Below are 56,793 nucleotides of genomic sequence, written 5' to 3' on the forward strand. Positions count from 1 at the left end.
TTCGCCTCCTTTGTCCCTTCTGCCCATTACCAGGGGTATGCCAGTCCCCTGGTTCTATGTAAAAAAGAAAGGAGGTCAAGGAGCCGGTCCCCAGCAGCCCCTTGGTAATAGGCAGAAAAGTATTTTTTATATTAAGTTTTGGATTGCTAACCCAAACATAGACAAACTAACTCATCCTGCGAGTGGTATGCCTGCGCCGCTTCGCCAGCTGGTTTTTGTGCCGTGCGATAGGCGGCTCCTCCTCTTTAGGGGGCTTGGTATATTGAACATGGTAAGCTATGAGCCCGTATCCGGCCCCATCATACCAGTGGTCAATGCTTGTCTCGGCAACCTTCTCAGAGTCTTTTTCATCCTCAATCTGCATCGGCAGGTATTCTACAAGAAACTTACAGGTATCGAATATCTGGACCTTGGCGGTCATCTTCTTGGTAACCTCATCATAATAAGGCTTCAGGTATTCGTGCCAAACAGCCTTCCTGAATTTCCGGTCAGTTATTGGCCGGATAAACCCGAACACTCCACCATCCTGGTAATAGTCAATCAGGGTTTTCCCTGACTCATCCCGGACGTGAGTTTGCCAGGCATCGTGACCGGCTACAGTGAAATCAATCTTTTCAGGTACCCATATCTCCTGACCAATATCATCAATATCAAGGCGTTTGGACAGGTCAACAACCTTCCGGGCCTGATCCGAATAAATAACCTTGGGGGCATTGTAATCCCTGGTGTATTCCCTGTAGATATAGACAATACCATCCTCACTAACAGCAAACCAGTACCACGCAAACGGGTCAGCATATCCATTATCCAGGCTGCGCCAACGCCGCCAGTGTGCCGGTATCGGAAACGGCTTGCATACATGGATATCATGGGAGAACTCTTCAAAGGCCATGCCTTCATAGATGTCCCAGTCACCAAATAAATAAGCCTTCCTTTTGTCTTTAGGAAGGTTCTCTAACCTCTTGACATAGTTGGGGTCATTCTTCATCAATACTTCGTTGTCATAAACCTTAGCAGGAATAAAAGCTATCCTGTTTTTGGTTACTGGGTCCCGGGCAAGGTCTTTACCGTAGTTTGTGGCTGAGATATATCTTTTCTTTACCCACATATGCCCGATATTGCCAGGGTTACATGTTCCCCGGAACCGGGCCGGGAAACCTTTGGGGCTCCGCAGACACGAGAGAAGTATCTGAATTGATTCTTCCTCATGCTTGGTTAGCTCATCAACACCAACCCAGTCCATGGACCGGCCATCATACCGGGCCGCATCTGATTTGTTTCGGATAAACCGGAATTTTATCTTAGTACCATTGTAAACAGTAACAACGTGCTTGCCTTCGTTGTATGAGTAAAGTTCTTTAGGAACCTTCTCTTTCCACTCTTTAATGATGTTGGCTTCCAGATCATCGTATGTCTCCCGGAACAGGTACATTTCTGCCCCAGGATATTCAAGAGCATATGCCAGGGCCTCCATGACCAGACCGCAGCTCTTACCGCCGCCTTTTGCCCCGCCATACACCGCCTCTTCTGCCGGGCAAGAATGGAATACTTCCTGTCTCTTATTGGCTTTATAAGGGACCGATACCCTAACTTCACTTTGTGGAAGGGCCATTACTTCTCACCTTCATGTGATTCAGTTTCATGGAGAGTAGTTTCGTTGACTTCTACTTTGTCCTTATCTTCCCAGAGCTCATCTTTTGAGGGTCTCGGTATACCAAACTCAACTATGATCCGGCCATTTATATCAATCTCTGACTTTTCAATAAACATTCCAAGATGTTTGGCCAGAGCATCAAGAGCCTTTTCCTTGCTGCCCAGCTTAAATCTAAACGTCCCATCCCTGCTGATACTTACCTCATTGATAATACTGCCGTCAACCTGGTCACTAGGTTTAACCTCTACTACGTTTTTATATCCATATATTGGGTTGCCATCATCATCTTGATCAAGTAGTGTTTTGACCGTCTTAAACTCCAGGAAGTCTTTGATGTCAGCAAAGGCAATTTTGGAATACTCTGCCAGGACTCTGTCCACGGTCACGGCATTGCGCTGGCGTAGTTCCTCTAATCCAGCGTCAATAGCGGCCTTTATTTCAGGTTTTTTAAGGTTTTCTTCGCCGATAGACCCAGCCGTCCTTTTCGAATACCCGGCGCGTATGGCAGCCTGAGTCGCATTGTGGTCAATCAAATATTCATCGACAAATCGCTGCTGCTTGGTGTTCAGTTTTTTTAGCTTCTCCTGCTCCTGTTTAATTTGCTCTGCCACACTAACCACCTGCCAATACTACTGTCTGTTTGCTCATAAATACTTGACATACACATGTGTATGTGTATAATTAGAATTGAAATACTCATAAATAAAAAGCAGCAAGAACAAAAAATAAGATAAAGGAGGATAAACAAATGTTCTATGTTTATACGGACGGGCCGGACGGTACCCACCTTTTAGCCCGCAGGAAAACCTTAGAAAATGCTCAAAAATTCATGCACAAATGGGCCGGAGAACACAGTACTAAACTCAATGAAAAAGAAGTTATATCAATGCACGGACAACGGGTTTACATTAACACCTACACTAAAAAACAAATGGAATTACTTGACCGCAGGGAATGGGATGAAACCTTAACGGAAGAAAAGTTTCAAAAACTGTGGAACCATCTTAAAAAATAATGCCTATATGCTCATAAATAATGAGCAATAAGACCAAAAAAAAGGGAGGTAATACCATGTATCGAATCCCCGTGTACCGCGTCCAGTTAGTACGCGAAAAGAGTCAACCGGCAGAATCTAAACACATTAATAGCCCGTTTGACGCCTTCAAAGTTTTAGGAGCCATGCTTGAAAATGAGGACCGTGAAAACTTTGTAGTAATGATGGTTGATACCAAACACAAAATAATTGGCATTAACACTGTATCGGTCGGTACGCTCAACAGTAGCCCGGTTCATCCCCGCGAAGTTTTTAAGCCCGCCATGCTTGCCAACGCCGCAGCCGTCATACTGGGTCACAATCATCCAAGTGGAGAGGTTAAGGCCAGCCCGGAAGATATTGAAGTTACCCGCCGTCTGGAAGATGCCGGGGCTATTTTAGGAATTGAAGTTCTTGACCATGTAATTGTCGGCCATGGTACATATTACAGCTTAAAGGAAGCGGGGTGTTTTTAAGATGAATCAAAACAGGTTTTTAAATCTTTTACGCAGCGGAGAAGATATCGACTGCGACCTCATTATCGGGGGATGCGACATGCCAGCGTCCTTTGTCTGGGATGAGGATTGTAAAATCACTGATTACGGTATTGAAAAGTACAAGGCTATCATGGAAGCCGAATACACCCGACTGCAAAACGGAAATATAGAAATCCACTGTGACGATGAAAACCTTGGCGAACACTTTTGTATGGCAGCAGCCGGATATATTGGTACAACCGAATACGAAAAAATTTTTGGTACAGACGAATAACTACGGGGCTAAGGGCTAGGCCGAGAATCCCGGCAGGGGGAGTTGCAGCTCCCCTCCAGTTTAACCCAAATATAGGAAGGAGGTATCTTATGACCACATACTGGGAATGCGAAAACTGCTTACAGCTTAACCAAGAAGAAGTGCCGGACGGCACCATGTTTGTCGATGACCATGAAGCCACCTGTATCCACTGCAGTACAGCTCAAATCACCGGCGGGGTACTTGATGTACCTATGCCGGAATAAAAGGGAGGATGATTATTAATAATGATTAAACATACTTGGTCAGAATTTTACGGCGGACCAATTAATTTAATTATGGTAGACAATGTTAAACAAATACCGGATGGCGCCCGGTATAAATACACGGAAGAAGATACAGATATATCTATATATGTATACCATGAAGAACACGAAGAATTTTTTTACGGAGTTAAGCTGTAAAACATTTGCCGGTGACAGGCATTACCTGTAATACTCCATCACCGGCACAACACAAAGTATATATGATAAGGGGAGGTTACTGACATATTAATAAAAGGAGTTGATACACTATGCCGCGAAAAGATATCTGGCAGACTGCCGCTGACGCAGCACTCATTGTCAGAGCTAAACAGCTTTGCGGTCCGTTCTCAGATTCGGAGATCTACCGCAGGGGTCTGGAAATACTAGTCAAAGCAGAGGAAAAGAAACAAAAAAAGAAGCCGCTCGGTTGAGCGGTTTTCTTTGTGTTTTATTGTTAGGCGTTTTAGGGCGTACGCTACGCGTCCAGTATAGCATAAAAAAATATCAAAAGTCAATAGGTTAAGCTGTTTCTGGCACCCTGCCAGTTATTGACGTAATTGGGCTAACAGGCTTTTTTTATGCAAATTTTTACCGGCCCCTTTTTAATCCCATTCCCAAGGCTTTTTCTTCTTGGCCGGCTTTTTTCGTTTCCTCCCGGACTTGCTGCTGCCCTTGCCCTTTCCCCGACCACCGCCCCCAGCCTGCGGTTCCGACACCCAAGGCCGCCTACCTAGCACCATGGTAACCGCTTTTTGCTCCCTGGCACGAAGAATCTTTTCATTCGGGGCCCACCGGCCACACCCGTTCGGACAGATATAATACAGTACATTATCAATATGTTTCTTTGCGAGGGGTTCATTACATTCAAGGCAACGCCTGGTTTTATCTTCTATTTTGACCCGGCCCCCGGGGACCGTTTTGGGCTTATTTCCTTCGGCCAACAGTTACCCCTCCCCCTTATTTAACCTTTATAATCTTGCCATGAAACCGTTTTAAATATTGCTTTGTGGTTGACCCATCTGGCGAACCTGCGCTGATAAGGATCACGCTTATTGTACGGCATCACAAACGGGTCAACCTTCAGGCTTCGTAATAATTCAACCCGGTACAAATCTTCTTCCGGTGTACTGTCAAAACCGATCAACACATAAAACATGAGTTTTCGGTGAGACACACCGTTTTGGACCAGGACCTTTATTCCCCTTCTAACAGCCTGCTCTGTTTTAATGTTATCAAAGGCGAAATGTAATTGTTTTGCCAACCTTACCATGGATAACAACCGCGCCATATCAGATGTAATCAACCGTATATCCAATCCCTGGCTAAAATTAACCCTAATCTTTTCGTTAATCAATTGTTTGCAAACCAGTTCGAAGTGATCCGGCAGACAGGTAAGATTATTATCCAACAGCATTAACTCTGTACCCCCCCCATGCCATATATTGTAAATATCCGCTACGGCCCGGGGCTTACCTTCTTTGTGGGGTACAACACAAAATTTACAGTTTCGGATACAACCTCGCGAAGCAAAACCAATCGTATAGTCACACGGGAAAATTTCGTTGTCAGGCTGAATCGTTTCTATTTTTGGAGGCAGTTTTATGTCCAGGGAATAGCCTGTCCCGCCCTTAATGACTGGTAAATTTGGTTCATAGGGGAAGTATTGATAGTCAGGAGTAAAGTCAAACACCTTGCAGGCGAAAATAACATCGGGCTTATCATAAAGAGGGTCATATTCCTTAACACTGTCTCCATTAGCCTTGTGGAAGGCGGCTATCTTTTTCAGGGTAAGCGGTGGAATATTTTTACTATCAACATTCACCAGACCCACCTTCATCTACTTATACCACCCTCTCTAATAAATAATATCTACCGGTTTTTCCATCATGCGCCGGTACGCGCTGTTCTTTTTTGATTCCCTGAGCTCGTTCTGCTCGAAGTGCAGCAGGTAATATTTTTCAAAACCATCCTGAACATCTACCATCTTTTTGCCACAATTACAAGAACCGGACATTGTTCTAAGCGATATGGAAAAGTTTTTCAGGCCGCAAAAGGGGCACGTTACTTGCATATTTACACCGGAGATTTCAATTGCATGGACCTGGTTAAGTTTCCTAAATAAACCAAGTAAATCAGCCATAGCAGTTAAATAGTGGTTGGTGTCCGGTTTTTTAGCTTTTGCTATTTTCGTCGGTTTTGCTTTTGTCACTTTCATCAGGAATCAATTCCTCCATCTTCATCCCCGAATAATATTCTCTGTACAGGTGAAACCAGTCCTCGATGTCCATAACAACAACCCATCTGCAGTTGTTTCGCCTGTGTGCCACTATCGGTAAAACTCCTTCACCGGCATCCCTTTTTGCCTGGTCCAGGGCATCATACAGAGAAAACTTCTCAACCCGCTTCACTTCTATGTGTAACCCAGGAAGACCAACAACATCCTCACCATCAATGCCGTTATATTGCTGCCCCCTTCTGGCAGAGGGGAAACCATTATCCCTGCAAACCCTGGCAAATTCACGTTCCCCTTTTTTGCCTTTTTCTTTGCTCATCCTACCACTCACAGCCTCACCCCTTTTCTTGGTAGCGCCCTTTCCAACGGACACACCGGTTCGTTGGATCCACAATACCCGATATCCAGCATTGAGCAGGGTTTAATACTGAACCTGCAGTGTAGTATTTTTGTAACTGTTACCGGCCCGTTTCGGTTTCCGCTGCCGGTGCCGGATGTAAAATTATTCCGTTTCTTTTTGGGTTTCGGATTTGCCCATCTCATCATTAGATTCCTCCGATTCTAATTCATCTGCCATCTGCCCCTGAATCCTGGCGCAGATTTTACAAACCCTCTTCCCACGGAACACAATAATGTCCTCAGTCTTACTGCAGAAAACGCAAGCCGGTTCATATTTCCTGAGAATAATCTTCTCACCATCAACAAAGAATTCCAGTGAATCCTTTTCATCAATTTCCAGTGTTCGTCTTAACTCAATCGGGATAACAACCCGGCCCAGTTCGTCAACTTTTCTTACGACACCAGTAGCTTTCATTTGTTTATACCTCCCCATTATCTTTTGTGTTATTTACTACCAACTTAAATGGATTTGATTTCTTATAAGGAAACTGCAGCACATCAGCAGTCTGGCCCAGCTCCTTTTTATTTGTCATTTCATCTATCGTCTTGAACAGCCACTTAGAATGATCTTCAAAAAGGAACCCTATAACATCTACCAGGTTATTAAAATCTCCACCGTCAAGCGTTTCCCGGGCTACATTAGGCTCTTCCTGCAGCCACATCAAAAATGTTTCCGGGTCAATCAGTATCCTTGTTTTCGGTGTCTCCATAATTACCTACCCCCGTATATATAGACCTTAACCGTTTTCACGCCCCACTTTTTAGCCAGCCCCCTCTCCGGGGGAAACCATACATCTATCCTGTTTCCCTTGATTAGCCTGCCGGTGTCCAGGGCAATTGCTGGGCCGTAACCCTCAACGTACAGCCTAGTGCCCAACGGAATAACTTCCGGGTCCACAGCCACCGTGCCAGGGCAAACCTTTGTACCTGAAGCCGTCAAGTTTTTGGTCAAATTATAGGCCGTTGCCTTCATTGTCAGCACTTTTGCTGGCTGCCCTCTTGATGCGGGTTCTTTTCGTGTTTTTTGCGGCATTATCAGCCTTGGCTTTTGCTGTCCGATGCCATTTCTGTTAAGGCTAATAACAGGCCCATTATCGCGCTGAAGCCTATCATAGCGCACATACAAATCAACAGATTGATCAAGAACATATCCAAACCACACCCCCAACAATATACAGGCCAAGACCTGCAGAATTAGTTTTTTCATGGTATCACCTTCCCTTTGTCCAGGCATCCCGCAGTGAGGTCTGCTCTGCAAATACCCCTCGAGGCAGCTCACCTTCCACTCTGCCCATAGCAGATACCTGAAGGAGTTTAATCAGTTGTTCCCGGATAGGGTCCAGCCAACGGGTTTTGGTATCCTGCCACTCTTCCGGTGTGTTTTCGCCTGGCAGCAGTTTAAGTCCACCGGTCTTATTTTGTGCCAACCCTGCCCCGCTGCACCTGATCCCGTGGAGAGTGCTAAACACGTTAGGAGTTTCCGGGAACAATTGCTTACTATTTATGAGCATGTTTTCCCAAAAAAGATGATCATTTTTTAAATCGCTGCGGGGGTCTATTGTGTTTTTTTCTTCTGTAACATTAGATGTTACAGAATTTTCGCCTGTTTTTATGCCTGCTTTTTTCTTTTCTAATAACCGTGAATACCTGTCAGACATAGGTTTTCACCCCCTTTCATATACCCCCTGCATAATTATTAATAATCTCTATCGTGTAACATGTGTCTGTTACACATGTTACGCAGTGTTTTCAAGGTGTTTAACCGGTGTATTTTTATCCATGTTACAAATGTTACACAAATGTTACACCCTGTTGATATGATTTGCCTTTTACATATAACTGAGTTTTGTATACCCAGCCAGGGTATCTGTAACATTTGTAACAGTTTTTTGGGGGGTATATATTTATTTTTTATAATCATGCAAAGTGGACAAGTTTATTTTTGTTTTGGACATGCCCTATAAGTTACCAAGAAATTTTTGCCCTTTAAAATATGTTACAAATGTTACACCCCCTGCGAACCCCTTGTTTTATGCGGTTTCCGGCTGTAACATCCTTGTAACAAACTTGTAACATTTGTAACATTCCCATGTTACAAATCTATCTGTTTGCCTTGAAAAACGCTTTTGCGAATCCCGGCGGGGTAATCGCTCTTATCTCGGCCCGTGTTAATTTTAAGTGCTTGTATTCCGGTGGACATATCGGGGATACCATTCTTCTACCGTTTCTACTGCCTCTTGGATATCGCACTGATAGGTTTTCGGGTTTTTCTTTAATTATCGGTTTTGGAGGATTAAAATATCCCCATAAATCCGTAGGCTTAATTCCTTCATCTCCGAATTGCCATTGCTCAAAAGTAAAAGCAGGTTTCCCTAAAAACTGTCTCAGTAATCCAACAGGGTTTTCCATGGCCCAAAACTTTAACTTACTGTGATTATAGAATCTACAGTGCCATATAATTTTAAGGCAAGCCTCCACCAATTTCATTGCGCTTTTTAAATCCCTTGGCTTATTTCCTTTGGCTAAGGAAAATTCTGTACAAGGTGGAGCGGCTAAGATTCCATAAACATCATCATACAACACACAAAGTGTGTCTCGATAGTGCACGTCCTGCCGTATGAATTTCATGCCATAGGCATCGAATTCAACTTCAGTAACATCCCATTCCGGCAGCGTAACCACCCTCACATCATACCCTGCTTCCGCATATGGCCGGCTCCAACTGCCCGTACCGCCACACAGATCTAAAACAATTTTCTTTTCAATCTTGTTCACCCCCTACACATCCATCGTTGGCGGGTATTTTGCCCGGACCTTCTCTGCCAGCTCCTGAATTGTCTCCGTAGCACTATTTATATCCACACCTATAACCCGACACGGCCCCTGCCCCATCCTGATGGTTTTGGCCACCGGCAAATAATACTGCTCGTCCTTCAGGTACTGTATGATAGAAGTGTAGTCAAAAGGTTCCCTGCCGGTCTTTCTTCGGTAATGGATAGTCCATGCTTCATATAGTCCCTTCAACCAGATATACAGCTTGTCCCCTGACACCTTGATAAAGTTTTCGCCGAACTGCCCTTCTACAAACATGTAATGGACATCATCCCAAAATTGGTTTAACATGTGCTCCTGCTCACCGGTCTGCCTAATTTCCTGGCAGGAAATCTCAACCCATTCGATAAACGTATCATCTTCAAACACTGCTGCCTCGAACGCCCCCGCACATATGGCCCAGTTTTCTGCGGTTCTGTCGGACACATCAAGGGCTGTAAGAAACTTTTTAATTCCAGATATTCTATCAAGGACGGTGGGGAGTAGTCTCTCGTAATTGGTGATAAGGTATCTAACAAAACCGCTGAATTTACGGCAATGTCTATTGATCCATTCAAATTGATTGTCAGCGTCAATACTCTTACGTTTGTTTGTGCTAATTTGGAGAGGAACAAGCCGTGTAAACAATCCATTGTCGCGCGGTAACTCTTCGCCTGAAATAGCAATTGTAGAATTGACAGTAAAACCTCGTGTTTGAAATGCTGTTGCTGTACCTTTTCCAGACAGCTGCCGGTTATATGCACTACGAAAGAACCCATCTTTTTGCGTAACCTTCGTTTCATTGCGGTACTCATCAAACCAAACACCGAGACTGCTGTAATATGATAATACCCGCGCGATATAGTTCGCCGTGGTCGTGTCGCCAATGGTAATGCCCTCCGTTTCGGTCCCGAAAAACGCCTGAATCCAGCGCATAAACGTAGACTTGCCTGATTCCCGTTTACCGTGAGGGAACAATATCGGGTATAGCTTGTACCGGGCAAAGACATCCTTTGAGAATATAGTACCCACTACCCACCCGATAGCCATATATGCCTCATACCCGCCAATCGTGTCATATAGCTTCCTGGCTATGTCCTTGATGTTAACCTCACCTTCGTAAAGGCTTGGTATAGCATCCTCCACCGGCTCACCCCTGGGGCCAATCTGAAGGCTCTGGGGCTTATATCCTTTGCCGTTCAGCCAGATAATACCGTCATTGTCCGGGTACTTCACTTCACCGTCTTTAATGGCCATGTTTCCGAACAGCCAAAGCCCGTTATCTAAATACCCAATTTTCTCTGGCATATAGATAATTTCGCCTGTGTCCCTCATAAACTCATACTCCCATATTAAAATCAAATCTTCCGCCCGGCCCTTGAACAGGTAGTTACCTTTGCCCAGGCAGAACTTTTTAAACGAATCTAACCCTGCCATGTCCCCAGGATCCATAGTAAGTGTTTCTGACCGTTCACTGTGCTTATTCACAAACTCAACGTTTCTGATAACTCCGGAAGGAGTGTGAAAGCTGGAACGGATATTGATGACAAAGTTGGAGATAATCTGCTCATATTGCTCCCCGCCGTTCCGTGTCTGCCTGGTTACGACATACTGATTAAACTCCCGCTTAATGGGCAGCGTACCGGCGAAAAAACGCTCCTTTTTTCTTTTAATAATCCGCAGGGCTTCATCGGGCAACTGCCCCAGGTAATCCTCCGGAGGCACGGCTGCATTAATAACTGCTAATATTTCATCCCTGGTATGTCCCTGGGCCATGGCCATATCAAAATCAATCTTACCATCAACCCGCCATTCGTCCAGCAGCGTCCCCACCTGTGATATGATTCCTGCGTTATTCAGATTATATGCCGTGATATAGGCCCAGAATTGAGTATCGTACCTCTTGTCTGCCCGGGGTTTATAGTTTGAATGGGCCGGATTATCCTTGACTTCGTTGTCAAAGATAACCGTGGCTTCTTCCACTCCCAGCCTGCGTAAAACTTGCACCATGCGATCAAAATGCTTCCGGCCAAACGATGATATCCCCGGTTCGGCCAGGGCGGGTATGCCCCACTGTTGAAGGGCACCGGCCTTGAACTCACCCTCCGTAAGAACAATATGCTTTGGGTCTTTGCCGTGAAGAAGGTACGGGCAATACAGATGTGCCGGGAAGTTCTCGAATCCTATTTTGTGTGGCCGGATGTGGTAGATAATATTTTTCTCGCTTATGTATGGGATCAGCGGGATATCTTGAAGTAATTGCTCTTCAATAATAACTGAATTATTAACCTCTTTGAGTATTCCAGAGCTAACCAAGTCTGTCTTGGAAAAATCCTTCCGCAGCTTTTCAACAATAGCTGTGACATGCTCCCCACCAGACCTATAACGGAGCAGGTTTATGGTTTCGTCCGTAAAACCCCGTTTGACTTTAAACTCTTCCCGGTGCTTATCTGTTAGCGGCAGCAGGGAGAAGAATTTCTCATAGATCTGTTTCGTAATATCCGGGAGGTCAACCGGTTTCTGTTCTTCCGGAGACTTCTTCTTGCGCGGTTTCCTTGTCCTTGGTTCATCCTCAATCCCGAGCATCTTTTTCATTTCTTTGACCGCAGCCTTATTATCCGTATTCTTTATTTTTGCGTAAAAAGTTATGGCATTGCCTGATTCATCGCACTTCCAGCACTTCCAAAGGCCTGTTTGCGGATTCAGCGAAAAATGCTTCGGGTCATGGCAAAACGGGCACACACAGGACCAGGACTTACCTTTGCGCTTAACAATTGTAACCCCGTTCTGCTCAAACCATTGTGGTATATCTAATTGTGAAATAATGCTGTCTAAATCATTTGCCAAATTTATTCACCCCTTAGATTAGGGCTAAAAGCCGGGTTATGCACCCGGCTTGACTGTCTTAAAATTTGCTGGTAAGGATAAGGTAATCGGGCAGCAGACTTTTTAGTATTCTGATTTCTGCCTCAACCGCTTGCCGATGTACCTTGTTATAGTTGCTGCAGGCCAGGGTGAAATATGGTTTCTCGTTTTCCTCTTTTGGCTTAAACAGTTCAAGGTCAAACTTCAGATAGTATCTGTTATCAGAATTTTTAAGGACCGGTATGTTCACATCAATTTCCCTTGGCAGCCTAATGGCGGTTTCCTTGTCCTTGATCTTCAGCATAACGGAAACATTGTTGTTATCATCATAATTAAAATCTCCGACAATCTCAGTAGCAACCTTGAGGTTTTGGATTTTGGTAAGTAACTCATCACTGTTTGAGACTTCAAACATTTCCCGCTTGCGGAGGAAATCAACAAACTCCTTCTGGCTGATGCGGTTATTTCGTGCAAACTGAAACCATTCATCAACTTCGTCTGAGGTTTCAAATGAAAACCTGGCTGTGTCCTGTGGCCGGTACTGGATTGTATCATCCAGGATGATTTTAATGCCGCCCTCACTGAAAAGAATAACCGTCTTTTCTTTGCTGCCCTTGGACAGAACCAATTGAGCAATAGCATCAATAGAGGTTAACGTGTACTGCTGCCCTCCAAAAACAAACGGTGTTGGCAGGGACTGTTTCCGAATAGTAATATCCTTGGTAATTGGCTGCCCCTGCCGGGCAACATTGTAGATTTCACACAACATCTGAGCGATCTCCTTATGCCTCCTGAACTCTTTCGCTTCGGCCTCGGCCTCCGGGTTTTCCTGTTCGATATCTGCCCCCGTCTCTTCCACAAAGGCCTGTTCCTCTGCAGTCATTTCATCCTCAAAAACATTACCTAACCCGTTTTCTTCGGTCATTATTCAACGTCGCCCCCTTCTGCAATCTTAAGCTGCCGGACCTTGTCAACCGGTTCCGGTGCCGCTTCCACCCGGCAGTTATAGTCACTGTCAAAGTAACAAATATCACCCTTCGCCTTATCCGGGGTTTTGTACCTCAACTTATAGCTCACAACTGCCGCAGTGCTTGTCCCTTTGCTCCGCTGTACATCGATTGTGATAGTAATGGTTCCCTTCTCCCCATCACCCAGCTTTGGCAGCACATTTCTCAGTGCTTCCTGAAAATCAACTTCCAGAGCCCCTCCGCTCATGGTGTCAAGCTTTAATTCAACCTGCTTTTCCAATATAAACAATCCCCCTCTACGTTTCTATTACCTTCCCAAAGAAAACCTTCACGTCAATCATTGCCTGCCGCCTGTACTGCGGCGAAATATACCACCTCCTTAAATCAGGTTCCCACCGCCGATGCTCCTTTGGTATATGGTCCTTTAGTACCTGTAAAAACTCCATGTTGTAGCTCGGTTCTATGTACAGACCGCCATCCTTGGCTTCTGAGGTATAACAGTAATTAACTTTTTGGCTGCAATATTCTCTTGTATTCGGCAAAACACTCAACTCCTTCTAAGGAGGGGGTCTGTTGCTGTTCAAAACATCACCCCGCTTCGTTTTTGGTTATTATTTATGAGTGGATAGGGTAAAAAAAATAATTAAAAAAGTAATTACTTTTGTAATTTAAATTTGCATAGAATTGAACAGGTTTGGATAAGAATAGAATAGGTAAGTGTTTGTTATTGTGTGGAATGGGTAAAAAAATTAAGGTTCATCTGAATGTTTTTGAGTCTATTTTCGGCAATTTTTATGTATTCAGGATTAAGTTCTATGCCAATGTAATTTCTGCTCAACTCTATTGCAACTAAAGCCGTTGTCCCTGCTCCCATGAATGGGTCCAGCACTATTCCACCCTCCGGACACCCGGCAAGGATGCAGGGTTCAATCAATTTTGGTGGGAATGTGGCAAAATGCGCTCCAGAGAAGGGTTTGGTAGGCACGGTCCAAACTGTACGCTTGTTTCGTGTTTCAGAACCTTCCCACTTAGCCCCATTGCCATAAAACGACCGCAACTTGCCTGTTGTGTCATCATCATAACACTTGGAACGCGCCCAGCTTCCTCCCGGCCAATTTGCTTTTTCTTTTATTGCTTCATAGTCGTAATAATACCTGCGTGCCTTGCTTAACAGAAACAAATATTCGTGTGCCTTGGTGGGCCGGTCTTTTACCGCTTCCGGCATACAACTCGGTTTGTGCCATATGATGTCTGAGCGCAGGTACCACCCATTTGCCTGAAGCGCAAAGGCCAATCTCCATGGAATCCCAACAAGGTCTTTCGGTTTTAATCCTTCCGGAATTTGCGGCCTCATAATTTTCCTGGCTCTTTTGGTTGCTTCTTTAGTCCCCTCAATATGAATATTATCACCCATAGTACCCGGTGCGCTGGGAGCGTAGCAATCGCCAATGTTTAACCATAAGGTTCCATCGTCCCGCAAAACCCGTTTAACCTCCCGGAACACTTCAACCATGTTAGACACATATTCTTCCGGAGTAGGTTCAAGTCCCAACTGGCCAGCAACACCATAATCTCGCAGGTTCCAATATGGGGGAGAGGTTACACAGCAATTAACGGATTTGTCAGGCAGGGTTTTTAATATATCGAGAGCATTGCCAAGAATGATTTGGTTGACCATTTCATTCTCCCTTCAACCTCTCTTTCAGCCTGCTGTGCCGCTCTGCTATCCGGTCATTCTGGATAGCCCTGCTAACCGATTGTTCCTGACACACCAGCACCAGCTTATTCTTTGCTCTTGTAATGCCGGTATAAATCAGATTCCGCTGTAACATTATATAGTGCTGGTTCACAATCGGCATGATTACCAGCGGGAACTCTGAACCCTGGCTCTTATGAATTGTGCTGGCATATGCCAATACAACTTCATCCAGATCATCATACGGGAAAAAGATGTCAGTCCCATTACCAAAGTTGATATATACCCCCTCGACATTGGCCCCGGATTTGTTTGGTTCTTCCCCTGTTGCAATTATCTGGCCAATATCCCCGTTGAAAACTAGCTTATTATAATCATTTCGGATAACCATAACCTTATCTTTGATGCGGTAAAAGCTCTTGGTCTTATTGTCCGGTGCCTCAGGGTTGACGATATCCCGGATTAAATCATTCAGCGCATTTACCCCGGCACTTCCCTTCCGCATTGGACATAATACCTGGAAGTCCATAATCCCCATGCCACTTAAAACCGCATTCCTGACCTCAGTTTCCACCCACCCTGCCACACCTTCAGCATCATCCACTAATCGGCATACGTAATCATCAAACTGCTCATATAAGGGGATCTCCTGCCCCTGCCGTATCCTGTGGGCAAACTCGGCAATCTTACTACCCTGCGCCTGCCGGTAATTGTACTCCAAAAACGTTGTGGGAATTTCCTGTGAGGAAATGCAATCCCGCAAAACACTACCGGGACCTACGCTCGGGAGCTGGTCAACGTCACCCACTAAAACAACCTGCATATCCAGCGGTAGCGCCCTAAAGAGACTATCCGACAACTCCACGTCTGCCATAGAGTATTCATCCACAACCAGCAATCCCGACTCCAATTGATTCAGTTCATTATGCTGAAACCCACATTCCGGGTTATATTTTAATAGCCGGTGCAGAGTTAGTCCGTCTATGCCGGTTGTTTCGGTAATTCTTTTTGCTGCCCTGCCGGTTGGCGCTGCCAGATATATGGGTTTGTCGGGGTACATGTCTTTATAGATTGAGACGATCCCATTTATAACCGTACTCTTGCCTGTTCCTGGCCCGCCCGTGATAATACTTAAACAGTTTGATAAAACCATGACAACCGCGCCCCTTTGTTCCGGGGCATACTCAATATTAATTAGTTTTTCAAACTCCTGTACCATGTTGTCAATACCAACCGGAGGCAACATCCTCTGCCTATTCAGGGCCCGTATCCGGTTAGCCAGGCTAACCTCTGCTTCATACATCTTAACAGGGTAAATGCAATTACCTTCCCGGATACAGCGTTCATCCCTGATAATCTTGGCATTGGCCTGGGCAATATCGCCTACGTCAACACCGCTGGTTTTGCCGCACAGTTTCAGTACTGCAGGCACAATGTCTCTGGGCCTAAGGTAACAATGTCCGTCATTGCCTGCTTCCTTCAGGGCAAACTCAATCGCTGCCTCAATCCGGTGCGGGTCGTTGGGGAGGACTCCCACGGAGTAGGCCACCCTGTCAGCCAGCTTAAAACCTACTCCGTGGATGTGGTCAGCCAACACAAACGGATTTTCCTTTACCGTCCTGACCGCATCCTGCCCAAAAGCATTATATATTTTAACTGCTAGGTTAGGGGTAACCCCTTCACGGCAGATAAGCGCAGATAACTCAGCAACCACACTATTAGCGGTCAAGTGTTTATGCACTTCCTCTGCCATTTCCGGAGTAATCCCCTTCACCTTCAGCAGACAGCCGGGCCCTTCCTTTTGAATGATATCCAGACAGTTTTCGCCCAGGGTGTCATATATGGCATTGGCCTTTACATACCCCACGCCAAAAGCCGTTGATGTCAGGTAAGATGTAATACCGGTCTTGGTAGTGGGTATCTGAATATCACAGGACACAAAATTAAACTGTTTGCCCCATTTAGCATCATTAAACCATGACCCGGTAAGTTCAACTTCATCAAGTTCCCTGATACCGGTCACGTTCCCTTTGCAGTTGAAAATGTCGGACCCGGCTTGCAGAGAAAATATTACAAATCCATTATCCGCTTTAGGCCCGTATTTAATCCTTTGAACCGTTCCCCGGAGCTTATCCGTTGCCGGGACTTCCTGCTTCTTCTTCCGCGCTGTTCTCGGTGTCATTTTTGATTTCACCTGCCCTTAACTCTTTTACATCAAACACAATGCCCTGACAAAAAGGTTCATCGTCTTCATAAATTGTAAACTTAGCATGGGGAATATCTGTTTTATAACTCCATGCAAGCTCACCGTCACACCAAACCGCTTCAATAACCTTAGTATTCTTCTTTGCTTCTTTACTGTATTTACATTCACAGTTGCAGTCTTCAAAAACCCCATCCTTATCAAGGTAAATTTCTTTTCCAAGATAGCAACCGGCTTCATCATCAATTGCGCCGCGAAACTCAATACCATCATCACTGTAACCAAAAACAACTACAAAGCCTAATTCTTTTGCCAGTTTTTCTTCTTCAAGGGTTATTTCGTGTCCCATTTCCCTTCCGGCAAGTTTCTTGGCAAATTCAAATATATTCATCCTTACTCAGCTACCTTTCTTTGTTACCAAAAACTCCATTCTCTTCTTGTGATTTCGCACCACAAATCATCTAACTTCTTATTGTAAGGGTCATTGAGATTTTCAGGGATAAAACTTTCAACAGCTTTTTGATACTTTTCTGGTTCCATGATAAAGACAATGATTTCATCTGCTGTTTTGCCATCTTTTGACTTTAAGTCATAGCAACCACCATGGTCTATATCCGTATCCCGAAAAGGCTCCATTAAAGCATTTAACACCTCTTTGGTTAGGATACCGGCATCATGTAGGGCAACAACTTGTTGCTCCATAATTGTGTAGCCTTGATTCCACCCCATCCTTACCCAGCCACCTTTCTTTGTTCACGCCCCAGATATTCCCGCGCTTTGCCGATCCTCCGCATAACATCATCAACCAAGTGCTTCGGCACCTGCTTCATGTCAGCAATGTTCCGGATAATCTCCTGAGCAGTGAGAAACTTCATTTCCCCTTCCTGGTTGAGCAGAGATAAAAACTTCTTCATGTTTTCTTCCCGCTCAGTCTGCTTCACAATATGCTCCCGGCTGAGAACCTCGCTGCCCGGTTTGGCACATTTCAGCGGTACCAGTGTGGCTGTAGCAGTATCCTCGGTGAACTCCAGCACCGTGACCTGCACCGGCCTGACCATGTCTTCCGGCGTGGCATCCACCCGGGCCAGTGCGCCGGGGTTGGAGAAAATACTGCCAACTTCCCTTGGTCCCTGGGCACTGATACAATTGTATATAACTTTATTGTTAATGCTTTCTTTTCCGGCTATCCCATACCCATTATGCAAGTGCCCGGTCAGCACCACATGAGCATTTGTTTTGCAGTTTTTTATCAGCGTATGCGGTCCGTATATCGGCTCCGGTGTTAGTGAACCGTGGACGGCATGAACAATCCAATCATTGTTGTTTTGGGGTTCAGGAGCCATATAATCTTCCCCAGTAGTATCAATATCCGGGTGATATCCCTGCCCTGTGAGATGGATTTGCTTAGCTTTACTTCCAACCCAGAACCTAACAGGTTCACGGCCCAACACCTTCAGCACTTTTACTCTGTCCAACAGTCCCAGTTTGGTCCTGTAGACAGTTTCAAGATTGTGCACAAATTCGTCATGGTTGCCAGGTACAACATAAATCGGTACAGGTGATTCCATCAATACTTCCGCAAAGTCCCCTGCAACGGAATCTGACATGTCTGGCATGTCGGATAAATCCCCGCTGTGAACGATAATAACTTCATGCTCAAATTTGTTCCGTTCAAGGATATTTTTAGCCATCTGAAACACTTCCCGGAACTTTTCCCGCATGGCTGCCGGGAAATCGTCTATCCGGCCCTTGGGGTTGTTTCCCCGGTACTGGCTGTCGGTCATATGGATGATGAAGAATTTAATCATAACCTCACCGCCTCCGATATCCCATCATGCTTCCTGATCTCATAGGCCACATCAGCAATGTCGGCAACTGCCGCCTGGTGTGTGATATTGAACACTTGTCTGCCGGTTTTCTCCGCGTACTGCTCAATAAAATAGGCAAAGTTTTTGATATGCTTCACATCAACATGTTTGCCGGATTCGTCGAAAAACACCTGTCCTTCTGCCCGGAACATTTCCAGCATAGCCGACCGGAGAGCAAGGCTGACCACATCTGCAGCTCCCCCACCATCTTCTTCCGGTGGATGCTCAATATCATGCTCACCGGACTTATCAGTTATCAGCCAATAAGCTGCCGGGGTGCCCTGTGCATAGTCCGTGATTTTGACCTTGAAGCCGACATGCTCTTCCTCTGTGAACACCGTCTGCAGGCCCGCAGTGGTTACCTGTTCGATATGTGCTACCGTCTGCCTGCGGGCATATTCCGAGGCCTCAGATAGCAGCAACTTTTCTGCTTCCCAATTGGTAATATCATCCTTTGCCTGATTGAGTTCGTTTTCCGTTTCGCGAAGTTGATCCAGGAGCAGTTCCCTGGCCCCGAACTGGCGGGTATAATCGGCTTGCATTGTTGTAAGGATGGATTCAACTTGTTGAAGGTTCATTTAATTCACCTTCCCCGCTGTAGAGTTCTTCATTCCCCTGAACGGTTTCAGCGACATCTGCAATTTTCTCCAAAGCATCTGCAATACGTTCCCATACGCAACCCTTGGCACTGTTAAAATTACAGTGGTCACCGTCACATATTGAATTACATCTCATGCCTCCATCCATTACACCATCACGCCCCTATACTGTTCCGGGATCAGGGTCTCAACTTCTGCCAGGTCTTTTTCAATCTCGGTTCCAAGTTCGGCAAGCACAGTCTCAATTTCAGCCGGCTCAACATGAAGGGCCCGAATTTCTTCGTCATTTTTCCTGAGTTGTTCTTCGTATGTCTCCTTGTTGGTCTGAGCCTTAACCCGCTCCTCTTTGCCCTTCTCAATAGCAGTCTTCAGACTGTTAATTTTAGCAGTAACATCAAAACGAGTGACTTCCATTTTGGGAATTGCCATATTAAATAACCTCCTTTATTCTTTCAGGCACCACGATACAACCGCATGTTGGACAGGTGCCTGACCGTTTTAAAGTTTCAACGTATTCCTTCTGATCTCGGTCAATTTCTTTAGTGATGTTAATAATGGTTTTGTGTGTTCGGTCAACATCTTCAAAACCCAAAGTACGCTTTACTGATAAAACGTATAACTGTTTCTTTTTTGCAAATTTCTCAATAACTTTTGTCAAAAGCTGTTCCGCTGCCAACAGGTTAGCAGTATCATCCAATACCTTGTCAGCCTGCCACACTTCGCCGCCGTAATTGTCCCTGTTCCCGGCCAGCACATAAAGCTTTTCCCGCTTGGACTTGGCCTCCATAACCTTGTTGAGCAGCTCTTCTGCCTTGGCCAACTTCTCGGTCCTTTTCATCGTGTCAATCGCTAAAGCCAGGTTTCCGCAGACATTACTCCTTTGGGCAGCCAGTGCTTCAATTTTGCGTTTTCTTTCAAGTTTTGCGGTAAAATCAATCAGTTTTTTGTCAGCAGCCGGAATGTTTTCTGTATTAGCAATGGTCATTTTTGCAATAAGAATGTTATCTTTTGCATCATTTCGTGCATTTTTTAGCTGGTTTAATGTAGAAAACCGTGCTTTTTTGTTTTCAACCAGCTGCAACAACTCACCGGCCCTGGCAATATTCCGGGTGTCCTTGAGCGCCTCTTCTGCCCGAATGATATTGAACACCAATTCATTCTTCCGGGTACAGAGCCCGGTAAGAGCCGCCTTGCGGTTATTCTTTTCAATTAGGGCCATTAGCTGCGCCTGGGCATCTTCAACGAACTTGGTGCCGATGAACCGTTCTTCCTCAGCCCGGATTTTAATGAGCAGACATTCTCTCTGTGTTGCTAATTCCATGAGCCTGTTGCGAAACTCAGTAAACTTTTTGACCTTTTCCCTTATCAATCCGATAGCTTTGATTTTTTTCTCCAAATCCTCCAGGTGATCATACTCCTTTAGGTCTTCCTGTTTTTCTTTGATGCCCTCAGTAAGCCGTTTTTCATCCTGTTTCCGGCGGTGTATATCAACACCCAACCCCTTACTAGCATAATCCAACTCTTCTGTACCAGCCAGCTTCCCAAGGATCTTCGCTCTGGCAGGTGCGGTAGTAACCTTTGTACCCAAAAAAGGGCCGTCTAACTGTTCTGCCAGGTTAATGTTCAGCGGTTCTAGCCCACCAATCGTAATGGGTTTGATGCCGGTTATTTCCTGCACTTCCATCGGCACCATTCCAGCCCTGCCTTCATCATAATCTGCTGACTTTCCATCCGGGACTGCCACTGTATACCGACTTATCCCGCCACGGGTCCGGCGATAACTTACGACATACCCATCATCATATTTGACACTGATCTTACATTCGCTGGCCCCTGTGCGTATAAAGTCAGACCCATCAGGGATGTTGTAAAACAGCTTCCTGAGAGCCCGGAAGATGTTTGATTTTCCGCAGCGGCTTTGACCTGTTAACACTGTCACCTTCCCGGTTGGAGCCGGATGCAGGACCGTTTTCTTGTGCGTAGTATGATTAATAATTGTGATTTCAATTATTTGTCGCAACATAAACCCTCCTTTCTTATGGCAGGGACAGGCAACACTCTTCGCTCCGCTTGCCCGCCCCTGCCAAGACTTAACTAATTTTGATTTTGCTTATTTTCAAGCATTTACGGCAGGTAATCTTATGTGTATTTCCCCTGGCTGGTGGATTAATATTGACGTTTCCGCTTTTACAGTATTGACAAACAACCTGACCCGACATCACCAACACCTGCCTTAATATGGTTCGCCATCATCAACAATGGTTTGCTGTGCTTCTGCTCCTGCGCTTCCGGCATCCCCTGTCTCATAATCTTCATCGGTAACGTCTTCCTTAGACCACGCGTCTTTGAATTGATTGCGAACCTTGTTCAGTTCAAGAATCTGCAGCGGCGGCACCTTTGTTCCGCTTTTGCACTTTACAACACTAATATCATAACCGTTGATCTGTGCCGGGATCAGGGCCAAAATAACCTCTGCCATCAGGTCGGGAATCCCTTGGGTAATCCTTGCGCTCCAAAAGTTATCCCAAGTCTTTAATGATGTCGGTGGCAGACTGACCATTATCGGCACAAACTGTCCACTGGGGATAATGAATGCCCGCCGCATTTCCTTACAGGCTTTGCCTTTGCTGTCCCGTTCCGAAGTAGCAGCAGAGCCCCACTGATTCTGCGGGCAGGTTACGCATGGCCTACTGTTCTTATCCCTGTCGGTCCCCGTAATACCGTCAATAGAACTGCAGATAGGCACTTTGTTGGAATCATCGGACCGGTCCCAATATCCTCGAGTGATCTGCTTGAACACCGCAACACCTTTCAGCTCTTCATGCGGGTTTCCTAACGGATCAGTGAAGGTTTGGTTATCCTTGTTGATCTTGAACCGCTGTGGCTTGAAATTAAACCCCTGCTTGCTGTCTTCGTATGTTTCCTGCATGACAGCAGCCAGTTCCGCTTTTTGCTCTTCAGTAAGGCTGCTGGTATCCATTCCCGCCAGCATCATACCAACTTGGCTGTTATCAACCGTAGCTAACTGAGTTGACATGTTCATTCCTCCTTTAATTGCTTATTATTTATGAGCTACCGGCAACACTAAGCCAGCAAGCTGAGTTTTGATGCCATCATACCTCCGACCGTGCTGTGTGCTTTAAACTCATCTTCCAGCATCTTCAGGTCAAACTGCGCTGAATTATAAGCCTCTTCTGCCTCGTTAAATTGTTTGAGGGCGGCCTGGTATTCAGGATCAGACATTTTTATCTGTGCCAAAGCCGCATCCCTGGATTCCTTATTGCTGAACGCTGGCTTATTTGTGTTGGGGTTAATCTCGGCAGCAATCATGGCCATTAGGACACCTTCAGCGGCCAGCAGGTTTGATTTTGTCGCTTTAAACATCTGAGACAGGGCAGTGATATTTTCCTGCTGTTCCCGGATTCTCCGGGGATAATCCAAGATTTTGGATATCATCGGGTCAATACCGGCTTCCTTAAGCAATTCTCTTTTAGCCTGTTTAATGGCTTCCTGTAAATCCATAAATCGTTACCTCCCTTTAATTTTGTTTTACGAAGCTTTTTTGTAAGCTCTGCGGTCAAGCATTTGCCCAATTGGGCAGCGCGAACATCTAAGCTGAAGTAGCCTGGTAAATTGTGATGTGCGACCCATAGGGGTGTCGTGCAGTCTAGTTAATACTTCTACTGGAATTTCAAGAGAGCCTTTCTCATATTTGCACTGTGTACTTGGCGTGACATTGGCCATGGCCGCTGCCTTTTTCTGGTCAAAGATACTGCGTTCTCTTGCCAACCTATATAATTCGTGTTCTTTCACCGCTTCCACGTTTGACACCCCCTTTCAATTTCTTTTTTGGAAATTTTTGTAGATTTCTTTTGAATAATCAGTTATTATTTGTTTGCGAGTCAGAATTATCTGATATTCCCCGATGCTCTAAAATACTTGGTCCATTGTTTTGCTTTTGCCTTTTGCAGTCTCCGGTTTTCGAGATTTTCGCACCACTCAGATACAAATTTACGAATTGACTGCAACAGCTTTTTGAACATTGCCTATACTCACCTCCTTCGAGCATGTCTCGGCTTCACAGATGATTTCGTTTAATATCCGAATCCCTTGTGCATACAGTGTTTCATTTAACTTATAGGGCCTATAAACAACCTTATATGTTTCCTGTTTCATTGTCGGGATCACCGTCCCCAGCCTTTTTTAAGGCAAGATATTCTTCTTCGGCTTCCTTGAGCAGCTCCCACAATGGCTTATTTAGTGCAACTGCTAATCTGGCCATAGTTTTAAGTGATGGGTTATAAGCACCTCTTTCAACTTCGGTCAAATATGTTTCGCTTATTTCGGCCTTTTCGGTTAACTCTTTAATCTTGATATCTTGAAGCAGCCGATGCCTTCTAATGACTTTACCCAGTGAAATTCGGATCTCATCTGAAAACTCATACAAAAAACATTTTTTCATTTTATCCATTAACGTGAATCACCCCCTGAAGATAATTTAAAACTCACTAATCTTGAACATTAACCAACCAAACACGGTGCTTTGCACATTATTTTTGTGCAACCTGAGCTAAAAAATAAGCAAGTATTTTCTATATAATAAAACTATTTTAGAGCATTGTCAAGTATTTTTCTGTTTTTGCACACTATTTTTGAGTTTATTTATTTTTACATTATTTGCTATTTAGAAAAACATTCTGCTTTGATATAATAAGCAAAGAAAGGAGGGATAATGAAAAATGCGACAACAAAAGAAATCTTTGATAATAAAGATTAAAAGCCTCCGAGAATCAAAAGGATTGTCCCAGAGAGATTTGAGTGCTAGGATTATTGAAATTTTTGGTAAAGAAAACGGCGTATCAAGTTCTTATATAGGGATGATTGAGTCTGGTCAAATAAATCCTTCCTTAAAGTCGTTGCAAAAGATTGCAAAAGCTCTTGGGGTAGAATCATCTTACCTTCTTCATGAGCCAGGCGATGGTGAAACTGTTGAATTTGAAATATATAGAGATAATTATTCACTCAAAGAAAAAGAGTTCCTTGCCCGCGAAGAGGTCAAGCCTTTAATAACTTTGGCCGCTAACTTAACAGCCAAAGGCATAACAGTGGATCAAATAAAAAAATCACTCCAGTTGGTTATTAAATTAACCAACGAATTAGAACCAGAACCAGAGAACAAGCTAGAACCAGAACCGGAAAACGAACCAGAACCAGAGAACAAGCTAGAACCCGATAATACAGAAAAAAATTAGAACCCCGAAAGGGGTTCTAATAACATGTACTTTTTAGAAGTTTCGCTTCTTTTGGGACAAACAATACAGGTATATCGTTTTTATAGTAGAGAGTGTTTAGTATTAACAGCTTATTGGTTTCTATCCTTTTTATTTCCGGCTCCATTTTTTGAAAAACAACCTTTCTTGTCACAAACAACACTCTCCCTTTTTGTTAAGTTCAAACATTCGTTCGGTTAATATAATTTTAACCCACAAAAGACCTTCTGCCAACCCCCTACCTCTCTACATATTATTGTGTATTTCTACAAATGATTACCGTTATCGATGTAATAATTTTCTAACAATTTGGACCCAAATACAGGATTCAGGGTTTGAAATACGGGATTGCAGGGTTGAAACACTTATTATTAAAGAGTATTAAGGAGCAAAAACTATGACTAATTTCGACATTCAGAGAGTAATAATTTATCCAAGAAAATCACGGGAAGACGTTGAACGGGAAAAAGAAACCGGTGAAGATTGCCTGGCCGCCATGACAGAAATGCTATGCAATACCTGCAAAAAGCGCAGTATCCAGTACACAGAAAATGATATTATGCCTGAAATTGGTTCTGCGGACACAATTGATGACCGCCCGGTATTCAAAGAAATACTGGAAACATATATTCCGTCAGGCAGTTACCAGGGTATTGTTGTCCGTGAGATATCCCGCCTGGGCCGGGGCAATTTTACAGATGCCGGCAGAATATATGATGCGCTTATAGCCTATAACTTCTATGTAATTACCCCACATAAAATATACGATCCTTCCAATCTTGCGGACAAAAGACAGATCCGGATGGAATTATTTATTGCCAGAGAAGAGTATGAAAACATCAAAGAACGTCTATGGGAATATCGTGACGCAAAAGCCAAAAAAGGATTTTCCGGTTGCCGGTCTAATACTCTTGGACTTAATTCAAACCGCGGGAAGTGGAGTATAATTCCGGAAGAAGTCAAGATAGTGTTAGACGTTTTTCAGATGCGGGCAAAAAACATATCATTCCCGGAAATTGCTGATGTTTTAAATTCCCGCGGAGTAAAGACTAAATATGGTGGGAAGTTTTATGCGGGCACTATATATAAAATTGTTACCAACAAAAGGTATATCGGTATCCATACTTGGAAGGGTGTTGAATACCCCGCTAAACATCCGCCGATCGTTCCTATGGATCTGTGGAACAAGGTCCATCAGGAGATTCAACCTCAAAACACACATGCAATTAGCAGCCCGAGAGACAATGATTACCTTGTTGAGTTATATTGCCATGAGTGTGGCAGCCGCATGTATGGATGGAAACAGAAACGAAAAAATAGCGAATATATAATATACGATTGCTCTGGACGCAGAAATGGCAGTGAATGTACTCATTTAAAACCTGGCAACAAGATTCACAAAACGGTCCTGGAAGAGCTGAAAAAAATAATATTAAACCCGAAGATACTGATGTCAATAATATCTGAAAGCGACAAATCGAAGTCTACTAACTTAATGCGTATTGCCCAGCAGATTAAGGACCGTGAAAAATTGCTTTCTCAAAAAGAGAAGTTCCTTCTAAGACTGGATGCTGATTACGAAAGGGAAGATTCCCCGTTGCTTCCCGAAATATACAACCGCAGATACTCTGAAACAATGACCGTGATTAACAATCTAAAAAACGAAATATTAAAACTAAAAAGGGAAGCAACGGGGTTAAATGTTAAAGTAGAATCGATTGATTTTGTCCTGAAAAACCTTCAACTTGCTATAGATAATTGGGACAAGCTGAACAATAAAAGGAAGAAGGTTTTAATAAAATCCTTCTTCCCCAGGATTGAAATTTCCAGAAACGGAACTATGTATTTTGATAAAAATGTTCCGACATCCCTTGAATAACAAGGTTTTATGGGCTTATTGCAAAACGTATGTAATCCTTTTACTACAATAATATTAGAAAAAAAACAACAGCTGAGATTTTTTCAGAATTAATAATTGTCCTATAGATAGCTGTGCGGGCTGACCGGCGAACCATTTTTCCTGACTGTAAAGTGAAGGTGCGGGCCCGTACTCCACCCGGTGCTGCCAACTTTGCCGACTGTTTCTCCCTTGGCGACTTCCTGACCGTCAGATACCGACTGGGACGAAAGGTGGGCATACATAGTAGTTATTCCTGCCCCATGGTCAACTATAACCACTTTGCCATAAGCGTTCTGCCAGCCGGCATAAATAACCGTACCACTGTCTGCAGCCTTTACCGCTGTTCCGGAAGGGGCCGGGATATCAATCCCGTCGTGGAACCTGCGCTCCTTCAGTATGGGATGCATCCTCCAGCCATACTCAGAACTTATCCTCGAATATCCCGGTAAAGGCCAGATAAGCTGCCCGGTACCCTTGGCCTTTGAATTTGCCGACTTCCGCCTGATTAACTCGTCCAGCGCCTTAGACTCTTTTTCCATTTCATTCAGGGCATCTTTTAATGCTTCCTGGGTGGACTTAATTTCATCAAGCTTTTCTTCCCGGTCGCCCTTAATTGACTCCAGGCTTGACTGCTGAGTCGATTTCCTGGTTTCCAGAGCCCTGACTTCACTTAATTTCATCTCAAGGTCAGCTTTTTTATTGGAAATATCACGACGTTCAGCCTGAATGTTATTTACCAGTTCGGTATCCTGTTTGACTATCCGGCTTAAAAACTCGAACCTGGTAACAAAATCGGAGAAACTATTGGCGCTAATCAGCACTTCCAGGTAACTCACCTGTCCATTCATGTATATATCCTTAACCCTTACATTAAGAACCGCAGTGCGTTCCCCCAGCCTCTCTTCGGCATCCTTTAAATCAACCCTCACCTTGTCAACCTGTGCACTGACCTTTTTGATTTTTGAGCGCAGCACATCAAGGTCGTTTTCTACCTGGTCAATAGACTTGTCCAGATTGGACAGTTCCTGCAGTACGGCCTTTTCCTTTTTCTTCTCAGTACTAATCTGTCTCTGGGTTTGGGTCATTTCCTGCTGCTTCCGTCTTTGCTCATTAATCAGGTTATCCAGCTCACCGGCAAAGGACGGGATGATAGAAGCCGCAAGCAGGATGCAGGAAGTTATAATGGCCGCAAAAATCCGGCCTTTTTTTGATATTTGATCCACTGGTTTCCCTCCTTCACCTAAATCCTTAAGAACCTGCGCATTGAGATGCCACTCCCCACAGCTCCTATAAACATACCCGCTCCCAGCATGGAACCGCCCAGTACCAGCATGAAGTGCGGGTCTGTCTGCAGCCCGAAAACGGCATAATTGAAATTGCTCTGGATGTAATCAGTGAAAGAAACATAACTAATACCGACTACAAGGACTGCCAGCAACGCTCCGGTAAAACCAAGCGCCATACCTTCCATCAGGAAGGGCCACCTGATAAACCAGTTGGTAGCGCCAAGGACTTTCATTATCTCAATCTCTTTTCTCCTATTGAACACAGTCAATCTGATGGTTGTGGCAATCAAAAAAACAGCTGCCAGGCCCAGCAGAACTATAATCGTAATCCCTACTATACGAACCCACTTAATGACTGCAAAAAGCTTTTCCACAAAGTCTTTGCCATAATCAACCTTTTGCACCTGTTTAAGAGCCTGAAGACCTTCGGCCACCTTGCCCACATCTTCAGGTGCAATGGTATTTATGACAAACAGGTGAGGCAGGGGATTCTTACCGCCAAGGGCATCTACCATGTTCTGCTGGGCCCCTAGTTCTTGCCTGAATTCCCTTAGGGCTTGGTCCTTGCTTTTGAACTCTGCCTTGGCGATCCCGGGCAGCTTATTTATCTCTTCCTTCAGCGCCCGGGCCTCAGCTTCAGCCACATTATCCTTCAGATAGGCAATTATCTCCACATTAGATTCCAGCCTGGTTGCCAGGTAGTTAGCATTCATCACAGTTATCAGAGATGCCCCGAATATAATCAGGGATACGGCAACCGTGCCAATGGAGGCCAAGCCCATCCAATTATTGCGGTACAGGGATTTGCAGGCTTCACGGACGAAGTAGCCAAAAGTCCTAATCCTCATACCCGTATCCACCTCGTTCCTCATCCCTGGCAATCTTACCTTTTTCCAGGGCAACAACCCTTTTTCTCATTGAGTCCACAATTTCTTTGGCATGTGTGGCCATAATGATGGTTGTCCCACATTTATTTATTTCCTGGAGCAGGGTTACGATCTCCCACGAGGTGTCAGGGTCGAGGTTCCCGGTAGGTTCATCGGCTATAACCAACGGCGGGTTATTTACAATAGCCCGGGCAATAGCCACCCTCTGCTGTTCTCCGCCTGACAGCTCAGATGGCATTACATTAGCCTTATCGGCAAGCCGGACCAGCGCCAGCGCCTCCGGCACTGCTTTCCTGATTTCCTTCCGGGATGCCTCTATCACTTCAAGGGCAAACGCAACATTCTCAGCTACTGTTTTGCTTTGCAGCAGCCGGAAGTCCTGAAATATTACCCCGATTGACCTCCTGATATAGGGTATTTCACGCTGCTTATAACGGGAAATATTTTTCCTGTTAAAGAGAATTTGGCCCCGTGATGGCTGCTCCTCCCGAAAGATTAACTTTGTCATTGTTGACTTACCGGCACCGCTGGGGCCTACCAGAAATACAAATTCACCCTTTTCTATTCTCAGTGTTATATCTGTCAAAGCTTTGGTCCCATTCGGGTAGACCTTGGAGACATTAATCATATTTATCATTTAAGAATTAACACCCCTAACAATATTGTTTCGACTCAGTGGTACATCTGTTGGGCTGTAAAATAAGCCTGTCTCATCGACTCTCAAATATAGTTAATTTTTTCGACATTATATCTTAAATTCCTCTTTTAAAGTTTAGAATTAACAGGATTTTCTAAGGGGGGTGGCGAGATGTTGTACCGATTTTCCGCACCTCACCACTTGGCAATGTCATTGCCGGAGTATAGGACTGTCACGGTATCATTCCACAAAACTTGTAAGAAATAAATGAATTTAAAAACATTTGGAAAAATATACATAATAATGCAGGAAATAAAAAAAGTATGTCAAAAGAATTATTAAAAAGACACATTTTATTAATATTCGACCCCAAAAGAATTTTTTCATTAAATTATTATAATCTTTGAAAGGAGGTATTTTTCACACAATAGCAAATCAATATCTTAATATTTACTTTTGGAGGGGTACGATGCTTAACTCAGATAGGATAGATTTAAAGCCTTTGGTATTGGGTTGTATTGCTTGGAACTCAGAATCAAACATCGAAGAGCAACGACTTTATTATAAACTTAAAACCATCGTTGAGAAGCTAAACAGTCACGGAATTGACGTTGAATTGGAAGATTATAGTGATCAAATTGAAATGTTACTTAGTTTCTGGATTAGTCAGAATTACATAGAGAAGAACAATAATTATATTTGCATAATAGAATCAAAGAAACAATATTTTAACAAGGAATTTGTCTTACAGAGATTGTTTGACAGAAGGTCGATTATTGCCAAAAAAGTAGCGTCAACTTTTAGTGAGGTTTTCGATAATGAAGACGAAGATTTTTCGAGACCCGGTCCATGGATATGTACAAATAAATGAGAATGATTTGAAATTCATCGACACTCTTGCTTTTCAAAGATTAAGGAGGATACGCCAATCAGGCTGTCATACAGTGTATCCTAGTGCAAATCATACTAGATTTGAACATTCAATTGGTGTAATGCATTTAGGAATGAGAGTATTCCAAACGGTTGTTAACAAACTACCACCTGACCAGCAAGAGATTATCAGACCTTTAGAAAATACAGTTCGGTATGCTTGTTTGTTACATGATGTGGGACATACTCCACTATCTCATACCGGAGAAATTGTTTTTGATAAAAATAATTTACGTGATGAATTGCATAACAAAATAGGAAAAATTAACCTGGTTAACGGGGCTCAACACGAATACTTAAGTTGCTTAGTTGCATTACATATTTTCAACCAGGAACTTGAGGAATTTGGATGTGATAAAGAACTGTTTTGTCGTATGATAACTGGTAATTTATACCCAAACACAGTCGACAACAAAGTAAAAAACGGTATTATAGAGATTTTGAATTCGTCGATAGATGTAGACAAATTGGATTACTTCTGTAGAGATTCGTTCTCTTCGGGTACAGGAAACACCTTAGTTTCAATTGATACTGATAGATTAATACGAGCCTATAATATAGTTAGTGGTAAACTGTGCTTTGATTCATCTGCACTAAGTGTTGTTGCCAATTTTGTTTATGCAAGAAATACTCTGTATATGTGGGTATATAACCATCACGTTACAGTTTATACAGACCATCTCTTACAAAAATTCTTGTCAACATTAGACCCACCAACGAAGCAAAAGTATTTTTCAATAGAAGCTATAAGGGATAACTTAGTTGATGACCATGATATTTACCAACTGTTTAAAGAATTAAAAGATAGCAGTCCTATAAATAATTCACTTTATCAACAACTTTTTGGTAGAGCACACTATAAAGCTCCTTGGAAAAACCAATTCCAATTGAAAGAGCTATTTTCTCAAGCAGATGCCCAATTAGGACAATTTATTAATACAGACCCCAGCAACATAGAAAGCGATTTAAAAGAGAAACTGCAGTTAGACGAAGGCAACATTTTTGCAGTTAAAGCGGAGTACAAGTTTAAAAGCCCAAAAGTGTACCTCAATTTATCGGGAATAACAAAAGATTTTGCATCAATTTTCCATAAAGATATCTATTTTACTTTACTTGATACGGTTCCAATGGTATATGTTCATCCTGAAGTAGACCTTGAGACAGTTAGGACAGCTGTAAAACAGTTATACATTTAGAAAGCTGAAAAGGGGTAGATATGTTCCGGAAGAATATATCTACCCCTTACACGCTTTTGTATTAAGTAACCGGACTGTCCCTTTACTTTATCCTTTTTTCCTGCCCATGACCTTTTTAGCTGCAGCAGCAATATCCCCAGCCATCAGCCCGTATTTCTGCAGCAGCTCGGACGGTGGGCCGGATTCGCCAAAGGTGTCCCTGACACCCACCATTTCCTGGGGAACCGGTTCGGACTGTACCAGGACCTCGGCCACTGCGCTGCCAAGACCTCCAATGATGTTGTGCTCTTCCGCAGTTACCACAGCCCCGGTTTCCCGCGCTGCCTTTAGAATCACATCCCTGTCAATAGGTTTGATTGTATGCATATTAATGACCCGGACACTGATATTTTCCCCGGCCAGCGCCTCAGCGGCCTCTACTGCCTGACCTACCATTAAACCACAGGCGATGACGGTAACATCACTGCCCTCCCTAAGAGTGACAGCTTTTCCTACCTCAAAACGGTAGTTTTCATCAAACACCGCCGGAAGGCCCAGCCTGCCCAGTCTCAGATAAACAGGCCCCTTTATTTCCACTGCTGCCTCTACCGCCTTTTCTGTCTCCACAGCATCTGCGGGTACGATTACTGTCATATTGGGCAGTGTCCGCATCAGGGAAATATCCTCAATCGACTGGTGTGAAGCCCCATCTTCACCTACACTGATTCCCGCATGAGTGGCGGCAATCTTAACATTCAGCTTCGGATAGGCTATGGAATTACGAATCTGCTCAAAAGCCCTTCCGGTGGCAAATACCGCGAAAGAACTGGCAAAAGGTATTTTCCCTGCGGCAGCCAATCCGGCGGCTGTCCCCAGCATGTTTTGCTCGGCAACTCCCATATCAAAAAAACGTTCCGGGAATACTGCGGCAAAATCCGCTGTCTTGGTCGATTTAGAAAGGTCGGCATCAAGGACTACTATGTTATTGTTCACTGCTCCCAACCGGGCCAAGGTTTTCCCATAAGCTTCACGTGTTGCTATTTTTTTACTCACCGGCTTCCCCTCCCAACTCGGCCAGGGCCTGGCATATCTGCTCACCATTCGGGGCGCTGCCGTGCCAGCCTGCCTGATTTTCCATGAATGAGACTCCTTTTCCCTTAACAGTGTTGGCCACAATCATAACAGGTTTCCCCTTAATCTCCCTGGCTCTGGCCAAAGCATCGGTAATTTCCTTCATATTATGGCCATCTATCTCCTCAACATGCCATCCAAAGGCACGCCACTTGTCTGCCACAGGTTCCGGTGACATTACTTCGGTGACAGGACCGTCAATCTGCAGTCCATTATGGTCCAGGAAGGCAACCAGATTGTCAAGCTTATAATGGGCTGCCGCCATAGCAGCCTCCCAGACCTGACCCTCCTGGATTTCCCCATCACCAAGAACCACATAAACACGGTAATCACGCTTGTCCAATTTACCGGCGATAGCCATCCCATTAGCCACCGAAAGCCCCTGGCCAAGGGACCCTGTTGACATCTCAATCCCTGGCAGGTGTTTCATACTGGGGTGTCCCTGCAGCCTGCTGCCGGTTTTCCTCAGGGTCATCAGTTCATCCACCGGAAAAAACCCTTTTTCAGCCAGGGCAGCATATAAAACAGGCGCAGCATGCCCCTTACTGAGTACAAACCGATCCCTTCCCGGCCAATCCGGCTTCTGCGGGTCAGTCTTCATCTCATTAAAAAATAGAGCCGCAACAATATCGGCAGCGGAAAGTGAACCTCCGGGATGCCCTGACCCGGCTTCCCCCAGCATCCTTACGATATCCTGCCGCATTTTACAAGCCTTGGCCTCCAAATCCTGCAGTACAGAACTATCCATTTTTTTGTCACTCCTTCTCGGTTTTGTGATTATTTCACACTCTTCTCTTAAAGCCCTCTCCCAAGACTTCATGAACATCTGTCAGGATAACAAAAGCCTTTGGGTCGATACTATGTACCAGTTTTTTCAATATAGAGATTTCAGCCCTGGTAACAACAGAAAACACAACATCCCGGTCGGTCCCGGTATACATTCCTGTACCCTTTAAGGTAGTGACCCCCCGATCCATCTGGCTCAGGATAGCTTCAGATATCTCCCGGGGCCTGTCGGAAATAATCAGCGCTGCCTTGGCATAGCCAAAGCCCTCCTGGACCATATCAATTACCCTTGACGTGAGAAATATTGTGAGCAGGGCATAAAGGGCCAGTTCCGCACTCTTGAAGGTGATTCCAGCTGCAGCTATAACAGCGGCATCAATCATGAAGAGAACAACACCGACACTCATTTTCATGTAATTATTTACAATGGCGGCAGCAAGGTCAGTGCCCCCTGTTGTACCCCCGTTGCGGAAAACAATACCGATTCCGATACCGGTTACAATACCTCCATATATGGATGCAAGCAGCGGGTCCCTGGTGGGAACAGGCAGAATCGGCGCCAGGAGGTCCACCGCCAGGGAAATGGTCACCGTCCCGAATAAGGACCTGATACCAAAGCCCACCCCCAGCTTCCTTATTCCGATAAGGAAAAGGGGCACGTTTATGATGAGCATGGTCATGCCCACCGGAAAACGTGCCGCATAATAAACAATAGTGGCAATCCCGCTTACCCCGCCGGCAGCAATCTTATTAGGCACAAGAAACATATCCAGGCCTATTGCAGTAAGTAAAACACCAATTAATATGAAAAAATATTCGCGTATTAGCCTTCGTTTCAAGGAAGCCAACTCCCTTAGCATGCTACTAGTATAATCCCTCGGGAGCGCCTGTTCTAATCACAATGTTTTACCGGTGTTTAGCCTGTGACTGCAGGTAAGCAGAGATAAACGGGGAGATATTTCCATTCATTACCGCATCCACATTACCAATCTCGACTCCCGTCCGGTGGTCTTTCACCAGGGTATAGGGTTGAAAAATGTATGATCTGATCTGACTTCCCCAGGCAATATCCTGCTGTTCTCCGCGGAGTGCGCTGATCTCCTGCTCCTTCTGTTTTAGCTGCAGATCCAGGAGTTTCGCCTGAAGAAATTTCATGGCCTTCAGGCGGTTTGCATGTTGGGAGCGCTCATTCTGGCACTGGACAACAATTCCTGAGGGCAGGTGTGTTATCCTTACCGCGGAATCGGTTTTATTGACATGCTGCCCGCCGGCCCCGCCGGAACGGTAAGTATCAACCTTCAAATCCCCCGGGTCAATAACAACCAGGTTATCGTCCTCAACCTCAGGAAGCACATCAACTGAGGCAAAGGAAGTATGCCTTCTTCCTGAGGCGTCAAAAGGCGATATCCTTACCAAACGGTGCACTCCTTTTTCAGTCTTGAGGTAACCGTAAACATTTTCACCGGTAATAAGCAGTGAAGCGCTCTTGACACCGGCTTCGTCCCCAGGCAGGAAGTCCAGGGTTTCGACACCATAGTCCCTTTCATCAGCCCACCTGGTATACATACGCAGCAGCATTTCCACCCAGTCCTGGGCCTCAGTGCCCCCTGCTCCGGCATGTAGTGAAATAACAGCATTAGCCCGGTCGTACGGACCGCTTAATAACAGTACCAGTTCAATACCACTGAGGATGGCTTCAAGCTCTTCCATGTCCCTGGATACTTCCTTTTCCAGGGATTCATCCCCCTCTTCCATGCCCAGCTGCCAGAGAAGATTAACATCTTCATACATTCGGGACACTTGGTTATAATCATTTATCCTGCTTTGCAGGCGGTTAATCTCCTGCATCGCTTTTTGGGCCGCTTCCGGTTCATCCCAGAAACCGTCCTCAGCGGAGCGTGATTCCAATTCTGCCGCCTTTTTTAATTTGTTATCAAAGTCAAAGAGAAACCCTCAGATCTTCAATACGCCTTCCGAGCATTTCCAGTTCCTTTTTTAAGTCTGCCAGCACACGTATACCCCCAAATCCTTTTTATAGCTGTTATATTTCTCAGCCTATATAATTATACTTTCCCCTGAAATTTTTGTCAAAATTTAATATCCTTTTTGTGAATTTGCCATATCCCTGGCTATATGGAAGTTTCCCTCTATCGTGCCCCCGGTTCCAAAACCATAACGGACATCAAAGCCGGTCCGGCCCTTTATAGCGGCCTTAATCCTGGTAACCATTTTTTTAATGATGCTGTCTTCCAGCACCTTTGTAATCACAGCATATTCATCCCCGCCTACCAGGCTGACCATATCTTTTTCCCGGTAAAAATCCTGTACCCGGATAACAGAACGGATAGTATGCAGCACCTCTTTTTTCATAGACTGCACCTTGTATTCACTGTTATTGACCACAAAAGACCCAAAACTTCTGATATCCAGCAGAATTACTGTCTCCCTGCCATTCAGGCTGTTTCCCAGCAGGGAAATACGCGGGTCGGAAGTATCGGTCACCCCTATCACCAAGTCTTTTACCAGTTCATCTTCCATCTTTTCCGGTTCACCATTAAGGCAAACCCGCCCTTCAAACTTTCTTTCAATAGCACATAGCTGATCAATAACTGCAACTGCCTGTGAGAGTATGCTGCCGCTTACAGCATACTGCCCCGGTTTATAATGAAGAATGTCTTCATAAATCACCCCTGGCAGGAAAAGACCTCTTGCCATCAGTCTAAGTGTCTCCGGCAAAATTTTAACATGATGATGCAGTACAATAGCTTCCAGAATATCATCCTTCAGGTTATACGTCTCCCCAATCAGCAAGCCGCGTTCAATATGGTCATGCAGCGGGGCGCTGAACTCCACCCAGGAGGGAATGCCATAGCGTTTCAGCCTCCTGGGCACCTTTACCGGTTTCATCTTCCGGTCGCCAAAGCCCCTGTCATCAACTTCTTCCCCCTTGCCGGAGTCATGGAACAAGACCGCTGTCAGGAGTTTCTCCCTGCTTATGCCAAGCTCCTGAAGACAATTTTCCCTGACCTGGAGCGCATGTTCACACATCCGGACAACATGGTGCAATTGATTCTCGCCAAGGCAGACAACATCAGCCAGTTGGAACAATTCCTGTATTTCAAATATCCTGTTAAGGACCGGTATGATGTGCGGGCTGACAAGACTGTGCATTACTTTAAGCATCAGCTCGCGGCTGCACATCGCTGAATGGCAGTCGTCTGTCCGGCCGCATTCGACTTTCTCTCCATGGCACATTAACTTAAGCTGCAACAGGCCGTCCTCCCTTCAAATGGCGTCAGTACCCCCTGTTAAGAATTCTTCCACAGTAGAAAAAGGATGCCTTTGACATTATGTCATGACATCCTGGTGTCTAAATATTCTAAGCTGTCTCTGTATGTAAACTATCCTGTCTCTAATCCCTGTTCACCATTACTATTCAACAATTATAACCTGATTATCCTTTCCGGGTTCAGCGATATTCAGCAAACTCTTCAATACTACTATGTCAACCCGGCGGTTTTTGACCCTGTTCTGTTCAGAGGTATTGGGAACTATGGGACGGAATTCGCCATAACCGGTAGCAGACAGCATTTCCGGTTTAAGACCGACCTGGGTTACCAAATACCTGACCACATTGGTAGCCCGTGCCGTTGAGAGTTCCCAGTTGGAAGGATAACGGCTGGTATTTATGGGAAGGTTGCAGGTATGTCCTTCGATGCGGATATTATTCGGCATCTTTGCCAGAACCTGGCCGACATCGCCAACTACATTCCTGGCTTCCGGGGTCAAATCAGCAGACCCAATCCGGAAGAGCAGGGCTTCCTTGAGACTAATCACCAGCCCGCGTTCTTCCTGACCCACCTCGACCTTGCCCTCAAGTCCTTTTTCCTTGATATACTTTTCCAGTTCTTTCAAGGCCCCTTCCATGCTGGCCGCCTCAGTCTTTGCGCCGGCAGCAGTCTGTCCTGTATCCACCAACATCGGACCCGGGGCCTCACCAACAAAACTACCACTCTTTTCCCCCAGCAGGGCCTCACTCATAGAAGATGACAGCTGAGCAAATTTCTTCGCATTTACATTACTAATAGTATACATCAGCACGAAAAATATCATCAAGAGGGTAATCAGGTCAGAATATGTAATGAGCCATCGTTCATGGTTGGGCGCCTTTTCCGGCTCGCCTTTGCGTCTGCCCATGCAATCACCCCTATTCCTTGGAGGCTATGTTTTCCTGACGTACTTTTGTTGCTAAGAAGGCTTTCAGTTTTTCCTTTACAATACTCGGGTTGTCACCTGCCTGGATGGAAAGGATGCCCTCAAGGGCTATCTCCATAACAAACCGCTCCTGCTTACTCTTCAGTTTTAACTTATGACCGATAGGCAGCCAGGCAACGTTTGCAAAAGCCACGCCGTAAAGTGTCGCAATAAAAGCTACTGCAATTGACGGGCCCAGGGAATCCGGATCAGCCAGGTTACTGAGGACGTGGACAAGACCCATAACGGTTCCGATAATACCCATGGTAGGTGAATAACCGCCGGCTGCTTCAAAGATCTCGGCCCCAATTTTATGTCTCTGATCGGTGAATTCTATCTGTGTCTCCAGAATATCCCTTACCAGGGCCGGGTCGGTACCATCCACCACAAGCTGTATCCCCTGCTTGAGAAAATCATCATCAATAGTGGCTGTCTCCCTTTCCAGGCTCAGCAGCCCTTCACGCCTGGCCTTTTCTGCAAAACTGCTTAAAATAGCAATAAGCTCCTGGACCTCATATCTCTTCTCAGTGAAAGTGATTTTAATCAGCTGGGGTACCTGCTTAATGTCTTCCATCGAGAAACTGGCAATAGTAGCCCCTGCAGTACCACCGAATACAATCAATGCCGCAGTCGGTTCCAACAAGGAAGTAAAATGGCCGCCCTCCAGCAAAAAGCCGCCTACGAGCATTGCAAATCCGAGTACAAGTCCTAAAATTGATGATAAATCCACGCTTGGCCCACCCTCTTAATCACATTTATTTATTATAATAATTGGCTGTTTTTTCGTCTTTTCCTGCAAAAATTATGGATAATTTGACATTTTTTTCACTTGTGCCTGACATAATCGGGGCAGCTGCCATTAGACACTGTCCTTATCATTCATTCCTGACAATATCAGGTATCGTAAAAAAGCAGGCCTGACTTTAGGTATTGGGCAAAAAAAAGAGCTCTCAGGCTGAGCTCACGTTTTATTGAATAGCTAAATTGTTATAAAATAGGGGTAGATGTGTTCCGAAACGCGGAGTCTGTCGTCCGTCCGGCCAGCGACCCGCAAAGCGGGAGCTGCTGCCGGCGGAGACGTAGCCCGCGGTAGGAATACATCTACCCCTATCCAATTACAATTCAACAATCAAAAACATATGAAGCTCTGCTAACTGCCACAGCACTTTTTGTATTTCTTCCCGCTTCCACAGGGACACGGGTCATTCCTGCCGACACGGTTTTCCACCTTCCGCGGCTGCCTGGGCCCGCTGTCCTCGTTATATCTGTTCTCAGTAACATTCTGGTGCTGGGCAACGGGTTCCTTGACAACATTTACCCTGAAGATATAGCGAACGACATCCTCCTGGATAGATGAAATCATGTTCTGGAACATCTCATATCCCTCAAACTTGTATTCCACCAAAGGATCCTTCTGCCCATACGCCCGGAGTCCGATACCCTGCCGCAGCTGGTCCATGGCATCAAGGTGGTCCATCCATTTTTCGTCAACCATGCGGAGCAAAATTACCTTTTCGATATGCCTGGCATTTTCCTCACCAAGCTCCTGTTCACGGGCATCATACGTATCCATTGACTTTTTGTACAATAGGTCTTTGACCGCATCCCTGCCCATGTCTGCCAAATCCTCAGGAGTCAGTTCATGATGGGGCAGGTACAATTCACCTGCGTGCTCAAGCAGCCCCTGAAGATCCCATTCCTCGGGGTGTACCCCCGGGTTGCAGTAGACATCCATGTCGCTGTCTATCATTGTCTCAATCATCTGGTTGATGGTTTCCCTGAGGTTTTCTTCAAGAAGCACCCGCCGGCGCTGTTCATAAATTACTTCCCGCTGCTTGTTCATTACATCATCATATTCCAAAACGTTTTTCCTGATATCGAAGTTGCGGTTCTCCACCCTCTTCTGGGCTGTCTCAATTGACCTGGTAATCAGGGAATGTTCAATCGGAATATCATCTTCCATCCCCAGTTTGCCCATCAAAGAGCTGATATTATCAGAGCCAAAAAGGCGCATCAGATCATCTTCCATCGAAATATAGAACCGGGTGGACCCGGGGTCACCCTGCCGTCCGGTACGACCGCGGAGCTGATTATCAATACGACGGCTCTCATGGCGCTCAGTACCTATAATATGCAGGCCTCCGAGAGATACAACTTTTTCGTGCTCCTGATCAGTTTCGGCTTTAATTTTATTGAAAAGTTTTTCATAGTTTTCCCGGTCAACCTGTTCGTTGTCACCCTTCTTTGCCTGTTCCTGTGCCAGGAACTCAGGGTTCCCCCCCAGGAGGATGTCAGTACCACGACCGGCCATGTTAGTGGCAATAGTAACTGCACCGAAACGACCGGCTTGGGCTACGATTTCCGCTTCCTTTTCATGATGCTTTGCATTAAGTACCTGATGCGGAATACCCCGTTTCTTCAGCGTCACACTTAATTCTTCAGATTTCTCAATGGAAATGGTACCCACCAGAACCGGCTGCCCCAGGGCATGCCGTTCCGCGATTTCGTCTACGGCAGCATCAAACTTGGCCTTCTCGGTCTTGTAGATAACATCCGGCAAATCTTTCCTTATCATTGGCCTGTTAGTAGGAATAACTACCACATCGAGCCCATAGATTTTGCGGAACTCGTCCTCTTCAGTTATAGCAGTACCTGTCATTCCTGCCAGCTTCTCATACATCCGGAAATAGTTCTGGAACGTAATGGTGGCCAGGGTCTGAGACTCCCGTTCAATTTTGACCCCCTCTTTGGCCTCAATAGCCTGGTGCAGGCCTTCACTGTAACGGCGTCCCAGCATCAGCCGCCCGGTAAACTCATCCACAATGATTACTTCACCGTCTTTAACCACATAATCCCGGTCCCTTTTCATCAGGCCATGGGCCTTGAGCGCCTGGTTCAGGTGGTGTGTGAGTTCGATATGGTCATCTTCATAGAGGTTCTGAACCCCCAGGATTTGCTCAACTGCGGTCACACCCTCCTCGGTAAGAACAACGGTGTGAGCCTTTTCATCAACAGTAAAATGTTCTTCCCTTTTCAGTCTTGGCACTACTTTTGCCATTGTGTAATAAAGGTCGGTAGCCTTGTCAGCCTGTCCTGATATAATCAGCGGGGTTCTGGCCTCATCAATCAGAATACTGTCAACCTCATCCACAATAGCATAATAGAGGTCCCTCTGGACCATGTTCTCTTTTTGAATTACCATATTATCCCTGAGGTAATCGAAACCAAACTCATTATTGGTTCCGTAAACTATATCAGAACTATAGGCCGCAATTTTTTCATCATAATCCAGCCCGTGAACAATCAGGCCAACAGATAGACCCATAAACCTGAAAATCTGCCCCATCCATTCACTGTCCCTTGTGGCCAGATAATCGTTTACCGTAACAATATGCACTCCCCGCCCGGTAAGAGCATTAAGGTACGCCGGCAGTGTGGCCACAAGGGTTTTACCTTCACCGGTCCTCATCTCAGATATTCTTCCCTGGTGAAGGACCATCCCACCTATCAGTTGGACATCAAAATGCCTCATTCCCAATACCCTTTTAGAGGCTTCCCTGACAACAGCAAATGCCTCCGGAAGAATGTCATCAATATCAGCGCCATCAGCCAGTCTGTTTCTAAACTCTCCTGTTTTCCCCTGCAGTTCAGTGTCTGTCAGCCTCTGAAGTTCCGGCTCAAGACCATTTATTTCATTAACGGTTTTCTGGAGCTTTTTGATAATCTTAGCATTATCATCAAACAGCTTCTTCACAAACCCTAGCATAAAAACACCCCTTTTTTTAAATAAACAAAAGAGACCTGTGCGGCCTCACTAAAACACAGTTATACACATTTTAGATTTTAGCACTTTTGGCAGGAGAGTTCAAGCCGCGGCGAAATGGGGAATATTAGTGTTTCAGGGAGGTTATTGGGTTTTACCCCTGATTACTTTTATTATCAACGCCAAAACTCCTGCATTTAGCAGGATATCCCCTATGCTGATCAATTGACGCTGGTATGGCAATTTTATATAAAATATGTCTGCCAGGAAGGCCAATGATGTCTCATCTGTCATCAGCCCATGGGTCCCACCCCTCCCGGCGGCCAGGAGCTCAGCCATCTGCGCGGGAATTACATCAGCACGCACCGGCATCTGACCGGCATTTAACGCAATAACCGCAAAATTAAGCAGGGTTCCCGCAATAATTAGCTGCATCCCTGGTATGCTGCGGTTTTTAACTAAGGCAAACAATAGGATCAGATATGAAAGGGTGTGCAGATAGGAATATCCCCCAAACTCCCACCTGGGGGCTCCAAAATCAATGCCTACTTGAATTAAGTAGGCCACCACAATAACATATATAAATTTAATTTTTAACTGACTGAGATTGCTGAAACGTCCTCCGGTCACCATGCCGATAATAACAGCAGCAATTATAATTTCAAAAAACATCTAAAATCTCACCCCGTCTGTAAAGTACTTTTTTAAACTTTCCAATCAAGTTAGGGTCAAATTGGGTACCGGCCAGTTGTTCTATCTCCGCAACCGCCTGCTCCGGAGTTTTGGCTCCTCTGAAGGGGCGGTCAGTGGTCATAGCATCATATGCGTCCGCCAGAGCCAATAACCGTGACACAAGCGGTATACTTTCGCCCTTCAGCCCGGCAGGATACCCTGTGCCGTCATACCTCTCATGATGGTGCATCACAAAAGAGGCTTTAGAAGAAAGAAACTTTATTTTCTGCAGAATTTCTGCCCCCAGAATAGCATGCTGTTTAACCGTCTCATACTCCTCATAAGAAAGCGCCCCGGGCTTGTTAAGTATTTCGTCAGAAACCCCTATTTTCCCTGCATCATGAAGGAGGGCGACATACTCAAGCTTCTGGAGGTCCTTTTCAGAAAAACTGAACTCCTTTGCCAGTGCCAGAGTCAGCTCCGCGACCCGCTCAGAATGTCCCTTCATGTACGGGTCTTTGGCCTCTATAGCCTTGGCAAGAGTCCTCACAGTCTTCAGGTAGCTCTGCTGTATATTCAGGGACAACCTGAATGCGTGACTCACTAACATAACCGGAACAAAAAAGAGGAGGAGAACAAATAACTGTGATTCCAAAACACTGTGTCTAATTATATAAACTAAGAGATATGTTAAAAATGCCAGGGCAAAAAAGTTGCCTCCAATGGTCTTTATGGCTGAAGACCAGTTGGCATAAAAGGAGTCTCCTGTATGCAGAACACCTTCAAGAGCGATAAATACAGTATATACAAGGAAATAAACCACTGATGCCATTACAGATGCAGCCACCGGAGGCAAACCCGCCAGGTAAGCCACACCTGCCGCTCCTGTAGCCAAAGCCATCTGAGAGGATAATTTGACGATACCGCTAAAGGACGCCTCCCGCCCAAGCAGTATGGCAAAAAACCCGGAGGCAAAAGTTGTCACAAATCTAGTTATTATTGCTGCAGGAACACCATAAAGAGCGAGCAGCACCAGGTCCAGGATAAACGCCACCGAAAAAACAGTTCCCTGTGACAACCGAGCCGGCATTAGCTGTGCTATAAAAGAAAGCATTGCATAAATAGCCACCGGCGAAAGAAATCTTTGATTTATAAGAAATATACTAATGAACACAACCAGTAATCCACTGGTCACTGTAATAAATGTGACTACCCGGTGACCAGCAGCAGCTGTTTTAGAAACGGCCCCTGTTTCCATAGCCCCTCCCATATTGATGCTAATTCTTGGTTAAACTATCTCATATATTCTCTTATCTACTTCTCGGCAACTGATGCGGCCTCCAGAAAAGCTCTATACTCTTCTGTCGGCTTACCGCTCCGTAACAACACAAAGGCTTCTACAAGTTCGGGGTCAAAGTGTGTCCCCGAGCAGTTCCTTACCTCCTCCAGAGCCTCTTCCGGTGTCATTTTGCTACGGTAAGACCTATCGGAAGTCATGGCATCAAAGGAATCTGCCAAAGTAATAATCCTGGCGCCAAGTGGTATGACCTTTCCTTTAAGGCCGTCAGGATACCCGGAACCGTCATATTTCTCATGGTGATTCCTGACAAAATGTGTAAAAGACCCGAGGTAATTGAGATCCTTTAAGATATGTTCACCAATAACCGGATGCAGCTTAATTTTGTCAAACTCGTTGTCCGCCAGTCTGCCCACTCTCGTTAGGAGTTCATCACTGATACCGATTTTGCCGATATCATGCAGGAAAGCCATGTGCTGAATCGCTTCCACCTGGTCTTCCCGGAGCCTCAACTGGCGTGCCAACTCTACAGCATAATTGGCCACTCGGTCGGAATGACCCCTGGTATATCTGTCCTTGGCATCCAGGGCGCCGGCCAAAGCCTCCAGAGTATTTATATAAACCTCCCTGGTGTCCATGTAAGATTTAAATATATAGCGGGCCAGGAGCAATGGAGCAAAAAACAGAATTACTCCCATAGGACCGGTGTAGGTATAGGTTTTTGCCATCAACAGTCCTAATGGAGCCAACATTATTAGATTAGGTATTGCCCACCTCATATTTGTAAGCCATATTCCGTATAAGGAAATGTTAAACTCCAGCGACATAATTAGTGAAAATGCCGTACCATTCACCGCAAGATAAGCGAATGTAGCACCTATATAAGGAAGCACGTTTTCTAAACTGATATTATAACGGGAACCTCCCAAATATTGATAGACTAAACCGGCAGTTCCCGTAGCCAAGACAAATTGTGCACAATTAAATGCCAGTCTATGAATTTTACTTTTCGAAATAATTTCGCTGGCAATATTGGCAGCTAACATGACAAAAGCGGAAATAGTTGGTCCAAAAAGTACAATACTGGCAAACGCCACTGCCTCTGTAACCGTAACCCTGCCTCCCCGCGGCAGCGATACAGGCATTGAATCAGCAAAAATCGCCAAAACTGAAAAAAACAGGAATTCTTTAATCATTTCGCTATTAATTTGAAAAGAAGGAATTAATAGAAATAGTAAAACTATTGCAGATGTTACAGTAACAATAATATATATTTTAACTATCGCGGGAGGGGAACCGTTCAATGTAAACCCACCTTTTTAAAAAAAACGGACCGACAGTGCATTACTCTGTAGCTTAGTGGCTTAAATACTTGTATTAGTACTTGAAACCTGCACCACCTGCTAAAACTAAAGTAACAATAGCCATAGCGATCTTAACCAAAGTTGCTTTCATGTAAAGTAACCCCCCGTTCCGTCTCTGACTCAACCGGTAACCGCTATGTACCAGCCGGTATCTGGACTTCCGCTCGGGTGGTTCCGCTCGTATGTTGCATTTTTTTCTGGTCATACTTTACCGAAAAACAATTTAAAACAAAGATCTGGGCTCTGTCGGTCCTTTAAAATAACATAACTAATTGGGTATCAATCATTAAGCAGCAGCGCCATCCGCCTGTTAATAGCGGCGAGAGTTGCTTTGACAGCTGCTTCCCTCTCGTCATGATTAAGAAATGCTGAGCCAATCAACCTCTCTTCTCCTACATTTGTTATCAGGGAAATCGAAACTGCAACAGCATCTCTTCCGGCAAGCACAAAACGCGTAATATCCTCTGTAACCATATTGCAGGTTCCCTTCATATAACTCTCTATAGCCAATACAGTTGCCTGTGCGATAACTCTGAGCTTATTATTTGCCGTACTTGGACCGGATGCAATGCCACCATACATTTCGCCGCCGATCTCAAGATCAACCTTGGCCTCAGTCTTCCTGCCCCCCGAACTAACGGTTACAGCGACCAGTTTAGGCCTTACTTCCTGCATTGGACCAGGGCCTTCATCATCCTGCATCTGAGCAACACTCACTTTTTTATGGTCAATGCTAATCCCAAACTGAGCCATGAAAGCCGATTCAATATCCCGCACTATCTGTTTTGGGCCCCGGCTGGACCCAGAGAGTACATGTATTTCGGCAATTTCACCGGCCTCATCAGTTACAATTCGCGCGGAAATGACGTCTTTTATCTGCCTGATAATGTCCTCATAATCAGTAAGCTTACCTTCGACGTACCTGTCTGATGCCATAAAAACCCCCGCGTTTCTTTCTAAATTTTTTATAACTGCCATTTAGTACCAAGTTCTGAAAATTATATTTCTATTTTCTACTTTTAAGCAGTATTTCCTTCTTTTTCTTAGACAAAATAATATAAAATTTTTCCGAAATTCTGTTAATTAATATATTTTTGCCAAATTTACCCCACATCTTAGTGATTCAAGAGTTCTTGGCAGCTCTCTTTTCGATTTCTGACAATATTAAAAGGACTCACCTATAATCGGCGAGCCCCTTTTTGTCAAATGATGTATTAATAATTTTTAGAACTCCGGCTCAATCAAGCCATAATTTCCATCCTTCCTTTTATACAACACATTTACTTCTTCAGTCTCTGCATTGGAAAAAACAAAGAAACTGTGACCCAGCAGATTCATTTGCATTACAGCCTCCTCCACCGGCATTGGCTTAACAGCGAACCTCTTGGTCTTCTTTATAAAAGGCTCCTCATAGCTTTCGTTGTCAGCAGCGGCAGGTACAGCCTTGCCTTCCACCCTGGACTTTTTGCTCAGCTTACCCTTATACCTGGCAATCTGTTTCTCAAGTTTCTCAATAACCAGGTCAACCGAAGCATACATATCACCGGTTGCCTCTTCTCCTCTAAGTATCATTCCATTAACAGGTATGGTCACTTCCACCTTGTGGGTATCCTTCACAACTACCAAAGTAACCTGTGCCTCGGACAGATCAAGGTATTTTTCAAGTTTTACAAGTTTTCTTTCGACATAATCTTTTAAAGCATTAGTAACTTCGATATTCTTTCCCCTGACAATGATCTTCATAATTGGCCACTCCTTTCGGTCACTTTCTTTATTACTATTCCCTTAATCTGGGCAAAAATCCTTCCTGTAGCCGCAATTATTCTGTATTATTTGGAACTATCTTTGCCATTCCACTATTAAAGGGTAAGTGCCATCTTTATCCATCAACTGCCGTCTGTCTATAGCTACTTAAAAACCCCAGGGAATTTATCCCTGGGGTGAATTCACTTGGTTGTACTAATTTATAGTTTTACAACATTAGCAGCTTGAGGTCCACGTGCACCTTCCACGATTTCGAATTCAACACTCTGACCTTCAGCCAGGGTTTTAAATCCTTCTTCCTGGATGGCGGAAAAGTGTACAAATACATCTCCTCCGTCTTCCCTTTCAATAAAGCCGAATCCTTTTTCCTGATTAAACCATTTTACTTTACCCAACATTCTTTACATTCCCCCTAAAAAAAATATCAGTGAGCCTAGGTAAACCCACTACTTCATCCTAACATAGCAGCTAAATTTTGTCAACACGCAGAAAATTTCTATCGAATTCATAATTTTGCCATATAAACCCACAAAAATCCAAAAAACAAATGTCGAAAAATTACTATTACAAAACCCGACTGTGAATACTTTCCCCTGGGGATAATGTGGATAAGCCTGTTAATAAGTATTAAAATCAGGGGTTCAACTGGGGATAATTTTGTGAATCCGAATATTTTGTCAAATTTACCTGGCCGATTTGTCGAAAAGCGACCGGCGGCTGTGGCGACTAATTTCTCCAGATAATTAAATAACCCGGAATTCTCCGGGTTATCGACAATTCAGTTTATCTTCTGCTTTCAAAGCAGTCACGGCAGTAAACCGGCCTGTCATTCCTTGGCATAAAAGGAACCTGAGTTTCCGCTCCGCAATCAGCACATACCACGGTGTGCATCTCCCTGGGCCTTCCGCTGTTCCGGCCCCCGGAACGCCTGTTGGAGCGACAGGATTTACACCTCTGGGGCTCGTTTTCAAAGCCTTTTTCAGCATAAAACTCCTGTTCTCCGGCAGTGAATATAAATTCATTGCCACATTCTTTACATACCAGTGTCTTGTCTTCGAATGACATGATAGAACCTCCCACTTCTTAGGTGATTCAACCTGGATCCCGTTTGCCGCCTAAGAAGGAGGCCCCAGTTGCAGGTTGTATTATGAGTCAATTATATATTCAGTTTAGGATTTTTGCAATAATTTTCCGTAAATACGGTTCGTTTTTCCGCATAATGTAAAGTTTTTCTCCATTTTCTTATTTCTTGCTGTCAATAAAACGGGGTTCCGGGAATTTTTCCGGCCTATCCAGATATGTCTGCTGAATCTGGTGGTGCTGCTTTATCTTTTTCAACTCTGCAGTTACATCCTGCATGATGTTTTTCATAGTCGTCTGGTTTTTATGATCAATTTCAATAATCTCTTTAATTATCTTTTCTATTACTCTTTTTTGTTCAAAAAAATCTCTTCTGAGGTCAGCATTAATTAAATCCTGAACCTTGTCCAGATTAAATTCTTTAAGGTGCAGGATATTCATGACAGATTCTTTATGTGGTCGAATATCCTCTTCCAATTTAGTGATATCTTTTATAATAAGTCCTCTTTCAGACATTACCTCAGTAATGTGTGCGGACAGAGTTTCGGAAGTTTCAGCAGTTTCGCCGTCAACAGCTTTGTCTGACTCTTCGGCAAGAGTTTTCCCCAGCTTTTGTGACATTTGAAGCAGCCTTAGGTACAACTGGACCTGCTGCTTCAAACCGGTATTAATATGTTGAATATGATTGTTCAGGTTTTTAACCTTCAATATTTACACCACCTGCAGCCGTTGTTGGCTGACCCGACTTATATTTAAGAGCAGCTTCTACCCACGCGTCACGCATATCCTGGACCTGTTCCGTGACCTGTTCAATCAGAACGGGGTCCTTTTTTATATTTGCTTCGATTAGCATCCTGTTCCAGAAATCATAAATATTGCGCAGGTTAAAGGCTATTTCCCCTGTATTCATGTCAAGGCTGACATTAAATTCGTTAATAATGTCCTGGGCTTTGCAGATATATCTGTTTGCTTCCTCTATGTTCTTATTCTCTACAGCTTCCCTGGCAATCCGCAGAAATTTCAGGGCCCCATCATAAAGCATAATGACCAATCGTTCGGGACTGGCAGTTTCCACCGCTGTCTGTTTATAAGTATTGTAAGGATTAGCTTGCATCAAAACTCCACTCCTTTTTTGTTTGGTACTTTTGTAATATTTTATGGGCACATCTCCGGCAGCCGTAACCGTCTACCAAAGCCGGTCCCTTTTTGCTCATTTCCCAGCGCTTTTCCCAATCAGTACATATTTCAGTTATTATTGATGATAATTTGGAAATTGATACGTTGTGTCCCATTCCCAAATTAATAAGTGCGCCTTTCTGTGCCATTTCAGCGGCAGCGGTCACCTGGTTGTCCGCCTGAAGCAGAACTACAGCAGGTGTACCGGTACACGATAATTCATATAATGTTGTCCCCCCGGCCGTAACCGCCAAATCAGAAGACATCATCAGAGCTGCCATATTTTTCACATTATGAAGTAATTCAACGGGATTTCGCACCTTACCTGCGAACTCTGCTATTTTTTTTAAATTTTGGAAGCCTGGCCCGATAATAACCTTTGTCTCAAAATCACCAGGCACTTCATCCAAGGCCTGTACTATTTTGGGGGTGAGGTTTAGAGGGTCACTGCCTCCCACAGATACAAGAACATTATTTACTTCTCTTTTTAGGGTTCTATCTCCCTTTTGGACAAATTCATCACGCAGCAGCACATAATCTGTCCCCAGCAGGAATTCAGTATCTGAGCTTCCAGATTGGTAATCCATACCTGTGGCATATACGTTTCCGTTAATCACCAAATCTGAGGTAAAAATAATTTGATTAAGGTCATCTATAGAAACAACAAGGTCTGCTGCACAACCAATCTGCTCCAGGTAATCCCGGTCAACCGAATAAGAATCAGTAATAACAATATTTGTATCGTGTTTTTCCAAAATTTCTTTAACTTTTGCAATTTCCCCCACAGGATTGCTCCGCTGAATTCCGATGACTTTGTAGCCGTTTTCCGCAATTAGCCTGCTGACAGCACTGTTTTGCGCGGTAATAAACATTATTTCGACGTTTTCGCCCCTGGCCGCATGTCCGGGCATCTGCTCCAGAGCTGCATCTTGTATGGCCTTTGCCAGCGCCAGGCACCTCATTATATGGCCCATACCCAATTGGGGACCGCCATCAGCACGAAAGACCACCTTTATTTTATTCCTGTTTTTTACTGCTTGTATCCTGCCCATACCCGGCTTAAACCTTTTTCTGCTCGATATGAGCATTTATTCCTGCCAGCCCCGGCTTTTCGTTAAGCAGCCGGATAACATCGGCCATTTCGATAATATCACCGGGTCTGTACAAAGCCGCATAAATTTCCTTAATCAGCTTAAAATCCTCTGGAGTATCAACAGTCAGCCTCAGGTCCGGCCTGTCCAGCGGAGGCTCTGCGCAAACATTCATTAGGGTGAAATCTTCAGGATGACGGTACATATATAGAGTTACATGTTCTCTGTAGGACTTTTCGGAAGCCAGCCTGTCAGCCCGTTCCAGTGCATCTCTGGAAAATACCTCTGTATCAAGCCCCCTGGGATAAGTCCGTTCAATGGTATTGCTGACATAGTCGGCATTTCCCAAGAGGTAGGATTCAACCACCCTGTCTACAGTTGCCGGATCAATCAGGGGACAGTCACTGGTAACCCTGATGATGTTATCGGCATTTACCTTCCGGGCAGCCCCCAGATACCTCTCCAGAACATCGTCCTCTGACCCGGCAAACCAGGTAACCCCGTACTTTTCGGCTAATTCTATGATTGGCCGACAATCTGTATTAACTGTTGTGGCAATAACAATTTCATCAATAGTTCCGGCCTTGCGCAGCCGGTCAATCAGATGCTCCAGGAGCGGTTTCCCGGCAACCTCCAGCAGCACCTTCCCGGGCAAACGGGTGGAACCATACCTGGCCTGGACAATACACGCTGTTTTAGACATCCCTTTCACCTCATATCTCAGCCAAAGTATTCATGACACTCAACTTTTCTCAGACGATTTCAATTATATCTTGTCCCAGGTGATCGGCTCATTGGTCTTAATATCAACTGCTGCCTTTCTGCCGATAACTGTGTCCAGATACCTGGGATGGAGCCCGACGCCGGGACGCAGTATTGCCAGCATTTCCCTGGTTATCTCTGCTCCGATGGGAATATCTGTGGCCGCAAAAATGCTTCTTCGGCCCCTCTGGTGATGAATTTTCTCGGATTCAGCCAGTCTTTTTACCGGGCTGCCCACACACATTTCAGCCTCCCGGATACCTTTGACCATTGCCTTAAGTTCACCGGGATTCAGGGCAAACTTGTGGTCCGGTCCCTTTAGACTGTTATCAATGGTAAAGTGTTTTTCGATTACCCGGGCCCCCCTGGCGGCAGCCGCTATAGGCACGGTTATACCCAAAGTATGATCGGAATAACCTACCGGAACTTGGAACGCTGTCTTCAGAGTATCCATAACAGCCAGGTTGACATCCCCCAGCGGCATCGGATAGCTGATACCGCAGTGCAGCAGCGCCGCCTGCCTGTTGCCTGCTGCATATACCGCTTCCAGGGCTTCTTCAATTTCTCCCAGGGACGCCATCCCTGTTGACAGGATAACCGGTTTTCCTTTTTTGCCTATATAGTTGAGAAAAGGTAAATCAACCAGTTCGAATGAAGCTATTTTGTAAGCCGGAACGTCAAGCTTCTCCATCAGTTCAACAGCGTCATAATCAAAGGGTGTGGTCAGAAAAATGATTCCTTTGCTCAGTGCATATTCCATCAGTTCAGCCTGCCATTCCCGGGGCAGTTCAAGGCCTTTATACAGCTCATAGAGGGTTGGGACACCCTCGTACTCGTTACCGAGTTTCATGATTTCATGAGAGGTATTTGCAGCAATCTTATCTGCAGTAAAGGTCTGAAATTTTACCGCATCCGCCCCGGCCTCAACAGCAGCATCAATAAGCCGCTTGGCCTGGCCCAGGTCCCGGTCATGGTTGCTGCCGGCCTCAGCGATGATGAAACAGGGGTGACCGGGTCCTATGGTTTTGCCGGCAATCTTTATTTCCTGTGCCATTAGCCGTCCTCCTTAAGTGTCCAGAGATTAAGCAGAATCGGTTTCAACTGCTGTAAATCAGTTATCTCAAAGTCCGCTTCATAGAGCAGGTCTTTTTTGATTGCAAAACACATCCCGCCCGGTCTCCATATCCTAACCGTGTGCCAGCCAAGTTTCCTGGCAGTAACAAAGTCTTTTTCCGGGTTATCTCCGATGTATACGCATGATTCCGGCACAACACCCAATTTGTCCATAACCCTCTGATAAGGAACCGGACTGGGTTTCCAACACTCAGTTCCGAAGTCGTCGCTGACGATAATTATATCCATCATGTCTTCCAGGCCAAGGGCCTTTATTTTGTTCCACTGGACACCGGCAGCGCCGTCAGTGATGAGCCCCAGCTTTATTTCAAATTTTAAATCGCGGGCAATTTCCGGTGCACTTTCCCAGTTACTTCCCTTTAAATAAGGTATACTTATCTTTAAATCCCTGAGGATTTCCCCGGCATCAGGGTAAAACTCAAGTACCGGTTTGTGGCTGCGATAAACCTCCACGAGCAGGCTCACCAGTGAGGAATCCAGCCCATTATCCAGGAGCACCCGGTCAAAAATCCTGCCCCTGCCCTCTTCACACAGCAGCTGCTGCATCTGCAGAAACAGTTTTTGGTTATTTAACCCGTAGCTGCCGGCCAGGTATTGGGCCACAGCCTTGAAGCCGCTGGACACAAACTGTCTTTCATCATACAGGGTATCATCGAGGTCGAAGACAACCGCTTTAGGATTAACTGTTTTGGGCAGCTTATTAGTATTCTCTAAAGGCATGCTTTACTGCTCCTTAACCAGGTCTTTTCTCGTTATTTGACTTAAATTATCTTCATCCAGAAATAGGGCCTCATCATACCGAAGTATGTATAAGCCATCCTTAAAAGTATGTTTCAGAGGCTGAAGTTTTTCCTTCTGTATCATTCGGGCCAATAGCTGCGGGTAATTAACCCCGGCTGCAATCGCCAGCGGCACCCCGCCGCCAAATCTTGGGTTAATTTCAGTAAAAAGCACTTGCCCCTCAGCTTTTTTAAACGCCTGTATCGTAAGAGGACCAATACCTCCCAGCTTTTCCGCGACTTCGACAGTAAGGTTGATAAGCTCAATGTCTTTTACCGTACGGGATTTGCTCACCTCTCCCGTGCGCACCTCAATCCTTTCCCTTGGGACTACGGCAATCGTTTTCCCGGTAAAATCATTCAATACATCCATCGTATATTCAACGCCCTCGATAAATTCCTGGATAACCGGATTGGGGACATATTGAAGAAAGAACTTCAGTTCTTTTTTATTGTTTACCCGAAAGGTATTTGTGCTGCCCATACCGCTTCTGGGTTTAATGAAAAGCGGAAACCGGCACTTTGATGGAATCTCTTCCGGTAGATAAGTAGCCGGAGATTTGATACCGCCTGAACAAAAAAACCGGTATGTCTGGTACTTATCCTGACAAATCTCCAGGGCCTCATCTGACGAAAGTATCAGGGTCGTTCCGACAGATGCAAATGAATCCCTGTGAGCCGCCAGAACCAGAAACTCCGGCTCCAACAAGGGTATCAGGCCACTGATTTTTTCCCTTTTACATATTTCCAGCAGTGACGGAATGTATTGTTCATCATTGAACCTGGGTATCTGATAATGTTTATCTGTAAAATGTGCCGCCGGGGCCAATGGGCTGATATCGGCAGATATTACCTTACCCCACCGGCAAAAATATTTAATCAATTCCACTCTGCGCCCAACACTGGTAAACAGGAAATTAACCATTATGAAACATCTCCACCCATAACCAAATCCATGGCATCTTTGACTACTATATCCATATTGGCATACTTATACTGGCCCAGCCTTCCTATGCACCGGACATTTTCAAGTTTCTCCGCTTCCTGACGGTACAGTTGATACAATTCCCTGTTCTCTTTTTTAGGGATTGGGTAGTAGGGTTCCCCCTCTGAGGTAGCATATTCCTTTACGATTGTTGTCTTGTCAGATTTCTGACTTGTGAAATGTTTAAATTCCGTTATCCTGGTAAAATCATAATCATTGGGGTAGTTGACTGTGCCTACAGGCTGGTAATACTCCATATTATGAGTCGTAAATTCAAACCGTAAAGACCGGTATGGCAGCCTGCCATATTTATAATTAAAATAATAATCAATAGGGCCGGAAAAAATCATTTCACTATAATTAATTTCATCCTGAATATCCTTAAAATCCGTGTTCAGCAATATGCTAATATTACTGTGGGCCAGCATTTTTGCAGCCATTTTGGTATACCCCTGTGCCGGTATGCCCTGATACCTGTCGCTAAAATACCTGTCATCCCTGTTGTGTCTGACGGGAATTCTTGCGGTGACCTCCTTATCCAGGTCTTTGGGCTCTAAATCCCATTGCTTTATCGTGTAGCCTCTGAAAAAGAGTTCGTACAGCTCATGTCCCACCTTGCTGATGACCATGTCTTCGGCATTGGCTACTTCCCTGCCGCTGTCCCCTACCCTGGCAAAAAAACTGCCTATTGTGTGACTGTCATACCCCGTTCCATACAGCATGTTGACAGTATCTATGTTGATAGGCATGGGTACCGTTTTCCCATTAACAAAAGCAAGCACCCGATGCTGGTAATAAATCCATTCTGTAAAGCGGGACAAAAAATCCCAGACCTCTTTGTAGTTTGTATGAAAAATATGGGGCCCGTAATTATGAATTAAAATGCCGTGTTCATTGTAAGAATCAAACACATTTCCCCCGATATGGCTTCTCCTGTCAACTATCAGGACACGTTTTCCTTTTTCAGCAAGCAGCCTGGCACAGGTTACCCCTGACAAGCCACACCCCACAATCAGATATTCAAACATAACAGCCCTCCCATACCTACTCTTCCCCGTATATTAGTTTTGATTTCCGGCATTCATAGACCCGGTACAGCCAGTCCAGGTTTTTTCCGACAATTACTATATAGACCAAAATGTCTAATTTCCCCAATAAGGCAAACACAGATATTAAAAAATATATTGTAAAGATATCAAATGAAGGGATTATGCCCCTGTCAAGAAACCATTGTTTCCATGGAGCCCTTACCAGTGTATGGTTTTTCATAAATGGAACCACATAATACTGAATTACAATCACATCCAGATAAATTGTCCCCACAAAAGCCGCTTTAACCCATATGGGAACATCAACTGCCCAGGCAATGGAAACAAATAAAAACAGTCTTAAAATCTGATCACAAATCTTGTCAAGCTTGGCCCCAAAAGGTGTACACCGGTTAGTCAGGCGGGCCAGATTACCATCAGCTCCATCAAGAAAGTGATGCAGTTGTAATAGTATCGCCCCGGCTACCCAGTGATAAGTTGCAAAAGACAGCGCTGCTGTAGTTCCTATTAAAAAAGATAAAATTGTCACCATATTTGGAGTCATTTTCAGGTCAAAAACCAGCTTGGTAAAAAACGGGTCAATAATGTGGGCATAATACCTGTTGATAAAGTATTCATGCCTCCTTCGTTCAGTAACTATATACCGCTCTTTAAAACTCCTGTACCTGCTAATAACATTGTTTATCATATAAATTACCCCGAAATCTCCGGCATATTTTATTTTAAGCCCCTTCACGGGCTGCTGCCACTTCATCCAGATAAGTTTTCCCGTTTTCCGCTATTCTCGGGTAGATTACTTTCCGCGCAGCCTCAAGGTCCTCGGGAAAATCAATTTCTATAGAGGGCAAATGAGAGATATCTATGGCGCTTATATTGACTTCTGAGAGCATTTCATCCACTGCGAGTTCAAAAAACGCATTCCCGTGCCCTTTTTGCACTCCTTCTTCTAATTTAGTGATAAATACAGGGTTAATCTCTTGATTGAACCTTGCTATCCCGATAAATTCGCCTGCCGCCTTATGTACATCCAGTTTCTTACCAATTTCCATAATTGCCTGTCCATTTAAGATAACCTTTACTTCTTCCTCACCGCATTTTTTGAAATCAACTGCCATACATGTCTCATTTTTAGAAGTCAGCATGTGGATTACTTCAGGGTGAAATATTACATCAGCATTAAAATAAAGGAAATCACTTCCTGCCATTTCTTCTTTTGTCAGCCACAATGAGTATAAGGTATTTGTTATCCCATACTGCTCATTTACAATAAACTTCACTTTTAACGCAGGGTAATTGCGGCTTATATAATCATATATCTGCTCTTTAAGGTATCCCACAACAATAACAACTTCAGTAATACCGCCCGCAATAATTGCATCCAGCTGGTGACCCAGGATGGCTTTAGGTCCAACATCCACCAGGCATTTAGGGATATTGTCAGTATAAGGTCTTAATCTGCGACAAGCCCCTGCTGCAAGGATAATAGCCTTCAATAAAATCAACTCCCATTGTTTGCTAAGATTTCATCTCGAACCTTAATTGCCTTCAGTTTCCTTACCCACAAAGGAAAAACTGTGACTTTCATAAAATTAAACAAAAACGCATATAAATCAGTCACCAAACGGGTTCCCAAATTAAGTCTCAGGTAATTACCGTATCCGTCAAACAGAACAAATTGTTTAGGATTCAATTTATCTACCTTTCGCCGCCACATTTTCCATCCCCTGTCAGCAAATACCTGGCTGCTTCCAAACAGCACTACATCATAGATACCATCTAGCTGCTGCCATTCACGGGCAATAGTTATTCCCGAATACAATACGCCTTCTTTGCCTGATGAACCCTGCGGCAACAAGACGGTATAATCTTTTATCTCCGCACACTCCTCCAAAATTCCCCTGACCTCATTCAACATCTTTACAGTCACATTTCCTAATATCAATACACGGCAAACACTGCCTTCAATCTCTTTAAAAGGATTAGGGGCTCGTTCCGGTTTTGACTGAGGGAGGTCATTCTTTTTACCCCTTTTGTTAGCCAGTAAATCGGAAAATGCTGTCATAAGCGTTTTGGCTACATTCTTTTTACCAAAATACTTCGAAGTAAATACAGCCTGATACAAACTTGTCAAAATACCGTAATTGGTTTTTTCCCATTGTTCATTCTGAGTATGTCTGTTAAGAAAGAATATTTTATTTCGCCAATAGTAATAAGACGGTAAATTCGAATTTTTAAAA

The 56,793-nt window shown here is 44.6% G+C and carries 68 protein-coding genes (1 of these 68 only partly in view); 10 read left to right on the forward strand and 58 right to left on the reverse strand.

The features are described 5' to 3' along the window. Positions 1–166: 166 nt before the first annotated feature. The gene (locus Ga0451573_RS06115) at positions 167–1,612 is read right to left on the reverse strand and encodes a phage terminase large subunit (RefSeq protein ID WP_231683001.1); all 1,446 of its coding nucleotides are present in this window, start codon (positions 1,610–1,612) and stop codon (positions 167–169) included. Beyond that, positions 1,612–2,265 (reverse strand): terminase small subunit, encoded by a 654-nt coding sequence (locus Ga0451573_RS06120; RefSeq protein WP_231683002.1) that lies wholly within the window; start codon positions 2,263–2,265, stop codon positions 1,612–1,614. Before Ga0451573_RS06120 ends, Ga0451573_RS06115 begins: the two co-directional genes overlap by 1 nt. Positions 2,266–2,402: 137 nt before the next feature. Between Ga0451573_RS06120 and Ga0451573_RS06125 the strand changes: the two genes are divergently transcribed. The 6 genes from Ga0451573_RS06125 (at position 2,403) to Ga0451573_RS06150 (ending at position 4,173) form a co-directional block, all read left to right on the forward strand. After that, complete coding sequence (locus Ga0451573_RS06125) at positions 2,403–2,669, forward strand: hypothetical protein (RefSeq protein ID WP_231683003.1); 267 nt, start codon at positions 2,403–2,405, stop codon at positions 2,667–2,669. Between the two features lie 56 nt (positions 2,670–2,725). Beyond that, the gene (radC, locus tag Ga0451573_RS06130; RefSeq protein WP_231683004.1) at positions 2,726–3,163 is read left to right on the forward strand and encodes a RadC family protein; all 438 of its coding nucleotides are present in this window, start codon (positions 2,726–2,728) and stop codon (positions 3,161–3,163) included. A gap of 79 nt (positions 3,164–3,242) precedes the next feature. Beyond that, positions 3,243–3,458, forward strand: coding sequence for a hypothetical protein (locus tag Ga0451573_RS06135; RefSeq protein WP_231683005.1), 216 nt, complete (start codon positions 3,243–3,245; stop codon positions 3,456–3,458). 89 nt (positions 3,459–3,547) lie between these two features. Beyond that, positions 3,548–3,703, forward strand: a complete 156-nt coding sequence (locus Ga0451573_RS06140) for a hypothetical protein (protein WP_231683006.1) — start codon at positions 3,548–3,550, stop codon at positions 3,701–3,703. 21 nt (positions 3,704–3,724) lie between these two features. After that, positions 3,725–3,901, forward strand: coding sequence for a hypothetical protein (locus Ga0451573_RS06145; RefSeq protein WP_231683007.1), 177 nt, complete (start codon positions 3,725–3,727; stop codon positions 3,899–3,901). A 110-nt stretch (positions 3,902–4,011) separates the two neighbouring features. Continuing rightward, the gene (locus tag Ga0451573_RS06150; protein ID WP_231683008.1) at positions 4,012–4,173 is read left to right on the forward strand and encodes a hypothetical protein; all 162 of its coding nucleotides are present in this window, start codon (positions 4,012–4,014) and stop codon (positions 4,171–4,173) included. A gap of 171 nt (positions 4,174–4,344) precedes the next feature. On the opposite strand, the gene Ga0451573_RS06155 is transcribed toward Ga0451573_RS06150, so the two are convergent. From Ga0451573_RS06155 to Ga0451573_RS06280, 27 genes are all read right to left on the reverse strand, one after another. Beyond that, positions 4,345–4,683, reverse strand: a complete 339-nt coding sequence (locus tag Ga0451573_RS06155; RefSeq protein ID WP_231683009.1) for a hypothetical protein — start codon at positions 4,681–4,683, stop codon at positions 4,345–4,347. 20 nt (positions 4,684–4,703) lie between these two features. Further along, entirely contained in the window at positions 4,704–5,579 is an 876-nt protein-coding gene (locus Ga0451573_RS06160; protein WP_231683010.1) for a radical SAM protein, read from the reverse strand. Between the two features lie 18 nt (positions 5,580–5,597). Continuing rightward, positions 5,598–5,957 carry a hypothetical protein gene (locus Ga0451573_RS06165; RefSeq protein ID WP_231683011.1) on the reverse strand — a complete coding sequence of 120 codons (360 nt, stop codon included), beginning with the start codon at positions 5,955–5,957 and terminating at the stop codon, positions 5,598–5,600. Further along, complete coding sequence (locus Ga0451573_RS06170; RefSeq protein WP_331459385.1) at positions 5,914–6,306, reverse strand: hypothetical protein; 393 nt, start codon at positions 6,304–6,306, stop codon at positions 5,914–5,916. Before Ga0451573_RS06170 ends, Ga0451573_RS06165 begins: the two co-directional genes overlap by 44 nt. Before the next feature lie 171 nt (positions 6,307–6,477). Then, positions 6,478–6,789: an AbrB/MazE/SpoVT family DNA-binding domain-containing protein gene (locus Ga0451573_RS06175; RefSeq protein ID WP_231683012.1), complete on the reverse strand. Its 312-nt coding sequence runs from the start codon at positions 6,787–6,789 to the stop codon at positions 6,478–6,480. A gap of 4 nt (positions 6,790–6,793) precedes the next feature. Further along, positions 6,794–7,084 carry a hypothetical protein gene (locus Ga0451573_RS06180; RefSeq protein ID WP_231683013.1) on the reverse strand — a complete coding sequence of 97 codons (291 nt, stop codon included), beginning with the start codon at positions 7,082–7,084 and terminating at the stop codon, positions 6,794–6,796. 2 nt (positions 7,085–7,086) lie between these two features. Beyond that, positions 7,087–7,581, reverse strand: a complete 495-nt coding sequence (locus tag Ga0451573_RS20010; protein ID WP_331459386.1) for a 3D domain-containing protein — start codon at positions 7,579–7,581, stop codon at positions 7,087–7,089. Between the two features lie 4 nt (positions 7,582–7,585). Next, entirely contained in the window at positions 7,586–8,032 is a 447-nt protein-coding gene (locus Ga0451573_RS06190; RefSeq protein WP_231683014.1) for a hypothetical protein, read from the reverse strand. A gap of 442 nt (positions 8,033–8,474) precedes the next feature. Then, complete coding sequence (locus Ga0451573_RS06195) at positions 8,475–9,149, reverse strand: DNA cytosine methyltransferase (RefSeq protein WP_231683015.1); 675 nt, start codon at positions 9,147–9,149, stop codon at positions 8,475–8,477. Positions 9,150–9,152: 3 nt separating this feature from the next. After that, positions 9,153–12,032 (reverse strand): CHC2 zinc finger domain-containing protein, encoded by a 2,880-nt coding sequence (locus tag Ga0451573_RS06200; protein WP_231683016.1) that lies wholly within the window; start codon positions 12,030–12,032, stop codon positions 9,153–9,155. Between the two features lie 58 nt (positions 12,033–12,090). Beyond that, the gene (locus tag Ga0451573_RS06205; RefSeq protein WP_231683017.1) at positions 12,091–12,975 is read right to left on the reverse strand and encodes a hypothetical protein; all 885 of its coding nucleotides are present in this window, start codon (positions 12,973–12,975) and stop codon (positions 12,091–12,093) included. Further along, positions 12,975–13,298: a YfdP family phage-associated protein gene (locus Ga0451573_RS06210; protein ID WP_231683018.1), complete on the reverse strand. Its 324-nt coding sequence runs from the start codon at positions 13,296–13,298 to the stop codon at positions 12,975–12,977. The genes Ga0451573_RS06205 and Ga0451573_RS06210 overlap by 1 nt, the downstream gene beginning before the upstream one ends. 16 nt (positions 13,299–13,314) lie before the next feature. Continuing rightward, positions 13,315–13,560: a hypothetical protein gene (locus tag Ga0451573_RS06215; protein WP_231683019.1), complete on the reverse strand. Its 246-nt coding sequence runs from the start codon at positions 13,558–13,560 to the stop codon at positions 13,315–13,317. Positions 13,561–13,742: 182 nt separating this feature from the next. Then, positions 13,743–14,696 carry a DNA-methyltransferase gene (locus Ga0451573_RS06220; RefSeq protein ID WP_231683020.1) on the reverse strand — a complete coding sequence of 318 codons (954 nt, stop codon included), beginning with the start codon at positions 14,694–14,696 and terminating at the stop codon, positions 13,743–13,745. Position 14,697: 1 nt separating this feature from the next. Beyond that, on the reverse strand, positions 14,698–16,896 hold the full coding sequence (recD2, locus tag Ga0451573_RS06225; protein WP_231683021.1) for an SF1B family DNA helicase RecD2: 2,199 nt from the start codon (positions 16,894–16,896) through the stop codon (positions 14,698–14,700). Then, on the reverse strand, positions 16,844–17,308 hold the full coding sequence (locus Ga0451573_RS06230) for a hypothetical protein (protein ID WP_231683022.1): 465 nt from the start codon (positions 17,306–17,308) through the stop codon (positions 16,844–16,846). Before Ga0451573_RS06230 ends, recD2 begins: the two co-directional genes overlap by 53 nt. Positions 17,309–17,331: 23 nt before the next feature. Next, positions 17,332–17,646, reverse strand: coding sequence for a hypothetical protein (locus Ga0451573_RS06235; RefSeq protein ID WP_231683023.1), 315 nt, complete (start codon positions 17,644–17,646; stop codon positions 17,332–17,334). Between the two features lie 2 nt (positions 17,647–17,648). Next, positions 17,649–18,725, reverse strand: coding sequence for a metallophosphoesterase family protein (locus Ga0451573_RS06240; RefSeq protein WP_231683024.1), 1,077 nt, complete (start codon positions 18,723–18,725; stop codon positions 17,649–17,651). Beyond that, the gene (locus Ga0451573_RS06245) at positions 18,722–19,363 is read right to left on the reverse strand and encodes a hypothetical protein (RefSeq protein ID WP_231683025.1); all 642 of its coding nucleotides are present in this window, start codon (positions 19,361–19,363) and stop codon (positions 18,722–18,724) included. Before Ga0451573_RS06245 ends, Ga0451573_RS06240 begins: the two co-directional genes overlap by 4 nt. Beyond that, positions 19,344–19,532, reverse strand: a complete 189-nt coding sequence (locus Ga0451573_RS06250) for a hypothetical protein (protein ID WP_231683026.1) — start codon at positions 19,530–19,532, stop codon at positions 19,344–19,346. The genes Ga0451573_RS06245 and Ga0451573_RS06250 overlap by 20 nt, the downstream gene beginning before the upstream one ends. Next, positions 19,532–19,813, reverse strand: coding sequence for a hypothetical protein (locus Ga0451573_RS06255; RefSeq protein WP_231683027.1), 282 nt, complete (start codon positions 19,811–19,813; stop codon positions 19,532–19,534). Before Ga0451573_RS06255 ends, Ga0451573_RS06250 begins: the two co-directional genes overlap by 1 nt. A gap of 1 nt (position 19,814) precedes the next feature. Next, a complete protein-coding gene (locus Ga0451573_RS06260) occupies positions 19,815–21,407 on the reverse strand; it encodes a hypothetical protein (RefSeq protein WP_231683028.1) in 1,593 nt (530 codons plus the stop codon). Between the two features lie 210 nt (positions 21,408–21,617). Next, positions 21,618–22,421, reverse strand: a complete 804-nt coding sequence (locus Ga0451573_RS06265) for a hypothetical protein (protein ID WP_231683029.1) — start codon at positions 22,419–22,421, stop codon at positions 21,618–21,620. 47 nt (positions 22,422–22,468) lie between these two features. Next, positions 22,469–22,906, reverse strand: a complete 438-nt coding sequence (locus Ga0451573_RS06270; RefSeq protein ID WP_231683030.1) for a hypothetical protein — start codon at positions 22,904–22,906, stop codon at positions 22,469–22,471. A gap of 27 nt (positions 22,907–22,933) precedes the next feature. After that, a complete protein-coding gene (locus Ga0451573_RS06275) occupies positions 22,934–23,206 on the reverse strand; it encodes a hypothetical protein (protein WP_231683031.1) in 273 nt (90 codons plus the stop codon). 86 nt (positions 23,207–23,292) lie between these two features. Beyond that, positions 23,293–23,427, reverse strand: coding sequence for a hypothetical protein (locus tag Ga0451573_RS19725; protein WP_269438135.1), 135 nt, complete (start codon positions 23,425–23,427; stop codon positions 23,293–23,295). A 113-nt stretch (positions 23,428–23,540) separates the two neighbouring features. Next, the gene (locus tag Ga0451573_RS06280; protein WP_231683032.1) at positions 23,541–23,855 is read right to left on the reverse strand and encodes a helix-turn-helix domain-containing protein; all 315 of its coding nucleotides are present in this window, start codon (positions 23,853–23,855) and stop codon (positions 23,541–23,543) included. A 268-nt stretch (positions 23,856–24,123) separates the two neighbouring features. Between Ga0451573_RS06280 and Ga0451573_RS06285 the strand changes: the two genes are divergently transcribed. Both Ga0451573_RS06285 and Ga0451573_RS06290 read left to right on the forward strand, forming a co-directional pair. Next, the gene (locus tag Ga0451573_RS06285; RefSeq protein ID WP_231683033.1) at positions 24,124–24,636 is read left to right on the forward strand and encodes a helix-turn-helix domain-containing protein; all 513 of its coding nucleotides are present in this window, start codon (positions 24,124–24,126) and stop codon (positions 24,634–24,636) included. A 415-nt stretch (positions 24,637–25,051) separates the two neighbouring features. After that, positions 25,052–26,533, forward strand: coding sequence for a recombinase family protein (locus Ga0451573_RS06290; protein ID WP_231683034.1), 1,482 nt, complete (start codon positions 25,052–25,054; stop codon positions 26,531–26,533). Positions 26,534–26,634: 101 nt separating this feature from the next. On the opposite strand, the gene Ga0451573_RS20015 is transcribed toward Ga0451573_RS06290, so the two are convergent. From Ga0451573_RS20015 to ftsE, 3 genes are read right to left on the reverse strand one after another with little or no spacing between them, the layout of a single operon-like run. Further along, positions 26,635–27,777, reverse strand: coding sequence for a murein hydrolase activator EnvC family protein (locus Ga0451573_RS20015; RefSeq protein ID WP_231683035.1), 1,143 nt, complete (start codon positions 27,775–27,777; stop codon positions 26,635–26,637). 17 nt (positions 27,778–27,794) lie between these two features. Further along, complete coding sequence (gene ftsX, locus Ga0451573_RS06300; protein ID WP_231683036.1) at positions 27,795–28,688, reverse strand: permease-like cell division protein FtsX; 894 nt, start codon at positions 28,686–28,688, stop codon at positions 27,795–27,797. Next, positions 28,678–29,364 carry a cell division ATP-binding protein FtsE gene (gene ftsE, locus Ga0451573_RS06305; protein WP_231683037.1) on the reverse strand — a complete coding sequence of 229 codons (687 nt, stop codon included), beginning with the start codon at positions 29,362–29,364 and terminating at the stop codon, positions 28,678–28,680. Before ftsE ends, ftsX begins: the two co-directional genes overlap by 11 nt. A 469-nt stretch (positions 29,365–29,833) precedes the next feature. On the opposite strand from ftsE, the gene Ga0451573_RS06310 reads away from it, so the two are divergent. Together Ga0451573_RS06310 and Ga0451573_RS06315 are read left to right on the forward strand one after the other, a co-directional pair. Beyond that, positions 29,834–30,235, forward strand: a complete 402-nt coding sequence (locus Ga0451573_RS06310) for a hypothetical protein (protein ID WP_231683038.1) — start codon at positions 29,834–29,836, stop codon at positions 30,233–30,235. Then, positions 30,183–31,490: an HD domain-containing protein gene (locus Ga0451573_RS06315; protein ID WP_231683039.1), complete on the forward strand. Its 1,308-nt coding sequence runs from the start codon at positions 30,183–30,185 to the stop codon at positions 31,488–31,490. The genes Ga0451573_RS06310 and Ga0451573_RS06315 overlap by 53 nt, the downstream gene beginning before the upstream one ends. Positions 31,491–31,577: 87 nt before the next feature. Here Ga0451573_RS06315 and Ga0451573_RS06320 read toward each other — a convergent pair whose 3' ends face one another. The 26 genes from Ga0451573_RS06320 to Ga0451573_RS06445 form a co-directional block, all read right to left on the reverse strand. Then, the gene (locus Ga0451573_RS06320; RefSeq protein WP_231683040.1) at positions 31,578–32,522 is read right to left on the reverse strand and encodes a transketolase family protein; all 945 of its coding nucleotides are present in this window, start codon (positions 32,520–32,522) and stop codon (positions 31,578–31,580) included. Then, complete coding sequence (locus Ga0451573_RS06325; RefSeq protein ID WP_231683041.1) at positions 32,515–33,348, reverse strand: transketolase; 834 nt, start codon at positions 33,346–33,348, stop codon at positions 32,515–32,517. The genes Ga0451573_RS06320 and Ga0451573_RS06325 overlap by 8 nt, the downstream gene beginning before the upstream one ends. Before the next feature lie 34 nt (positions 33,349–33,382). Further along, positions 33,383–34,225 (reverse strand): YitT family protein, encoded by an 843-nt coding sequence (locus Ga0451573_RS06330; protein WP_231683042.1) that lies wholly within the window; start codon positions 34,223–34,225, stop codon positions 33,383–33,385. 67 nt (positions 34,226–34,292) lie between these two features. Beyond that, positions 34,293–35,397, reverse strand: a protein-coding gene (gene prfB, locus Ga0451573_RS06335; protein WP_435052284.1) for a peptide chain release factor 2 whose coding sequence is annotated in 2 segments (ribosomal slippage) — positions 34,293–35,339 and positions 35,341–35,397 — 1,104 coding nt in all. Because the reading frame shifts where the segments join, the coding sequence is not laid out codon by codon here. Between the two features lie 83 nt (positions 35,398–35,480). Beyond that, positions 35,481–36,656, reverse strand: a complete 1,176-nt coding sequence (locus tag Ga0451573_RS06340) for a phosphohydrolase (protein WP_231683044.1) — start codon at positions 36,654–36,656, stop codon at positions 35,481–35,483. Between the two features lie 162 nt (positions 36,657–36,818). Continuing rightward, the gene (locus Ga0451573_RS06345) at positions 36,819–37,583 is read right to left on the reverse strand and encodes an OmpA/MotB family protein (RefSeq protein WP_231683045.1); all 765 of its coding nucleotides are present in this window, start codon (positions 37,581–37,583) and stop codon (positions 36,819–36,821) included. Between the two features lie 10 nt (positions 37,584–37,593). After that, positions 37,594–38,370 (reverse strand): flagellar motor protein, encoded by a 777-nt coding sequence (locus Ga0451573_RS06350; RefSeq protein ID WP_231683046.1) that lies wholly within the window; start codon positions 38,368–38,370, stop codon positions 37,594–37,596. A gap of 420 nt (positions 38,371–38,790) precedes the next feature. Continuing rightward, positions 38,791–41,406 carry a preprotein translocase subunit SecA gene (gene secA / locus Ga0451573_RS06355; RefSeq protein ID WP_231683047.1) on the reverse strand — a complete coding sequence of 872 codons (2,616 nt, stop codon included), beginning with the start codon at positions 41,404–41,406 and terminating at the stop codon, positions 38,791–38,793. A gap of 141 nt (positions 41,407–41,547) precedes the next feature. After that, positions 41,548–42,075, reverse strand: coding sequence for a DUF5317 domain-containing protein (locus Ga0451573_RS06360; protein ID WP_231683048.1), 528 nt, complete (start codon positions 42,073–42,075; stop codon positions 41,548–41,550). Next, entirely contained in the window at positions 42,065–43,333 is a 1,269-nt protein-coding gene (locus Ga0451573_RS06365; RefSeq protein ID WP_231683049.1) for an HD-GYP domain-containing protein, read from the reverse strand. Before Ga0451573_RS06365 ends, Ga0451573_RS06360 begins: the two co-directional genes overlap by 11 nt. Before the next feature lie 56 nt (positions 43,334–43,389). Next, positions 43,390–44,676 (reverse strand): HD-GYP domain-containing protein, encoded by a 1,287-nt coding sequence (locus Ga0451573_RS06370; protein WP_231683050.1) that lies wholly within the window; start codon positions 44,674–44,676, stop codon positions 43,390–43,392. A gap of 339 nt (positions 44,677–45,015) precedes the next feature. Beyond that, entirely contained in the window at positions 45,016–45,672 is a 657-nt protein-coding gene (locus tag Ga0451573_RS06375; RefSeq protein WP_231683051.1) for a hypothetical protein, read from the reverse strand. A 288-nt stretch (positions 45,673–45,960) separates the two neighbouring features. After that, positions 45,961–46,479, reverse strand: coding sequence for a ribosome hibernation-promoting factor, HPF/YfiA family (hpf, locus tag Ga0451573_RS06380; RefSeq protein ID WP_231683052.1), 519 nt, complete (start codon positions 46,477–46,479; stop codon positions 45,961–45,963). A gap of 221 nt (positions 46,480–46,700) precedes the next feature. Further along, positions 46,701–46,898 carry a cold shock domain-containing protein gene (locus tag Ga0451573_RS06385; protein ID WP_231683053.1) on the reverse strand — a complete coding sequence of 66 codons (198 nt, stop codon included), beginning with the start codon at positions 46,896–46,898 and terminating at the stop codon, positions 46,701–46,703. A 385-nt stretch (positions 46,899–47,283) separates the two neighbouring features. Then, on the reverse strand, positions 47,284–47,565 hold the full coding sequence (locus tag Ga0451573_RS06390; RefSeq protein WP_231683054.1) for a zinc-ribbon domain containing protein: 282 nt from the start codon (positions 47,563–47,565) through the stop codon (positions 47,284–47,286). Positions 47,566–47,742: 177 nt separating this feature from the next. Beyond that, complete coding sequence (locus tag Ga0451573_RS06395; RefSeq protein ID WP_231683055.1) at positions 47,743–48,288, reverse strand: hypothetical protein; 546 nt, start codon at positions 48,286–48,288, stop codon at positions 47,743–47,745. Continuing rightward, positions 48,278–48,694, reverse strand: a complete 417-nt coding sequence (gene fliS / locus Ga0451573_RS06400) for a flagellar export chaperone FliS (RefSeq protein ID WP_231683056.1) — start codon at positions 48,692–48,694, stop codon at positions 48,278–48,280. The genes Ga0451573_RS06395 and fliS overlap by 11 nt, the downstream gene beginning before the upstream one ends. Next, the gene (pseG, locus tag Ga0451573_RS06405; RefSeq protein WP_231683057.1) at positions 48,684–49,844 is read right to left on the reverse strand and encodes a UDP-2,4-diacetamido-2,4,6-trideoxy-beta-L-altropyranose hydrolase; all 1,161 of its coding nucleotides are present in this window, start codon (positions 49,842–49,844) and stop codon (positions 48,684–48,686) included. Before pseG ends, fliS begins: the two co-directional genes overlap by 11 nt. Next, positions 49,816–50,550: a cytidylyltransferase domain-containing protein gene (locus Ga0451573_RS06410; protein ID WP_231683058.1), complete on the reverse strand. Its 735-nt coding sequence runs from the start codon at positions 50,548–50,550 to the stop codon at positions 49,816–49,818. Before Ga0451573_RS06410 ends, pseG begins: the two co-directional genes overlap by 29 nt. Positions 50,551–50,613: 63 nt before the next feature. Next, on the reverse strand, positions 50,614–51,663 hold the full coding sequence (gene pseI, locus Ga0451573_RS06415) for a pseudaminic acid synthase (RefSeq protein ID WP_231683059.1): 1,050 nt from the start codon (positions 51,661–51,663) through the stop codon (positions 50,614–50,616). Beyond that, positions 51,663–52,463, reverse strand: coding sequence for an HAD family hydrolase (locus Ga0451573_RS06420; RefSeq protein ID WP_231683060.1), 801 nt, complete (start codon positions 52,461–52,463; stop codon positions 51,663–51,665). Before Ga0451573_RS06420 ends, pseI begins: the two co-directional genes overlap by 1 nt. A gap of 3 nt (positions 52,464–52,466) precedes the next feature. Then, positions 52,467–53,447, reverse strand: coding sequence for an ATP-grasp domain-containing protein (locus Ga0451573_RS06425; RefSeq protein WP_231683061.1), 981 nt, complete (start codon positions 53,445–53,447; stop codon positions 52,467–52,469). After that, positions 53,447–54,535 carry a UDP-galactopyranose mutase gene (glf, locus tag Ga0451573_RS06430; protein ID WP_231683062.1) on the reverse strand — a complete coding sequence of 363 codons (1,089 nt, stop codon included), beginning with the start codon at positions 54,533–54,535 and terminating at the stop codon, positions 53,447–53,449. The genes Ga0451573_RS06425 and glf overlap by 1 nt, the downstream gene beginning before the upstream one ends. A gap of 16 nt (positions 54,536–54,551) precedes the next feature. Further along, positions 54,552–55,244, reverse strand: coding sequence for a CDP-alcohol phosphatidyltransferase family protein (locus Ga0451573_RS06435; protein ID WP_231683063.1), 693 nt, complete (start codon positions 55,242–55,244; stop codon positions 54,552–54,554). A 34-nt stretch (positions 55,245–55,278) separates the two neighbouring features. After that, a complete protein-coding gene (locus Ga0451573_RS06440) occupies positions 55,279–56,049 on the reverse strand; it encodes a phosphocholine cytidylyltransferase family protein (RefSeq protein WP_231683064.1) in 771 nt (256 codons plus the stop codon). 5 nt (positions 56,050–56,054) lie between these two features. Then, positions 56,055–56,793: the 3' portion of a glycosyltransferase family 2 protein gene (locus Ga0451573_RS06445; protein WP_231683065.1), read on the reverse strand. 680 nt of this gene lie beyond the right edge of the window; only the last 739 of its 1,419 coding nucleotides appear in the window; its start codon lies beyond the right edge, outside the window; the stop codon is at positions 56,055–56,057.

Source organism: Phosphitispora fastidiosa (assembly GCF_019008365.1).
GTDB classification, from domain to species: Bacteria; Bacillota; Thermincolia; order Thermincolales; family UBA2595; genus Phosphitispora; species Phosphitispora fastidiosa.

Coding starts and splice junctions, on each gene's coding strand:
- Ga0451573_RS06115 (WP_231683001.1), bottom strand. CDS start 1,612: ATGGCCCTTCCACAAAGTGAAGTTAGGGTATCGGTCCCTTATAAAGCC.
- Ga0451573_RS06125 (WP_231683003.1), top strand. CDS start 2,403: ATGTTCTATGTTTATACGGACGGGCCGGACGGTACCCACCTTTTAGCC.
- radC (WP_231683004.1), top strand. CDS start 2,726: ATGTATCGAATCCCCGTGTACCGCGTCCAGTTAGTACGCGAAAAGAGT.
- Ga0451573_RS06135 (WP_231683005.1), top strand. CDS start 3,243: ATGCCAGCGTCCTTTGTCTGGGATGAGGATTGTAAAATCACTGATTAC.
- Ga0451573_RS06140 (WP_231683006.1), top strand. CDS start 3,548: ATGACCACATACTGGGAATGCGAAAACTGCTTACAGCTTAACCAAGAA.
- Ga0451573_RS06145 (WP_231683007.1), top strand. CDS start 3,725: ATGATTAAACATACTTGGTCAGAATTTTACGGCGGACCAATTAATTTA.
- Ga0451573_RS06150 (WP_231683008.1), top strand. CDS start 4,012: ATGCCGCGAAAAGATATCTGGCAGACTGCCGCTGACGCAGCACTCATT.
- Ga0451573_RS06160 (WP_231683010.1), bottom strand. CDS start 5,579: ATGAAGGTGGGTCTGGTGAATGTTGATAGTAAAAATATTCCACCGCTT.
- Ga0451573_RS06165 (WP_231683011.1), bottom strand. CDS start 5,957: ATGAAAGTGACAAAAGCAAAACCGACGAAAATAGCAAAAGCTAAAAAA.
- Ga0451573_RS06175 (WP_231683012.1), bottom strand. CDS start 6,789: ATGAAAGCTACTGGTGTCGTAAGAAAAGTTGACGAACTGGGCCGGGTT.
- Ga0451573_RS06180 (WP_231683013.1), bottom strand. CDS start 7,084: ATGGAGACACCGAAAACAAGGATACTGATTGACCCGGAAACATTTTTG.
- Ga0451573_RS20010 (WP_331459386.1), bottom strand. CDS start 7,581: ATGAAAAAACTAATTCTGCAGGTCTTGGCCTGTATATTGTTGGGGGTG.
- Ga0451573_RS06190 (WP_231683014.1), bottom strand. CDS start 8,032: ATGTCTGACAGGTATTCACGGTTATTAGAAAAGAAAAAAGCAGGCATA.
- Ga0451573_RS06205 (WP_231683017.1), bottom strand. CDS start 12,975: ATGACCGAAGAAAACGGGTTAGGTAATGTTTTTGAGGATGAAATGACT.
- Ga0451573_RS06220 (WP_231683020.1), bottom strand. CDS start 14,696: ATGGTCAACCAAATCATTCTTGGCAATGCTCTCGATATATTAAAAACC.
- recD2 (WP_231683021.1), bottom strand. CDS start 16,896: ATGACACCGAGAACAGCGCGGAAGAAGAAGCAGGAAGTCCCGGCAACG.
- Ga0451573_RS06230 (WP_231683022.1), bottom strand. CDS start 17,308: ATGAATATATTTGAATTTGCCAAGAAACTTGCCGGAAGGGAAATGGGA.
- Ga0451573_RS06235 (WP_231683023.1), bottom strand. CDS start 17,646: ATGGGGTGGAATCAAGGCTACACAATTATGGAGCAACAAGTTGTTGCC.
- Ga0451573_RS06240 (WP_231683024.1), bottom strand. CDS start 18,725: ATGATTAAATTCTTCATCATCCATATGACCGACAGCCAGTACCGGGGA.
- Ga0451573_RS06245 (WP_231683025.1), bottom strand. CDS start 19,363: ATGAACCTTCAACAAGTTGAATCCATCCTTACAACAATGCAAGCCGAT.
- Ga0451573_RS06250 (WP_231683026.1), bottom strand. CDS start 19,532: ATGGATGGAGGCATGAGATGTAATTCAATATGTGACGGTGACCACTGT.
- Ga0451573_RS06255 (WP_231683027.1), bottom strand. CDS start 19,813: ATGGCAATTCCCAAAATGGAAGTCACTCGTTTTGATGTTACTGCTAAA.
- Ga0451573_RS06260 (WP_231683028.1), bottom strand. CDS start 21,407: ATGTTGCGACAAATAATTGAAATCACAATTATTAATCATACTACGCAC.
- Ga0451573_RS06265 (WP_231683029.1), bottom strand. CDS start 22,421: ATGTCAACTCAGTTAGCTACGGTTGATAACAGCCAAGTTGGTATGATG.
- Ga0451573_RS06270 (WP_231683030.1), bottom strand. CDS start 22,906: ATGGATTTACAGGAAGCCATTAAACAGGCTAAAAGAGAATTGCTTAAG.
- Ga0451573_RS19725 (WP_269438135.1), bottom strand. CDS start 23,427: ATGTTCAAAAAGCTGTTGCAGTCAATTCGTAAATTTGTATCTGAGTGG.
- Ga0451573_RS06280 (WP_231683032.1), bottom strand. CDS start 23,855: ATGGATAAAATGAAAAAATGTTTTTTGTATGAGTTTTCAGATGAGATC.
- Ga0451573_RS06285 (WP_231683033.1), top strand. CDS start 24,124: ATGCGACAACAAAAGAAATCTTTGATAATAAAGATTAAAAGCCTCCGA.
- Ga0451573_RS06290 (WP_231683034.1), top strand. CDS start 25,052: ATGACTAATTTCGACATTCAGAGAGTAATAATTTATCCAAGAAAATCA.
- ftsX (WP_231683036.1), bottom strand. CDS start 28,688: ATGAGGATTAGGACTTTTGGCTACTTCGTCCGTGAAGCCTGCAAATCC.
- ftsE (WP_231683037.1), bottom strand. CDS start 29,364: ATGATAAATATGATTAATGTCTCCAAGGTCTACCCGAATGGGACCAAA.
- Ga0451573_RS06310 (WP_231683038.1), top strand. CDS start 29,834: ATGCTTAACTCAGATAGGATAGATTTAAAGCCTTTGGTATTGGGTTGT.
- Ga0451573_RS06315 (WP_231683039.1), top strand. CDS start 30,183: ATGAAGACGAAGATTTTTCGAGACCCGGTCCATGGATATGTACAAATA.
- Ga0451573_RS06325 (WP_231683041.1), bottom strand. CDS start 33,348: ATGGATAGTTCTGTACTGCAGGATTTGGAGGCCAAGGCTTGTAAAATG.
- Ga0451573_RS06345 (WP_231683045.1), bottom strand. CDS start 37,583: ATGGGCAGACGCAAAGGCGAGCCGGAAAAGGCGCCCAACCATGAACGA.
- secA (WP_231683047.1), bottom strand. CDS start 41,406: ATGCTAGGGTTTGTGAAGAAGCTGTTTGATGATAATGCTAAGATTATC.
- Ga0451573_RS06360 (WP_231683048.1), bottom strand. CDS start 42,075: ATGTTTTTTGAAATTATAATTGCTGCTGTTATTATCGGCATGGTGACC.
- Ga0451573_RS06365 (WP_231683049.1), bottom strand. CDS start 43,333: ATGGAAACAGGGGCCGTTTCTAAAACAGCTGCTGCTGGTCACCGGGTA.
- Ga0451573_RS06375 (WP_231683051.1), bottom strand. CDS start 45,672: ATGGCATCAGACAGGTACGTCGAAGGTAAGCTTACTGATTATGAGGAC.
- hpf (WP_231683052.1), bottom strand. CDS start 46,479: ATGAAGATCATTGTCAGGGGAAAGAATATCGAAGTTACTAATGCTTTA.
- Ga0451573_RS06385 (WP_231683053.1), bottom strand. CDS start 46,898: ATGTTGGGTAAAGTAAAATGGTTTAATCAGGAAAAAGGATTCGGCTTT.
- Ga0451573_RS06390 (WP_231683054.1), bottom strand. CDS start 47,565: ATGTCATTCGAAGACAAGACACTGGTATGTAAAGAATGTGGCAATGAA.
- fliS (WP_231683056.1), bottom strand. CDS start 48,694: ATGCAAGCTAATCCTTACAATACTTATAAACAGACAGCGGTGGAAACT.
- pseG (WP_231683057.1), bottom strand. CDS start 49,844: ATGCTCATATCGAGCAGAAAAAGGTTTAAGCCGGGTATGGGCAGGATA.
- Ga0451573_RS06410 (WP_231683058.1), bottom strand. CDS start 50,550: ATGTCTAAAACAGCGTGTATTGTCCAGGCCAGGTATGGTTCCACCCGT.
- pseI (WP_231683059.1), bottom strand. CDS start 51,663: ATGGCACAGGAAATAAAGATTGCCGGCAAAACCATAGGACCCGGTCAC.
- Ga0451573_RS06420 (WP_231683060.1), bottom strand. CDS start 52,463: ATGCCTTTAGAGAATACTAATAAGCTGCCCAAAACAGTTAATCCTAAA.
- Ga0451573_RS06425 (WP_231683061.1), bottom strand. CDS start 53,447: ATGGTTAATTTCCTGTTTACCAGTGTTGGGCGCAGAGTGGAATTGATT.
- glf (WP_231683062.1), bottom strand. CDS start 54,535: ATGTTTGAATATCTGATTGTGGGGTGTGGCTTGTCAGGGGTAACCTGT.
- Ga0451573_RS06435 (WP_231683063.1), bottom strand. CDS start 55,244: ATGATAAACAATGTTATTAGCAGGTACAGGAGTTTTAAAGAGCGGTAT.